At 69.5% G+C, this 56,313-nt stretch carries 53 protein-coding genes and 4 pseudogenes (1 of these 57 cut by a window edge); 17 read left to right on the top strand and 40 right to left on the bottom strand.

Annotated features, from left to right (window positions below):
- Nucleotides 1-2: 2 nt before the first annotated feature.
- The gene (locus BM362_RS05810) at nucleotides 3-578 is read left to right on the top strand and encodes a TetR/AcrR family transcriptional regulator (protein ID WP_093572388.1); all 576 of its coding nucleotides are present in this window, start codon (nucleotides 3-5) and stop codon (nucleotides 576-578) included.
- An 827-nt stretch (nucleotides 579-1,405) separates the two neighbouring features.
- Here the strand turns inward: BM362_RS05810 and BM362_RS05805 are convergent.
- Complete coding sequence (locus tag BM362_RS05805) at nucleotides 1,406-2,920, bottom strand: MFS transporter (protein WP_093572387.1); 1,515 nt, start codon at nucleotides 2,918-2,920, stop codon at nucleotides 1,406-1,408.
- An 89-nt stretch (nucleotides 2,921-3,009) separates the two neighbouring features.
- Between BM362_RS05805 and BM362_RS05800 the strand changes: the two genes are divergently transcribed.
- The gene (locus tag BM362_RS05800; protein ID WP_067577481.1) at nucleotides 3,010-3,621 is read left to right on the top strand and encodes a TetR/AcrR family transcriptional regulator; all 612 of its coding nucleotides are present in this window, start codon (nucleotides 3,010-3,012) and stop codon (nucleotides 3,619-3,621) included.
- A 34-nt stretch (nucleotides 3,622-3,655) separates the two neighbouring features.
- On the opposite strand, the gene BM362_RS05795 is transcribed toward BM362_RS05800, so the two are convergent.
- A complete protein-coding gene (locus BM362_RS05795; RefSeq protein ID WP_067577484.1) occupies nucleotides 3,656-4,081 on the bottom strand; it encodes a PPOX class F420-dependent oxidoreductase in 426 nt (141 codons plus the stop codon).
- A gap of 251 nt (nucleotides 4,082-4,332) precedes the next feature.
- Here BM362_RS05795 and BM362_RS05790 point away from each other — a divergent pair, with 251 nt between their 5' ends.
- The 4 genes from BM362_RS05790 to BM362_RS05775 all read left to right on the top strand — a co-directional run bounded on the left by BM362_RS05790 (nucleotide 4,333) and on the right by BM362_RS05775 (nucleotide 9,139).
- Entirely contained in the window at nucleotides 4,333-4,860 is a 528-nt protein-coding gene (locus BM362_RS05790; RefSeq protein WP_067577486.1) for a MarR family winged helix-turn-helix transcriptional regulator, read from the top strand.
- Nucleotides 4,857-7,475 carry an MFS transporter gene (locus BM362_RS05785; RefSeq protein ID WP_067577488.1) on the top strand — a complete coding sequence of 873 codons (2,619 nt, stop codon included), beginning with the start codon at nucleotides 4,857-4,859 and terminating at the stop codon, nucleotides 7,473-7,475. The genes BM362_RS05790 and BM362_RS05785 overlap by 4 nt, the downstream gene beginning before the upstream one ends.
- Nucleotides 7,472-8,296 (top strand): YceI family protein, encoded by an 825-nt coding sequence (locus BM362_RS05780; protein WP_067577490.1) that lies wholly within the window; start codon nucleotides 7,472-7,474, stop codon nucleotides 8,294-8,296. Before BM362_RS05785 ends, BM362_RS05780 begins: the two co-directional genes overlap by 4 nt.
- A gap of 165 nt (nucleotides 8,297-8,461) precedes the next feature.
- A complete protein-coding gene (locus BM362_RS05775) occupies nucleotides 8,462-9,139 on the top strand; it encodes a DedA family protein (protein ID WP_067577492.1) in 678 nt (225 codons plus the stop codon).
- A gap of 4 nt (nucleotides 9,140-9,143) precedes the next feature.
- Here BM362_RS05775 and BM362_RS05770 read toward each other — a convergent pair whose 3' ends face one another.
- The 8 genes from BM362_RS05770 to BM362_RS05735 form a co-directional block, all read right to left on the bottom strand.
- Complete coding sequence (locus BM362_RS05770; RefSeq protein WP_067577494.1) at nucleotides 9,144-9,554, bottom strand: VOC family protein; 411 nt, start codon at nucleotides 9,552-9,554, stop codon at nucleotides 9,144-9,146.
- 132 nt (nucleotides 9,555-9,686) lie between these two features.
- Entirely contained in the window at nucleotides 9,687-10,430 is a 744-nt protein-coding gene (locus tag BM362_RS05765) for an SDR family oxidoreductase (RefSeq protein WP_093572385.1), read from the bottom strand.
- Between the two features lie 12 nt (nucleotides 10,431-10,442).
- The gene (locus tag BM362_RS05760) at nucleotides 10,443-10,961 is read right to left on the bottom strand and encodes a hypothetical protein (RefSeq protein WP_067577497.1); all 519 of its coding nucleotides are present in this window, start codon (nucleotides 10,959-10,961) and stop codon (nucleotides 10,443-10,445) included.
- A 7-nt stretch (nucleotides 10,962-10,968) separates the two neighbouring features.
- Nucleotides 10,969-11,604, bottom strand: a complete 636-nt coding sequence (locus tag BM362_RS05755; protein WP_009084950.1) for a nucleoside/nucleotide kinase family protein — start codon at nucleotides 11,602-11,604, stop codon at nucleotides 10,969-10,971.
- Nucleotides 11,601-12,467 (bottom strand): PfkB family carbohydrate kinase, encoded by an 867-nt coding sequence (locus BM362_RS05750; RefSeq protein ID WP_093572747.1) that lies wholly within the window; start codon nucleotides 12,465-12,467, stop codon nucleotides 11,601-11,603. Before BM362_RS05750 ends, BM362_RS05755 begins: the two co-directional genes overlap by 4 nt.
- A 7-nt stretch (nucleotides 12,468-12,474) precedes the next feature.
- On the bottom strand, nucleotides 12,475-13,296 hold the full coding sequence (locus BM362_RS05745; RefSeq protein ID WP_093572383.1) for an ATP-binding cassette domain-containing protein: 822 nt from the start codon (nucleotides 13,294-13,296) through the stop codon (nucleotides 12,475-12,477).
- Complete coding sequence (locus BM362_RS05740) at nucleotides 13,293-14,282, bottom strand: ABC transporter permease (protein ID WP_067577503.1); 990 nt, start codon at nucleotides 14,280-14,282, stop codon at nucleotides 13,293-13,295. The genes BM362_RS05745 and BM362_RS05740 overlap by 4 nt, the downstream gene beginning before the upstream one ends.
- The gene (locus BM362_RS05735; RefSeq protein WP_067577505.1) at nucleotides 14,279-15,298 is read right to left on the bottom strand and encodes a substrate-binding domain-containing protein; all 1,020 of its coding nucleotides are present in this window, start codon (nucleotides 15,296-15,298) and stop codon (nucleotides 14,279-14,281) included. The genes BM362_RS05740 and BM362_RS05735 overlap by 4 nt, the downstream gene beginning before the upstream one ends.
- A gap of 131 nt (nucleotides 15,299-15,429) precedes the next feature.
- Between BM362_RS05735 and BM362_RS05730 the strand changes: the two genes are divergently transcribed.
- Together BM362_RS05730 and BM362_RS05725 are read left to right on the top strand one after the other, a co-directional pair.
- Complete coding sequence (locus BM362_RS05730; protein ID WP_093572382.1) at nucleotides 15,430-16,452, top strand: LacI family DNA-binding transcriptional regulator; 1,023 nt, start codon at nucleotides 15,430-15,432, stop codon at nucleotides 16,450-16,452.
- Nucleotides 16,453-16,586: 134 nt separating this feature from the next.
- Nucleotides 16,587-17,453 (top strand): LacI family DNA-binding transcriptional regulator, encoded by an 867-nt coding sequence (locus BM362_RS05725; protein ID WP_067577509.1) that lies wholly within the window; start codon nucleotides 16,587-16,589, stop codon nucleotides 17,451-17,453.
- 3 nt (nucleotides 17,454-17,456) lie between these two features.
- On the opposite strand, the gene BM362_RS05720 is transcribed toward BM362_RS05725, so the two are convergent.
- The 12 genes from BM362_RS05720 to BM362_RS05665 form a co-directional block, all read right to left on the bottom strand.
- Nucleotides 17,457-18,470 carry a glycoside hydrolase family 76 protein gene (locus BM362_RS05720; protein WP_425285689.1) on the bottom strand — a complete coding sequence of 338 codons (1,014 nt, stop codon included), beginning with the start codon at nucleotides 18,468-18,470 and terminating at the stop codon, nucleotides 17,457-17,459.
- Between the two features lie 844 nt (nucleotides 18,471-19,314).
- Nucleotides 19,315-19,974, bottom strand: coding sequence for a TrmH family RNA methyltransferase (locus BM362_RS05715; RefSeq protein ID WP_093572381.1), 660 nt, complete (start codon nucleotides 19,972-19,974; stop codon nucleotides 19,315-19,317).
- A 16-nt stretch (nucleotides 19,975-19,990) separates the two neighbouring features.
- Nucleotides 19,991-20,389: a DUF2784 domain-containing protein gene (locus BM362_RS05710; RefSeq protein ID WP_067577513.1), complete on the bottom strand. Its 399-nt coding sequence runs from the start codon at nucleotides 20,387-20,389 to the stop codon at nucleotides 19,991-19,993.
- 132 nt (nucleotides 20,390-20,521) lie between these two features.
- A complete protein-coding gene (locus tag BM362_RS05705) occupies nucleotides 20,522-20,929 on the bottom strand; it encodes a hypothetical protein (protein ID WP_093572380.1) in 408 nt (135 codons plus the stop codon).
- Between the two features lie 51 nt (nucleotides 20,930-20,980).
- On the bottom strand, nucleotides 20,981-21,283 hold the full coding sequence (locus tag BM362_RS05700) for a hypothetical protein (RefSeq protein ID WP_067577517.1): 303 nt from the start codon (nucleotides 21,281-21,283) through the stop codon (nucleotides 20,981-20,983).
- Nucleotides 21,280-21,642: an Asp23/Gls24 family envelope stress response protein gene (locus tag BM362_RS05695; RefSeq protein WP_067577519.1), complete on the bottom strand. Its 363-nt coding sequence runs from the start codon at nucleotides 21,640-21,642 to the stop codon at nucleotides 21,280-21,282. The genes BM362_RS05700 and BM362_RS05695 overlap by 4 nt, the downstream gene beginning before the upstream one ends.
- On the bottom strand, nucleotides 21,639-22,196 hold the full coding sequence (locus BM362_RS05690; protein ID WP_093572379.1) for a hypothetical protein: 558 nt from the start codon (nucleotides 22,194-22,196) through the stop codon (nucleotides 21,639-21,641). Before BM362_RS05690 ends, BM362_RS05695 begins: the two co-directional genes overlap by 4 nt.
- Nucleotides 22,187-22,741, bottom strand: a complete 555-nt coding sequence (locus tag BM362_RS05685) for an RNA polymerase sigma factor (protein WP_067577526.1) — start codon at nucleotides 22,739-22,741, stop codon at nucleotides 22,187-22,189. Before BM362_RS05685 ends, BM362_RS05690 begins: the two co-directional genes overlap by 10 nt.
- A 92-nt stretch (nucleotides 22,742-22,833) precedes the next feature.
- Complete coding sequence (gene pyrE / locus BM362_RS05680) at nucleotides 22,834-23,397, bottom strand: orotate phosphoribosyltransferase (protein ID WP_067577527.1); 564 nt, start codon at nucleotides 23,395-23,397, stop codon at nucleotides 22,834-22,836.
- A 40-nt stretch (nucleotides 23,398-23,437) separates the two neighbouring features.
- A complete protein-coding gene (locus BM362_RS05675) occupies nucleotides 23,438-25,861 on the bottom strand; it encodes an ABC transporter permease (RefSeq protein ID WP_342029783.1) in 2,424 nt (807 codons plus the stop codon).
- 14 nt (nucleotides 25,862-25,875) lie between these two features.
- The gene (locus tag BM362_RS05670) at nucleotides 25,876-26,622 is read right to left on the bottom strand and encodes an ABC transporter ATP-binding protein (protein ID WP_067577530.1); all 747 of its coding nucleotides are present in this window, start codon (nucleotides 26,620-26,622) and stop codon (nucleotides 25,876-25,878) included.
- A 78-nt stretch (nucleotides 26,623-26,700) separates the two neighbouring features.
- Nucleotides 26,701-27,468, bottom strand: a complete 768-nt coding sequence (locus tag BM362_RS05665; RefSeq protein ID WP_093572377.1) for an SDR family NAD(P)-dependent oxidoreductase — start codon at nucleotides 27,466-27,468, stop codon at nucleotides 26,701-26,703.
- A 61-nt stretch (nucleotides 27,469-27,529) separates the two neighbouring features.
- Here BM362_RS05665 and BM362_RS05660 point away from each other — a divergent pair, with 61 nt between their 5' ends.
- Entirely contained in the window at nucleotides 27,530-28,399 is an 870-nt protein-coding gene (locus BM362_RS05660; RefSeq protein ID WP_093572745.1) for a hypothetical protein, read from the top strand.
- Nucleotides 28,400-28,639: 240 nt separating this feature from the next.
- Nucleotides 28,640-31,834, top strand: coding sequence for an arabinosyltransferase domain-containing protein (locus tag BM362_RS05655; protein ID WP_198545196.1), 3,195 nt, complete (start codon nucleotides 28,640-28,642; stop codon nucleotides 31,832-31,834).
- Nucleotides 31,835-31,851: 17 nt separating this feature from the next.
- Here the strand turns inward: BM362_RS05655 and BM362_RS05650 are convergent, their stop codons facing one another.
- Nucleotides 31,852-33,036, bottom strand: coding sequence for a glycoside hydrolase family 88/105 protein (locus BM362_RS05650; protein WP_093572376.1), 1,185 nt, complete (start codon nucleotides 33,034-33,036; stop codon nucleotides 31,852-31,854).
- A 281-nt stretch (nucleotides 33,037-33,317) separates the two neighbouring features.
- Between BM362_RS05650 and BM362_RS05645 the strand changes: the two are divergent.
- Nucleotides 33,318-33,971 (top strand): annotated as a pseudogene (locus tag BM362_RS05645) (hypothetical protein); the annotation flags it as partial.
- A 376-nt stretch (nucleotides 33,972-34,347) separates the two neighbouring features.
- Here the strand turns inward: BM362_RS05645 and clpB are convergent.
- From clpB to BM362_RS05625, 4 genes are all read right to left on the bottom strand, one after another.
- A complete protein-coding gene (gene clpB, locus BM362_RS05640) occupies nucleotides 34,348-36,942 on the bottom strand; it encodes an ATP-dependent chaperone ClpB (RefSeq protein ID WP_067577541.1) in 2,595 nt (864 codons plus the stop codon).
- A gap of 93 nt (nucleotides 36,943-37,035) precedes the next feature.
- Nucleotides 37,036-38,223 (bottom strand): MFS transporter, encoded by a 1,188-nt coding sequence (locus BM362_RS05635; protein WP_067577542.1) that lies wholly within the window; start codon nucleotides 38,221-38,223, stop codon nucleotides 37,036-37,038.
- A gap of 139 nt (nucleotides 38,224-38,362) precedes the next feature.
- Entirely contained in the window at nucleotides 38,363-40,477 is a 2,115-nt protein-coding gene (locus BM362_RS05630; protein ID WP_067578110.1) for an MFS transporter, read from the bottom strand.
- A 38-nt stretch (nucleotides 40,478-40,515) separates the two neighbouring features.
- A complete protein-coding gene (locus BM362_RS05625; RefSeq protein WP_067577543.1) occupies nucleotides 40,516-41,001 on the bottom strand; it encodes a MarR family winged helix-turn-helix transcriptional regulator in 486 nt (161 codons plus the stop codon).
- 344 nt (nucleotides 41,002-41,345) lie between these two features.
- On the opposite strand from BM362_RS05625, the gene BM362_RS05620 reads away from it, so the two are divergent.
- The 3 genes and pseudogenes from BM362_RS05620 to BM362_RS05610 all read left to right on the top strand — a co-directional run.
- Entirely contained in the window at nucleotides 41,346-42,524 is a 1,179-nt protein-coding gene (locus BM362_RS05620) for a globin domain-containing protein (protein ID WP_198545222.1), read from the top strand.
- A gap of 4 nt (nucleotides 42,525-42,528) precedes the next feature.
- On the top strand, nucleotides 42,529-43,221 hold the full coding sequence (locus BM362_RS05615; RefSeq protein ID WP_067577544.1) for a dienelactone hydrolase family protein: 693 nt from the start codon (nucleotides 42,529-42,531) through the stop codon (nucleotides 43,219-43,221).
- Between the two features lie 242 nt (nucleotides 43,222-43,463).
- A pseudogene (locus BM362_RS05610) lies at nucleotides 43,464-43,852 on the top strand (LuxR C-terminal-related transcriptional regulator); the annotation flags it as partial.
- On the opposite strand, the gene BM362_RS05605 reads toward BM362_RS05610, so the two are convergent.
- Nucleotides 43,849-44,781 carry an SDR family oxidoreductase gene (locus tag BM362_RS05605; RefSeq protein ID WP_093572375.1) on the bottom strand — a complete coding sequence of 311 codons (933 nt, stop codon included), beginning with the start codon at nucleotides 44,779-44,781 and terminating at the stop codon, nucleotides 43,849-43,851. The pseudogene BM362_RS05610 and the gene BM362_RS05605 overlap by 4 nt on opposite strands.
- A gap of 100 nt (nucleotides 44,782-44,881) precedes the next feature.
- Here BM362_RS05605 and BM362_RS05600 point away from each other — a divergent pair, with 100 nt between their 5' ends.
- On the top strand, nucleotides 44,882-45,457 hold the full coding sequence (locus BM362_RS05600) for a TetR family transcriptional regulator (RefSeq protein ID WP_093572374.1): 576 nt from the start codon (nucleotides 44,882-44,884) through the stop codon (nucleotides 45,455-45,457).
- A gap of 433 nt (nucleotides 45,458-45,890) precedes the next feature.
- Here BM362_RS05600 and BM362_RS05595 read toward each other — a convergent pair whose 3' ends face one another.
- The 7 genes from BM362_RS05595 to BM362_RS05565 form a co-directional block, all read right to left on the bottom strand.
- Nucleotides 45,891-46,325, bottom strand: coding sequence for a heat shock protein transcriptional repressor HspR (locus BM362_RS05595; protein ID WP_067578114.1), 435 nt, complete (start codon nucleotides 46,323-46,325; stop codon nucleotides 45,891-45,893).
- A 5-nt stretch (nucleotides 46,326-46,330) separates the two neighbouring features.
- Complete coding sequence (gene dnaJ, locus BM362_RS05590; protein ID WP_093572373.1) at nucleotides 46,331-47,515, bottom strand: molecular chaperone DnaJ; 1,185 nt, start codon at nucleotides 47,513-47,515, stop codon at nucleotides 46,331-46,333.
- Between the two features lie 33 nt (nucleotides 47,516-47,548).
- Nucleotides 47,549-48,256, bottom strand: a complete 708-nt coding sequence (gene grpE, locus BM362_RS05585; RefSeq protein WP_067577552.1) for a nucleotide exchange factor GrpE — start codon at nucleotides 48,254-48,256, stop codon at nucleotides 47,549-47,551.
- Nucleotides 48,253-50,118: a molecular chaperone DnaK gene (gene dnaK, locus BM362_RS05580; protein WP_067577554.1), complete on the bottom strand. Its 1,866-nt coding sequence runs from the start codon at nucleotides 50,116-50,118 to the stop codon at nucleotides 48,253-48,255. The genes grpE and dnaK overlap by 4 nt, the downstream gene beginning before the upstream one ends.
- Nucleotides 50,119-50,305: 187 nt before the next feature.
- A complete protein-coding gene (locus BM362_RS05575) occupies nucleotides 50,306-51,712 on the bottom strand; it encodes an alpha/beta hydrolase (protein ID WP_093572372.1) in 1,407 nt (468 codons plus the stop codon).
- Nucleotides 51,709-51,927, bottom strand: coding sequence for a hypothetical protein (locus BM362_RS05570; RefSeq protein ID WP_067577558.1), 219 nt, complete (start codon nucleotides 51,925-51,927; stop codon nucleotides 51,709-51,711). The genes BM362_RS05575 and BM362_RS05570 overlap by 4 nt, the downstream gene beginning before the upstream one ends.
- Before the next feature lie 19 nt (nucleotides 51,928-51,946).
- Nucleotides 51,947-52,723, bottom strand: a complete 777-nt coding sequence (locus BM362_RS05565) for a DUF4097 family beta strand repeat-containing protein (protein WP_093572371.1) — start codon at nucleotides 52,721-52,723, stop codon at nucleotides 51,947-51,949.
- 162 nt (nucleotides 52,724-52,885) lie between these two features.
- Between BM362_RS05565 and BM362_RS05560 the strand changes: the two genes are divergently transcribed.
- Nucleotides 52,886-53,425: a YbhB/YbcL family Raf kinase inhibitor-like protein gene (locus BM362_RS05560; RefSeq protein ID WP_067577560.1), complete on the top strand. Its 540-nt coding sequence runs from the start codon at nucleotides 52,886-52,888 to the stop codon at nucleotides 53,423-53,425.
- An 8-nt stretch (nucleotides 53,426-53,433) separates the two neighbouring features.
- A complete protein-coding gene (locus tag BM362_RS05555; protein ID WP_093572370.1) occupies nucleotides 53,434-53,949 on the top strand; it encodes an NUDIX hydrolase in 516 nt (171 codons plus the stop codon).
- On the opposite strand, the gene BM362_RS48710 is transcribed toward BM362_RS05555, so the two are convergent.
- The 5 genes and pseudogenes from BM362_RS48710 to BM362_RS05535 form a co-directional block, all read right to left on the bottom strand.
- Nucleotides 53,901-54,449: an alpha/beta hydrolase gene (locus BM362_RS48710; RefSeq protein ID WP_244287049.1), complete on the bottom strand. Its 549-nt coding sequence runs from the start codon at nucleotides 54,447-54,449 to the stop codon at nucleotides 53,901-53,903. The genes BM362_RS05555 and BM362_RS48710 overlap by 49 nt on opposite strands.
- Nucleotides 54,450-54,666: 217 nt before the next feature.
- Complete coding sequence (locus BM362_RS48705; protein ID WP_244287048.1) at nucleotides 54,667-55,011, bottom strand: hypothetical protein; 345 nt, start codon at nucleotides 55,009-55,011, stop codon at nucleotides 54,667-54,669.
- Nucleotides 55,012-55,113: 102 nt separating this feature from the next.
- A pseudogene (locus tag BM362_RS05545) lies at nucleotides 55,114-55,984 on the bottom strand (ATP-binding cassette domain-containing protein).
- Nucleotides 55,985-56,015: 31 nt separating this feature from the next.
- Nucleotides 56,016-56,240, bottom strand: a pseudogene (locus BM362_RS05540) (GntR family transcriptional regulator); the annotation flags it as partial.
- A 4-nt stretch (nucleotides 56,241-56,244) separates the two neighbouring features.
- A protein-coding gene (locus tag BM362_RS05535; protein ID WP_093572369.1) for a GNAT family N-acetyltransferase crosses the window boundary here: on the bottom strand, nucleotides 56,245-56,313 show its final stretch. 360 nt of this gene lie beyond the right edge of the window; 69 of the gene's 429 nt are visible here — the last part of the coding sequence; its start codon lies off the right edge, out of view — the gene reads right to left on this strand; its stop codon occupies nucleotides 56,245-56,247.

The raw sequence follows: 56,313 nt of genomic DNA, 5'->3' as shown, positions 1-56,313 counted from the left end.
TCATGGCCCGATGGGAACCCGGAGCACGCGAACGGCTGGTCGTAGCGGCCGTCGACCTGTTCGCCGAACAGGGCTACGACGCCACGACGGTCGCGCAGATCGCTGAGCGCGCCGGCGTCACCAAGAGCACGTTCTTCCGGCACTTCCCGGACAAGCGGGAACTGCTGGTGGCCGGTCAGGAAACGCTGAGCCGACTGCTCGCGGAAGGAATCGCCGACGCTCCCGCTGACGCCAGCCCGCTGGAAGCCGTCGCCGGCGGCCTGCGCCGCGCTGCGACCGCGATGGGCCCGATGAACCGGGAACTCGCCCCTCGGCTGAAGGCTGCCGTTGCGGCCAGTACGGAACTCCAGGAGCGGGACGCGTTGAAGAGCGTCGGCCTCGCTGCCGCGATGACTGCGGCCCTGACCGCTCGGGGGCTGCCCGATGCGACTGCGGCGCTCGCTAGCGAGTTGGGGGTGCTGGCTTTCAAGCGGGGGTATTTCGAATGGTCGGAGAGCGATCGCGGGGATGCCGATCCGGCAGAGTTTCTGGTGGCAGCGCTGGAGGAGCTTCGGGCGGCGAGTGCTTCGCTGGACTGAACAGACGGGAGCCCGTCCGCTCCCGCACGCCTTGAGCTGGACGGGATTCGAGCCGGACAAGAGACCTCGACCCTCACCAGCGGGAGCTTGCACCATCAAGGAATAGCCGAACCGCCCGCGCCAGCAGCCGCTCCCGCACGCCTTGAGCTGGACGGCATCCGCCGCGCTCGCCAGTGCACCCGGAAGCGCGGACCGTCAAGCGCGGCAATCCCGCATCGCCACGGAGCCGACGAGCCAGCGGAGTTCCGGTCGCAGCACAGGGGAAGCTTCACGGGCGGACCAGACGGGAGCCGAACCAGCCCAATCCCGCCCGCCTTAGGCCGACCGCCCTCGCCAGCGAACCGGGGGCCCTGACCGACACACGCGGCAACCCCGCATCGCCGGGGAGCGGCTGCAAAGGCGACGGTGCCCCAGCGGAGTTCCGGTCGCAGCGCTGGAGGGAGCTTCGGGCGGCAAGCATTTCACGGGGCGGACCAGACGGGAGCCGAACCCAGCCCAATCCCGCCCGCCTTGGACCGACCGCCCTCGCCAGCGAACCGGGGCCCTGACCGACACACGCGGCAACCCCGCATCGCCCGAGAGCGGCCACGAAGACGACGACGAGCCAGCGGAGTATCTGGAAGAGCCCTGCGCGGCAAGCGCTTGGCTGGACTGACCAAGCGAGATCCGAGCAGTGCCAGCGAATCCACCCGCCCGCGCCTCTTCGGCCGGGCGGCACCCGCGTTGGCGGATAGCCAATCGGTCTGAAGCATTCCCTTGCCCGGCAACCGAAACTGCGCCGCCCGTCAGGCAGGTGGTTTGTGCTCACCTGCCTGACAGGGACCGAATCACGCAGACATCGCGGGCTCCTCCGGTTGGGCTTTCTTCGGGCGGTTTCGCCGACGACCCAACAGGAAGTACGCCTGCAGCGCCGTGTACACGAGGATCGCGGCACCCACCCACGCGCTCGTGTGCAGTGCCGTCACGAAGGATTCTCGGGCGGCGCTCAGCAGCTCCGCACCCTCGGCGACGGGCAGGGAGTGCGCGGTGGCCACCGCGCCGCCCAGGGTGTCGTGGGCTGCGGCGGGCGCGGTGGCTGGCAGGCCTGACTGGTAGACCGCCGTGGCGAGGCTGCCCAGCAGGGCCGTGCCGAGTGCGCCGCCCAGTTCGTAGCCCGTTTCCGAGATCGCCGACGCGGCACCGGCGCGGTTGACCGGGGCGGCGGAGATCACGAGGTCGTTCGTCAGGGTTTCCGACAGGGCCACCCCGCCGCCGACCAGGACGAACGCGACTACGACCGCGGCCAGTCCGGCGTCGGCGCCGATGGTGGTCAGGACCAGGAAGCCGGCCGCGCCGAACAGCAGGCCCAGACTGATCAGGACCGGCACCCGGACTCGGCGGGCGAGCCAGGCGGCGGCGAGGGCGCCGACGACGCCGGCGACCGTCGCGGGCAGCATCCACAGTGCCGCGACCAGCGGCTTCAGGCCGAGGACCAGCTGCAGGTACTGCGGCAGCAGAAACAGCAGCCCGACCAGCGCGAACACGCCCAGCAGGTTCGTGATCACCGACCCGGCGAACCTGCGGTTGGCGAACAACCCGAGGTCCAGCATCGGCTGGTCGAGCCGCCGCTGCCGGCGCACGAACGCCGCGCCCAGCGCGAGGCCGAGCACCATCGCGGCACCGGCCGGCCAGGTCAGCCCTTCCGTCGCGGCGACCTTCACGCCGTAGACGACCGGCAGCATCGTGCCGAGCGACAGCAGCGCCGACCACGGGTCGAAGCGGCCCGGGTTCGGATCGCGGAACTCCGGCAGCAGCAACGGGCCCGCCACGAGCAGCAGCACCATCACCGGCACGTTGATCAGGAAGACCGAACCCCACCAGAAGTGCTCAAGCAGCCAGCCGCCGACGACCGGGCCGACCGCCATCCCGCCGGAGAACGCCGCGCTCCAAATCGCGACCGCGGTGCGCCGCGTGCGGTCCTCGGTGAAGATGCTGCGGATCAGCGACAGCGTGGACGGCATCAACGTCGCGCCGCCGACGCCCAGCAGCGCCCGCGCGACGATCAGCATCAGCGGCGACGTGGCGAACGCCGCCAGCACCGAGGCCGCACCGAACGCGGCACCGCCGATGAGCAGCAGCCGCCGCCTGCCGATCCGGTCGCCCAGCGTGCCCATGAAGACCAGCAATCCGGCCAGGACGAACGAGTAGACGTCGACGATCCACAGCTGTTCCGCGCCCGTGGGCGCGAGATCCTCGCTGAGATAGGGCAGGGCGAACCCCAGGACTGTCGTGTCCACGCTGATCAACAGGACCGGCAGCACCAGAACCGCCAAAGCCCACCACTGGCCTCCGCGCCGCACCATGGCGCACTCTTCCTTCCTTGTACCGTCCAGACGGTACAGTTTCGTTCCTGAGGTAGAAGATAAACCGTCCGGACGGTACAGTCAAGGTGATGGCTAAACCTTCAGCACGTGAACGCATCCTCGGTTCGTACGAGGTCATCCTCGCCGACCGCGGCCCGGCCGAGATCACGCTCGACGCGGTCGCGGCGCACGCCGGGGTGTCCAAGGGCGGCTTGCTCTACCACTTCGGCTCGAAGGACGCGCTGCGCGACGGCCTGCTCGAACGGCTGGAGCGGCTGACCGACGATGACCTCGAACGCGCGCGGAGCGCTCCCGAGGGCGTGGTCCGGCACTACCTGCGCTCGTCGATCACCGACGTCACCCGCGACCTGGCGCTGCACCGCACGACGATGGCCGCGCTCCGCCTGGTCCTCAACGACCCGATCGCGGCGGAGGTGTCGCGGCGCTGCACCGAGCGCACCCGCGAGCTGATGCTGGAGCACGTCGAGGACCCGGTGACGGCGGAGCTGGTGATGCTGGTCGGCGAGGGTCTCTACATGCGCGCGGCACTGGGCGAAGAGGTGACCGGCAGCCTGCTGGAACAGATCGAGGAAATCGCGGACCGGATCGAGGCCGGGGCACCGGCCAAGGCGACGGTCGCGGCGGGACACCTCAGCGGCGCCCGGCTTCAGGTACGTGAGGGGAACCCGGGAGATCTCTGATTTCCCCGCACGTACCGCAAACCCAGCCGAGACCTCAGCGGGCCAGTCCGTAGACCCGCTCGATCTCCACCGTCAGCACCAGCCGCCGATCCGCCACCATCGCCGCGCGGTACTCCGCCCAGTCGGGATGCTCGCCCGACACCTTGCGATACAGCGCGATCAGCGCCTCCACCGCCTCGTCGTCCGGTGCCGAAGCGACCGGCGACAGCACCGCGCGCCCCTCTGCCACCGCGTACGACCACCCGTTCGACGACGCCACGTGGTAGCTCACCCGCGGATCCCGGCGCATGTTCTTCGTCTTCGCACGCGCGTCCGTGATCGACACCTGCAACTGGCGGGCGTCACGATCGAAGTAATGCGTCACCGTCGACAGCTGCGGACGGCCGTCCCGTTTCAGGGTTGCCAGGACCCCCTGCTTGCCCGCCGCGATGAGGTCGTAGAGCGCTGTGTCGTCAGTCATACCTCTATGCAACCCCGGCGAGAGGGATCTGTTCCCGCCCGAAACCCCTAGTGACCAGCGGCGTCCCCATATCGGGAGAAACCGGACGATACCCCTCCGGTTGAAATCTGCTTGCATGCGGCAACTAAAGTGTCTTGTGACACAACCAGGGGTCGGCCGCTTGCGAAATACGCCGTACGGGCACACTCTTGCTTAAGGCAACTAGTTGCAGTCGCCAACCAATGGTTTGCTCCACCCCAAGGAAGACCCACATGGCACCTCAGAACTCCGCCGTCAGGCCAGAGGCCGACCTCGACCTTGCCGACCAGCTCGGGCACGAGCTGGTCCGGTTCATGCGCTTGATCACCAAGGCGAAGTCCCAGGTCGCCAAACACGGGCCGGACGGGATCGAGAGGGCCGCGTACGCGATCCTCTTCTGCCTCGTCCACGAAGGCCCGCAACGCACCAGCAAGCTGGCCGAGTTCCTGCATTCCGAGATCTCCACGATCAGCAGGCAGTCCAGCTCGCTCGTGCAGCACGGACTCGTCGAACGGCAGGCCGACCCCGAGGACGGCCGCGCCTGCCTGCTCGCGCCGACCGCCGAAGGCATCCGCGTCTTCGACGAAAACCGCAAGCACCGCGCCCGGTGGCTGGCCGATGTACTCGGCGATTGGAGCCAGGAGGAGCGCGAGACGCTCAACGAGCTTCTCGCGCGGCTCAACACAGGTATCGAAAAGAACAATCCGTCGCTGTCCGACACCGCGGCGACGGCACAGGCCAAGGGGGCCTCGAACGCATGACGTCCACCGTTGAAAAACAACCTCAGCCGCAAGGGGGCGCGCCCGCTGGCCACAGCGACGGCGCCATGGGGCTGACCCACCGCCAGATCGTCACGATCATCAGCGGCCTGATGTGCGGCATGTTCCTCGCCGCGCTCGACCAGACGATCGTGGGCACCTCGATCGTCCGGATCGCCAACGACCTGCACGGCTTCGACCTGCAGGCGTGGGCGACCACGGCGTACCTGATCACCTCGACGATCGCCACGCCGATCTACGGCAAGCTCTCCGACATCTACGGCCGCAAGCCGTTCTACCTCGCCGCGATCGCGATCTTCGTCGCCGGTTCGGCGGCCGCGTCGTTCTCGACGTCGATGTACGAACTGGCCGCGTTCCGCGCGGTGCAGGGTCTCGGCGCAGGCGGTCTGATGTCGCTGGCCATGACGATCATCGGCGACGTCGTCCCGCCGCGGGAACGCCCGCGGTACCAGGGCTACTTCCTCGCCGTGTTCGGCATTTCGACCGTGCTCGGCCCGGTGCTCGGCGGCTTCTTCGCCGGCTTCGACAGCCTGGCCGGCCTGCACGGCTGGCGCTGGGTCTTCCTGATCAACGTGCCGATCGGCATCATCGCGCTGTTCGTCGTCGCGAAGGTGCTGAACGTCCCGCACAACCGTCATGACCACAAGATCGACTGGTGGGGCGCGCTCACCATGGTCATCGCCGTGGTGCCGTTCCTGATCGTCGCCGAACAGGGCCAGAAGTGGGGCTGGGGCGACCAGAAGTCGATCTGGATGTACATCATCGGCGGCGTCGGCGTCGTGCTGTTCATCGTCGTCGAAAAACTGATGAAGGACGCCGCGCTGATCCCGCTGCGGCTGTTCAAGAACTCGACCTTCACCGTGGCCATCATCGGCGGCGTGATCGTCGGTGTGGCGATGTTCGGCGCGATCACGATGATCCCGCAGTACCTGCAGGTCGTGCAGGGCTACACGCCGACCGAATCGGGTCTGCTGATGCTGCCGCTGATGGTCGGCATCATGTCCAGCTCGATCATCTCCGGCCGGATCACCTCGAAGACCGGGCGCTACAAGATCTTCCCGGTCATCGGCACGATCCTGATCGCCGCGGGCGCGTTCTTCTTCGCCATGGTCAAGTACGACACCCCGATCTGGCACCCGCTGGTGGCCGCGCTGATCATCGGCCTCGGCCTCGGCCAGTGCATGCAGACGCTGATCATCGCGGTGCAGAACGCGGGCCCGCGCAAGGACATGGGCGTGTCGACCGCGTCGGCCACGTTCTTCCGCCAGATCGGCGGTACCGCCGGTGTCGCGGTGTTCCTGACGATTCTGTTCAACGTGCTGCCGGGCAACATCAGCAAGGCGTTCGGCGGCCACATGCCTCCGGGCGCGGGCGGTCAGCTGGGCGATCTGTCGAGCAACACGAGCGTCATCCAGACGCTGCCGGAAGCGGTGCGCACGCCGATCCTGATCGGCTTCACCGAGTCCATCACCACGGTGTTCTGGGTCGCGGGCGGTGTCGCCCTGCTGGCCACGCTGGTGCTGCTGTTCATGAAGGAGATCCCGCTGGCGGGCATGAACCCGGCCGCCGCCGCGGTCGAGGGCGGCGAGGCGCTGCTGGAAGACCTGGACGAGCCGGTTCCGGCCGCGGACGACACCGCCGAGATCAAGACGGGTTCGCTGTTCGAGGAGGCCCCGAAGGAGCCGATGCTCGTCGGAGCCGGTGGCAGGCACGCCCTGACCAACGGCCACGGCGACGCGCAGGCGGTGGCGGATGCCCGGCCGATGCCGATCACCAACTCGGTGGCCGACACCGAATTCGGCACGTCCACCGGCGGCGTCCCGGTCACCGGCCACGTGCGCCGTCAGGACGGCAGCCACGTGAGCGCGGCCGCGCTGACCCTGATCGACCAGCAGGGCCGTCAGGTGGCGCGGGCGACCGGCAACGGCGACGGCAGCTACTCGATCCCGACCCAGGGTCCGGGAACGTACGTGCTGATCGTGTCCGCTCCCGGACACCAGCCGCAGGCCTCCAGCGTGGTGGTCGGCGGGCACCCGGCGAACCTGGACGTCACGCTCACCGGTTCCGGCGAGCTGACCGGGGTGGTCCGTTCGATCGGCACCGCGACCCCGCTGGCGAACGCGACGGTCACGCTGACCGACTCGCGCGGCGAGGTCAACGGCGCGTTCATCACCGCTGAGGACGGCGTCTACACCTTCAGCGGCGTCGGCGCCGGGCAGTACACGCTGGTCGCGAGCGGCCCGCACTACCGCCCGGTCGCGGTCACGCTGACGGTGCCGGACAGCGGCGTGCTGCGCCACGACGTCGAACTCGCCGGCGCGGTGCTGCTCCAGGGCGTCGCGCGTACCGAGGGCGACCGGATCGTGCCGGACGCGCGGATCACCGTGCTCGACGCGAACGGCAACGTCGCGGCGGTGGCCCGCACTGACAGCGAGGGCCGCTACGTGGTCAGCGATCTGCCGATCGGCTCCTACACGGTCGTGGCCAGCGGCTACCCGCCCGCCACCAGCCAGGTGACGCTGAACGACGGCGAAGCCCAGCACGACGTGCGGCTGAGCTACGACCAGGCGCTCGACGAGCTGGTCGATCGGTCATGAGCGGGGGCCTGCGCGCACAGCTGCGCTCGAACGGCGGATGGCCGGTCGAGAACGCGGTGCTCACGGTCACCGACTTGAACGGACGACAGGTCGCGCGGCAGGTCACGGACGCGAAGGGGGCAGTGGTCACTGACCCGCTGCCCCCGGGCGTCTACACCGCCGTGATCACCGCGCCGGGGTACACGCCGTTGGCCCGCACCGTGCAGATCGGCTCCGACGGGGCCGGGTTGCTCGGCGACATCGCGCTCGTGCCGGTCTCCGGCGCGGTCGAGCTGCCGCCGGAGGGTCCGTGGACGATCGACCCGATGCACTCGTCAGTGGTCGCCACCGCGCGGCACATGGGCATCGCGAGCATCAAGGTGCGGTTCCCGGACGTCGCCGGGCGGATCGAGGTCGCCCGGCCGATCGAGCGGTCGAGCGTGCACGCCGAGATCAAGGCGGGCAGCATCGAAAGCGGCATCAAGATGCGGGACGACCACCTGCGCTCGGCCGAATTCCTCGACGTCGACGCGTATCCGCTCATCACGTTCGAAAGCACCGGGCTTTCCCAGCTCGGCACGGACAACTGGGCGCTGCGCGGCGTGCTGACGCTGCACGGCGAACGCCGCGACGTCACGCTCGACCTGCGCTACACCGGGCACGGCCCGGACCCGTGGGGCGGCGTGCGTGCCGCGTTCCACGCCGAAACGCAATTGCACCGCAACGATTTCGCGATCAACTACAGCGCGATGGTGCGGGCGGGCGTGGCCGCGATCGGCACGACCGTCAAGGTGGAGCTGGACATCGAGGCGGTGCAGGGCGAGTCCCTGCCGCAGTTCTAGAGAAAACCGCGACCGGCCGCCCGGGAACTGTTCCGGGCGGCCGGTTCGTTGTCCTGGGCGAAAAGGGTGAACAGTCTGGTTACCCCAGTAATACCCAAAGTCACCGAATGCGGAGGATTCGATGGTTGCGTACTGCAGCCGGTCCCAGCCACGTAGGCTCTTCGCGTGAACCTCGACGCCGCCCAGCCCGCGCACGCCGCGGGGATCGGCCTGAGCTGGCTGGACACCGCCGGCCCGGTGCTCGTCTGGGTCATCGTGCTGTCGTTCGTGCTCGTCGAATGCGCGCTCATCATCGGGCTGTTCCTGCCGGGCGATTCGCTGCTGTTCGGTGCGGGCGTGGTGCTCGCGCAGCACGGCTCGGACCTCAACGCGTGGCTGCTGTCCGGAGCCGCGCTGGTCACCGCCGTGTTCGGCAACCAGATCGGTTACTACATCGGCCGCGGCGCGGGCACCACGCTGATCGCCCGGCGCGGCGGGCGGATGCTCAACCGGCACAACCTCGAACGCGCGCAAGCCTTCCTGGACCGCAAGGGATTCTTCGCGATCGTCGCGGCCAGGTGGATCCCGTGGATCCGCACGCTGGCCCCGCTCATCGCCGGTGCCGCACGGATGGATTCGCGGCGGTTCCTGCTCGCCACCACTGTCGGCGGCCTGCTGTGGGTGCCGACGCTGGTGCTGCTCGGCTACTACGGGGCGGGCCTGCTCGACGCCATCCCGTGGGTCAAGACCGCCGCGCTGTGGGCGAGCATCGCGTTCTTCGTGTTCGGCACCGCCTACGGCGTGCTGCGCTACCGCCAGGAAATGCGGCGTCCGGTCGACGAGCCCGACGACGCGCGCGCCTGAGTTTTCAGGACGGGTCGGACCAGACTTCCAGCTGGATGCCGTCCGGATCGCGGAACACGATCACCGCGGAACCTTCGAAGGTCTGCGACTGCGTCGCGGGCAGGTAGGAGACGCCGTACTCGCGCAGGCGGTCCTCCCATTCAGCGACCTCGGCGCGGGACGACACCGAGAACGCGACATGGTCCAGACCAGTGCGTCTTTCGTCGAACGCGGGCCGTTCGGTGTCTGGATGCTGGACGAGCACCACGGAGAAACCGTCTCCCGCCGAACGCAGAACTACCTTGCGCACCCCGGTTTCCGGGTCTTCGCGCCGATGGCTTTCCTCAAGGTCGAGCACCCGGACGTACCAGGGAACACTTCGGTCCACATCGGTCACGGTGAGCGCCAGATGGTGCACAGACGTGAGCTTGGGCATGACTTTCGCGGCCGTCCTTTCAACCCCTCGTGCCAGACTCGCACACCGGAACGGCCGCTACTGGCGAGTTCACCGAGTTCTGGGGTCAATCGTGATCTGCCCGTCTCCGGGCGTCTCACTGTCCGAGATGAATCAGCGGCCGCCGCCGACCTCCAGCACCGCGCCGACGGTGAAGGACGCCTCCGGGGACAGCAGCCACAGCACGGCCGCCGCGATCTCTTCCGGCTGGCCCGCGCGCCGGAGCGGGATCACGGCGCTGAACCGCTCGGGCCGGTCCGGCATCCCCGCGGCGGCGTGCAGGCCGGTCTCGACCAGACCGGGCGACACGACGTTGACCCGGATTCCCTCGTCGGCGACTTCCTGGGCGAGGCCGAAGCTGAGCGTGTTCACCGCTGCCTTGGACGCCGCGTAGTGCACCCATTCGCCCGCTGAACCGGTCCGCGACGCCGTGGACGAGATGTTCACGATCCCTCCGCCGGAACCGCCGTGCCGCGTCGACAGCCGCCGCACTGCCTCGCGGCAGCACAGGAAAACCCCGGTGACGTTGATGTCCAGCACCCGGCGCACGGTCTCGGCACTCTGCTCGTCGAGCCTGCCGGGGGTGTTGCCGGTGACGCCCGCGTTGTTCACCACGCCGACGAGCGGGCCCAGCTCGGCCGCCGCCGAAAAAAGGTCGCTGACCTGCTGCTCGTCGGACACATCGGCGCGGTGCGCAAGCGCTTGCCCACCGTGGGACCGCACCCGTTCGGCGACCTCCTCGGCCGGGGCCGGGTCGCCGGAGTAGTTCACCACCACGTCGTAACCGCGGGCCGCGGCCAGTTCGCAGATCGCCGCGCCGATGCCCCGGCTGCCGCCGGTGACGACCAAAACCCCCACGAGCACTCCTTGTCAGCCTGGCTTGAGCGGCTCGACGAACTGGGCGTCGAGCCAGCGCATCTGCGCCATCCACATCCACCACGTCGCATCGTCTGGACAGTGCTGCCCGTCGACCGCTTCGCCCCGCAGCCACGCGCCCAGCAGCGCGGTGATCGCCGTGCACACGTCGAGCAGCGCGCGTCCCCACCACCACTGGTGCATCGGAGTGTGCAGTTCGAGGACGCCGCCGTGCTCCGGCAGCACCGACAACGCCCAGTCCAGCCGGGTCCGGACCTCGCTGAGCACCTCCGGTTCGAGCTGCGGTTCGCTGGTGGTCTCCCGCATCCGCTCGACCAGCAACGCCAGCCTCGGATCCGACCCCTGACCAGCGGGTTCGGACAACCGCCGCTCGACCAGCGCGCGCAGCCCGTTCAGGTGGGTGCGCACGAGCGGGATGTACGGCGGGTACAGCACGGCGATCCGGGCGTCGCCGGCACGATCCCAGGTGACCGCGCCGGCGTAGGGATCCCTCGTCGCCGGATCGTCGAACATCACCTGCTCAGAGGGCGAAATTCGTCAGCGGCAGGTTCTCGAGCACGAGGTCGGCGCGGTCGCGGGTGTTCGCGATCAGGTCCGCATTGCGCTGGTCGGAGCCGAGCGCGCGCTGCCGGGCCTCGACCAGCGAACGGCCGTAGCGCCGGTGCCTGGACACCAGCCGCTCGATCCGCTCCGGCTCGTCCGGGGCGAGGAACCACGCCTCGGTGAGGTACTGCCGCACGCCGCTCCACGGGTCGTCCGGAAGCAGCAGGTAGTTGCCCTCGGTGATAACCAGCTGCACCTCGGGCGCGACCGGGACGGCACCGGCGATCGGCTCCTCGATCTCGCGGCGGAACTCCGGCGCGTACACCGTCTCGCGGCCTTCGGCGAGCCGGCGGATCAGGTGCACGTAGCCGGCCGCGTCGAAGGTGTCCGGCGCGCCCTTGCGATCGGTGCGGCCGAGCCGCTGCAGTTCGACCTGGGCGAGGTGGAAACCGTCCATCCCGACGACCGCGGCCCGCGAACCGAGCGCGTTGGCGATCGCCCAGGCCAGCGTGGTCTTGCCGGAGGCGGGCGCGCCGATGATGCCGAGCACGTGCCGTTCCCGCGGTTTGGCCAGCTTCTCGGCCCGCGCCAGCAGATCCTCGAACGCCGTCATCGCACTCCCTCTTCTCTGCTCTTCGCCAGTTCCCCGACCGGCCCGGTCCACGAACGCGGACCGACGTGCCGGACCCGTTCCGCGGCCACCGCGTTCGCGTATCCGATCCAGTCGGCGACCGCGCCTTCGCGCGTCGCGACCGCGTACGCGAGCGCCCCGTGCCACACGTCTCCGGCCCCCAGGGTGTCCCGCGCTTCGACGAGCGGCACGGGGACCTGCCCAGAGTCTTCCGTAGTGCTCCAGGCGACCGGCTCCGGGCCTGCCGTCGTGATCGTCACTGACACTCCGCGTTCGGCCAAACTCGGTGCGGGAGCACGGAACCGCGCTGAACAGGCTGCCACGCGGACCAGTGGCAGCAACTGGTCCAGTACCGGTTTCCAGCTGCCCGCGTCGAGAATGACCGGCACTTCGCGGGTGCGGGCTTCGTCGGCGACAGCAAGCGCCAGCTCGGGGTGGTGCCCATCGACGAGGACGGCGTCCACGCGCTCGAAAATCGGGGCGAGGTCAGGCAGTTCGACCGGCTTGCCGGCGGCGGCGTTGCGGGAGACGACGGTGCGTTCGCCGTCGCCGTCCCGCACCACGACCGCGCTGACCGGCGGTGCCTGCGTGCGTTCTGGAGCGAGATCGACCAGGTCGACGCCGCAGGCTTCGAGGTCAGCTCGGGCGAGCGCGGCCAGCGGGTGGGTGCCGAGAGCCGTCAGGAGGGTCGCTTCGGCTCCGAGCGCCGCGACGGTCACCGCGGCGTTCGTCGCCGGCCCACCGGCCGCGACATCCACCTGCAGCGACTGCACTTTTTCGCTCGGCTCCGGAAATTCCGCGACCCGCTGCACGACATCGACGGTGCACAACCCCGCCAGCAGCACTCGCACGTCAGGTCAACCCGGCGTGCGTGGTGGACGCGACCTCGACGACCTCACCGTTGTCATCGAGCTTCAACGCACCGGTGAGCAGGCCGACCACCTGGTTCATGCTGTGCGACTTCGGCGTCACCACGGCGACGCGCTTGCCGAGCCGGTGCACGTGGATGCGGTCGGCGATTTCGAAGACGTGCGGCATGTTGTGGCTGATCAGCACCACCGGCAGGCCGCGGTCGCGGATCCGGCCGATCAGTTCCAGCACCTTCGCGGATTCCGCGACGCCCAGCGCGGCTGTCGGTTCGTCCATGATCACCGCTTTGGTGCCGAACGCCGCCGCGCGCGCCACCGCGACGCCTTGCCGCTGCCCGCCGGACAGCGTTTCCACCAGCTGGGTAATGGATTTGACCTTGATGCCGAGGTCGTCCAGGATCCGCTGCGCTTCGGTGCGCATGGTCGCGGTGTCGAGCTTGCGCAGCCCGATGCCGAACGGCCCCTTGAGCCGCTTTTCCCGGCCGAGGAACATGTTCGACGCGATGTCCAGCGCCGGCGCGACCGCCAGATCCTGGTACACCGTCTCGATTCCGTAGTGCCGCGCGTCCAACGGGGACTTGAAGTGGACCGTCTTGCCGTCCACCTTGATCTCACCGGCGTCCGGCACCAGCGCGCCGGACAACGCCTTGATGAGACTGGACTTCCCTGCCCCGTTGTCGCCGACCACGGCGAGCACTTCGCCGGGGTAGAGGTCGAAATCGGCACCGTCGATGGCGGTGACCCGGCCGTAGCGCTTCACCAGGCCGCGGGCGGAAAGAGTCGGCTGCTGCTGCGTAGTAGTCATGACTGCTGCTGCCTCCGTGCGATCCGGTCCACGACCACCGCGGCGATCAGCAACGCGCCGGTCGCCAGGTCCTGGTAGTTGCCGTCGACGCCCATCTGTGTCAGCCCCGAGCGCAGCACGGCGACGACCAGCGCGCCGAACAACGTGCCCAGCACCGAACCGCGTCCGCCGAACAGGCTCGTGCCGCCCAGCACGACCGCGGTGATCGAGTCGAGGTTGCCGAGCTGGAACTGGTTCGGGTCGGCGTTCGGCGTGCGGCCGAGCGCCTGCCACGCGGCGATGCCGAAGCACAGGCCGGCGACGAGGTAGACCGAAAGCACGGTGCGGTTGACCTTGATCCCGGACAGCCGCGCGGACTCCGGCGCGTTGCCGACGGCGTAAACGTGCTTGCCCCACGCGGTTTTCGTGAGCGCGTACCAGACGGCGAGGAACATCAACAGCGCGAGCGTCATGCCGTAGGTGATCGGGATGCCGCCGAAGAGGTACCGCTTCGTGCCGAGCCAGGTGAGCAGCCCGTCCGACACCGGAACCGCCTGGCCGCCCGCGATCAGCTTCGCCACCGCGGTCAAGCCGGTGAACGTGCCGAGCGTGATGATGAAGGCGGGCAACTTGATCCGCGTCGCCAGCGTGCCGATGAACAGGCCGACGACGACGGTCAGCACGACACCGGCCAGCAGGGCGAAGAAAACGTTGGTGACCGCCGCCAGTTTCGCCATCACCAGCGTCGCCACGACCATCGACGACGCGTTGGAAAGGTCGATGCCCGCGATCAGGATGATCAGCGTCTGGCCGAGCGCGAGCGTGCCCACCACCAGCGACTGCTGGACCACCGTGGACAGATTGTCCAGGTTGAAAAAGGTGTCCGTGGCAAAGGAAAACACCAGGACCGCCACGACCAGCGCCAGCGCCGGGCCGACCGCCGGGGCGCGCAGGAAGAACTCGCCGAGCGTCTCGCGCTCGCGGTTGTTGACCGTCGCGCTCGTCATTTCCCGCCTCCCCAGCAGTTCTGCAGACCCCAGGCGGTGTCCTTGCTCGGCACACCCGGCATCGGGTGGTCGGTGATCGCGGTCGAGCCGGTGTTGACGAACCCGCTCGGCTTCTTCCCGGTCTTCGCGTACTCGACCGCCGCGAGCACGCCCTGTTCGGCCATCTTCCGCGGGAACTGCATCACGGTGACGGCGAACTGGCCGTTCTTGACGTTCTGCACGCCCTCGCAGCCGCCGTCGATCGAGCCGACGGTGAGCTGGGTGTTGAGCCCGCGCGCCTTCAGAGCCGCGTACGCGCCGCGGCCCATCGGCTCGTTCATCGTGTACACCGCGTTGAGATCGGTAGTGCGCTGCAGGAGGTTCTCCATGCCCTGCTGGGCGAGGCTCTGATCGCCGTTGGCGTTGGTGTGGCCCTTGATCTCCGGCGCGCCGTCCTTGAGCCCGATGCCCTTCAGGAAGCCGCCGTGCCGCTGGGTGTCGACCGAACTGCCCGCGGTGCCGTCGACCATCAGGAGCTTGGGGTCCGCGCCCTTCAGCGCCGCCTTGACGTAGGCGCCCTGCTGCTCGCCCGCCGCGAAGTTGTCGGTGGCGAAGGTGGCGTCGACCGCGTCCGGCGGTTCGGTAGCGGTGTCGAGGGCGATCACCAGGATGCCGGCGTCGCGGGCGTCCTTGATGGCCTTGAGCACACCGGTGGACGAACTCGGCGTGATCAGGATGGTGTTGACGCCCTGCTGCATCAGGTTCTCGATGGCGCGCACCTGGCCGTCGTTGTCGCCGTCGAACTGCCCGGCGAGCGCGCTGAAGTCCGCGCCGTTGGCCTTCGCCGCGGCGGACGCGGCATTGCGCAGTTCGACGAAGTACGGGTTGGTGTCGGTCTTCGTGACGAGGCCGACCTTGGCCTTGCCGCTGCCGCCGGTCTTGGAGCTGCCGCCCCAGTGGCGTTCGACGGTGCACCCGGCGGTGGAGACCGCGACAGCGGCCGCCAAGGCGAGTGCGGTGAGACTCCGGTGTCTCATGGAGATGCCCTCCGAATCGAGGTGCGAGCTTGCCGATGGACGGGAAGGTAGACAGACTCTGAGGCTGGCGCAAGCGTTTGCGCAAACGCTTGCCGACGTTCTTGGTTTCGCTCTCTTGGTGAAGGACAGACATGCCGCGACCCCGCTCCGCCCGCCCGACCCAGCGCGACATCGCCGAAATGGCGGGCGTGTCGATCACGACGGTCTCACACGTCGTGAACGGCACGCGGGCGGTGGCCGAGGAGACGAAAGCCGCGGTGCTGCGGGCGATCGAGACCACCGGGTACACCGGCGACGCGATCGCGCGTTCGCTGGTCACCGGGGGCACGCGCTCCATCGGGATGGCGATCTCGCTGGTCGCGAATCCGTACTTCGCGGCGCTGATGCACGCGATCGAGCGAGAGGCGTCGGCAAACGGATACACCGTGCTGCTGGCGGACACGCACGACACCGCGGGCACCGAACGGGACGTGGTGCGCGCGCTGCGGTCGCGCCGGGTCGACGGCCTGCTGATCACACCCGCGCCCGGCGACGGGTCGGTGCTCGGCGAACTGGTGTCGCTGGACGTGCCGACCGTGTTGATGGACCGGCTGACCACCCGGACCGACATCGACCAGGTCGGCGCGGAGAACATCCAGGCGACCTCGGCGCTGACCGCGCATCTGGCGTCGCTGGGCCATCGCCGGATCGGGATGATCTCCGGCGCGCCCGGGCTCACGACAAGCGACGAACGCGTCCTGGGCTACCGGCTCGGACTCGGCCGGTCGGGCTTGAGCTGGTCGCCTGACCTGGTGGCAGGTGGACAGTCCTCGCGCGACGGTGGCGGCTTGGCGTTGAGCACGCTGCTCGCGCTGCCGGACCCGCCGACCGCGCTGGTGGTGGCCAACGACAGCATGATGGTCGGCGTCCTGCACGAGGCGCGGCGACGGGGTTTGCGGATCGGCCAGGACCTGCCGGTGGTGGTGTACGACGACGTCGAATGGGCCGATCTCGTGGACCCGCCGCTGACGACCATGGCCCAGCCGATCGACGAAATCGGCCGCCGGGCGGTGCAGTTGCTGCTCGCTCGGCTGGCGGATCCCGGACGGCCCGCCGAGACTGTGCGGTTGCCGCCGACCTTGCGGCACCGGGCCTCGTGCGGGTGCGCGTCCTGACTGCCCCGCGTAACCGGGCACGCAGCCGTTCACTCACCTCAGTGATTCTCGGGACCCGATCGTCTCGGACCCTCTCTTGTGCGGCACGACAGTGGCTACTGTTGGGTAGGTACCGACGACGAGGGCCATGAGAAATGACCGTTCTGGCGCCGGAGGTCCCTCACTGGGATCTGCCGGTCACCCATCGGTTCGGGGTGGCATTGGGGAGGCACGCCAGCCCGTACCACGACCAGCTGCTGCGTGCCATCCGCGGCGCTGCCGCACGGGCGGGCTGCGACCTGCTGCTGGCCGACACCAGCGACTGCCCGCGCGAGGAAGCCGAAGTGCTGCGCGCGCTGCGGGCGGATCACGTCGATGGCGTCCTTCTGGTGCCCGCCCCTGGTGACGAGGCTGTGGTGAACGGACTCGTGCGAACCGGCGTGCCGACGGTCCTGGTCGACCGGATCGCCGGCCGCAACGACGTCGACCAGGTCGGTTCGGAAAACTTCCAGGCCATGTCCGCGCTGGTCGAGCATCTGGCCACGCGACGGCACCGGCGGATCGCGCTGATCACCGGCACTGAGGGCACCACCGTCAGCGAAGAACGCGCGCTGGGTTACCGCCTTGGCCTTGGCCGCGCCGGGCTGCGATACCACCCGGAACTGGTGGCGTCCGGCCAATCCACCGCAGGCGGCGCTGCCCGAGCTGCGGCGAAACTCCTGGACGGCTGGCCTTCGCCCACCGCTCTGGTGGTCGCCGGCGAAGCGATGCTGATCGGCGTGCAGTGGGAAGCACACCGCCGCGGCATCCGGATCGGGTCGGAACTGGCGGTCGTCGGTTACGGCGACATGGACTGGGCGCGCACGGTTTCCCCTGGCGTGACGACGATGGCGCAACCCATCTCGGAAATCGGCCGCCGGGCGGTGCAGCTGCTGCTGGCACGCTGCCGCGAGCCGGAGCGTCGGCCGGAGTCTGTTCGCCTCGCGCCGCGGTTCCTGCATCGCGCTTCGTGCGGCTGCTGAGCTTCACAGGGTTGCCGCGGCCTCCAGCAACATCCATCCTCCAATTTGGACAGACAAGTCCCGCTCGGCCTTACCGGGCGGTTTCGGTGCCGGCTTCTCCCAGTACGCACTGAACAACGGTCCGGTTTTCTCTTGTGCCGCCCCGTTCCAGCACGCTTCCGCTGAGTTTCGCACCAGCTTCTTCGCTGTTTCCGCTTCCGGCCTGGGCAGGTTCTTGGCCGCGAGCGCCAGATAGCGGGCGGCGATCGCCGAGAAGAGCCCGCCGTCGCCACCCTCCGAGCCGGGGAGGATTCCTTGTGGTGCCAGGTGCTTCTCCACGGCCTGGATGGTGCTCGCTGCCTCGTCCCAGCGGGACTGCTCCAGGCATGCCCCGAGGTAAACCCCTTGGCAGTACGAGAAAATATGCTTGACCACCTCGCCGGTGCCGGCCCGGATCCCGTCCCAGACGAGGCCGGTCTCCGGGTCGACCAAAGTGTCGGTGAGCCATCGCGTCATCGCGCCGGCGCGTTCTTGATCACCCTTCCGGGCGTGAAAGATAGCGGCCGGGCCGTTGGCGGGAGTATTCTTGAAGGAGTCGCCGCGCCGCCACCAAATTCCCCCGCCAAGGTCGTCTGTCCAGCCTTCGTGCAGCCGTGTGCCGATAACGTCGATCGGTTCGTCCACTGTGGATAGTTGGAGTTGGCGCACTCGCTGCAACGCGAGCCCCAGCCAGGCTATGTCGTCGTAGTAGTCGTTGACCCAGGAACCGAAATTGCGCCGGCGCACGGTCGCGATGAAGCGGTTGATCAGCCGTGCGCGTTCGTCGGTGGGTTGGCGAAGCTGCGCGTCAACGAGGCTGTCGAGGAGATGGGCCTGCCACCAGTAGTTCCAGTGCCAGTGCAGTCGTTGACTCACAGTGGGCGGCCACCCACTGCGGCCTAGGACGGTGCCGGGAAGGGCCCAGAGGCGGCGGAGGTGCCGGGCGCAGACCGCACGCTCGGCTGCGGCTGCACGCTCGATTGCTGCGGGGCGCTCGATTGCGGTGGGGCGCTCGGCTGCCGCAGGACGCCCGGCTACAGCGGCACGCTCGGTCGCCGCAGGACGCCCGGCCACTGTGTGGCGCTCGGCTACAGCGGCACGCTCGGTCGCCGCAGGGCGCCCGGCCGCTGTGGGGCACCCGGCCGCTGTGGGGTGCTCGGCTGCCGCGGGGCGTCCGGCTGGGTGGGTGGAGTCCTTGGCCGGGTTTGCCACGCTCTCGGCCACTGCTGAACGTTCAGCGGTGGCCGCTGCCCCCTCGCCGATGTTCGCCGCGCCCTCGGCCGGGCTCTCCGCGCCTCTGGCCGGGTTCGCGACACCCTCAGCTGGACTCTCCGCGTCTCTAGCCGGGTTCGCGACACCCTCAGCTGGACTCTCCGCGTCTCTAGCCGGGTTCGCGACACCCTCAGCCGGGCCCTCCGCGTCTCTAGCCGGGTTCGCGACACCCTCAGCCGGGCCCCCGGCCGGGCTCGTGGCACCCTCGGCCGGGCTTTCCGCACCCCCGGCCGCCGCTGGACGTTCAGCATCGTGCGCTGGCCCCTCGCCGAGGTTTGCCGCATCCTTGGCCGGGTTTGCCGCGCGATCAGCCGTCGCCGGGCGGTCAGCCGGGGTGACCGCCCGCGCCGTGGCGGGGTGGGCCGCGTCGCCGCGTGCAGCGGAATTGGCGGGCTCGGGAGAATCGGCGGTCATGGATTGATTCTGCCTGCGCTGCGGAAAACTTGCCTCTCCACGCCGCCCGCCCTGCCGGAATCGTGCGGCCAACGCTTGGGTGCTCGTGAGTGGGCTATCCCGGTTCTAACCGGCGTAGCCACTCACGAGCACCCCGGCGGTGGTGAGGCGGCGGAGGTCACCAGGCCTTGGACAGGTCTGCGTGCTGCCGGATCCACGCGTGCATCACGATGCCCGCCGCGACCCCCGCGTTGATCGACCTTGTCGTGCCGAACTGGGCGATGGACACCACTTTCGCCGAGTCGGTCTGGGCCGCTTCGGATAGGCCGGGGCCTTCCTGGCCGAACAGCAGCAGGCACTTCCGGGGCAGCTCGGCGGTTTCCACCGGCTCGGCACCGGGGGTGTTGTCCACCGCTACCACCGTCAAACCCTCCGTCGTGGCGAATTCCAGCAGGCTCGCGACGTTCTCGTGGTGGCGGAGGTGCTGGTAGCGGTCCGTCACCATGGCGCCCCGGCGGTTCCAGCGGCGGCGGCCGACGATGTGCACTTCCGCGGCGGCGAAGGCGTTCGCCGTGCGGACGACCGTGCCGATGTTGTGGTCGTGCTGGAAGTTCTCGATCGCGACGTGGAACGGGTGCCGCCGGGTGTCCGCATCGGACACGATTGCTTCGCGGCGCCAGTAGCGGTAGGCGTCGACCACGTTGCGGCGGTCGCCGTTGGTCAGGAGTTCGGGGTCGTAGCGCGGGTCGTCCGGCCAGGGGCCTGGCCATGGACCGACGCCTACCTCCTCGCGGTTCACCCACTCGGTGGGGCCCGCTTCGGGTTGTTCCGTCGTCACGAAGGACGATTCTCGCTCAGCCGAGGCTGACGCCGTGCGCCGGACTGTCGTCGTGGCGGTGGCGCCACCTCAGGTACGCGCCCAGGTACGAGATCACCAGCACCGCCAGCGCCACCACGACCACCACCGGCAGCAGCGAGCGCGGGATCACCGTGCCGTAGAGGTAATACGCGTTGAACCCGCCGGGCAGGTCGCCGAGACCCTGCTGATGCCGGAAGAAATCCTCCAGCGCGGTGAGCGGGCACGGAATCGGCGTGACATTGACCAGCACGCCCCACACCGCGAAGAAAATGTGCACGAAAATGACTTTCGGCCACCGCCACGCGAGGAACCCGCCGAAGCCGATGAAGAGCAGGGCGAGGACGTGCACCGCCACGGTGACATCGGCCAGAACGTGCGCGACCGTCGTGTCCACCTTCGCCCCCTTCCCAGTGCACCCACCAGCGACGCTACTCCGATTACCGGTCCAGGAAGCGGGAAATAGGGGGACCTGATGTGATGTTCGACCCACCGGAGCAACGAGTTCACCCGGCAGGTAACGGAGGGATCACTCCGGGTAGGAGACTGGCCGGAACACCCGCGCGAGGGGACCCGACGCGACGTAAATGACTTCGTTCCGTACCCGCGGACAGCACGCGAATCGTTGGCGAAAGCGGGCGGAAACGCGCTTGACAAACGCGGGAGAAGGAACTCGGCCCGCGCCGCCGAAGCCCGGCCAGAGGGTGACCCCGTTGAGCTTGAGGTCGTCGGGCAGCAGGGGATGGCCGTCCGGGTCCGCCGTCGCCCAGAGGACCTCGGAGTCGAGGTAAAGGGTCACCTCGAAGGCCATGTCGACGGGGTGCGCGGACTCGATCGAGAGCACGTCATCGATGGCGAGCACGACTTCGTCGCCATAGGGTTCGACGTTCCAGGTCCGGGGCTTGTCGTCCTTGTTGGTCACCTGGATCCGGATCATCGGCCCTCCCGCGGCGCGAAGCCGACGATACCGGCGAGGGAAAGGCCGCGTTCAGTCAGCGAACGCTGCCCCGTCGATGTCCGTCACTACCAAGCGGATGCGCGCGTCCGCCCACTCCGTCCCATCGAGTACCGCACGCACTCGTGCCTCGGCTGCCGAGAGCAAGGGCGGCAGCGGCAACCGCAAAGCCACCACCCGGATCTCCACCGACTCCGTGCTCAGATCCACCGATCCACCAGCGGGATCGGTCGGGAGCCAGCTGATCTCCGCGGCCACGCTCGTCGCAGGACGGAGGCCCTCGACTGCCGAGAGGGCGTCGGCGATTCTTCCGGCCAGCGAACGCGGATCGGTCACCGCCGCCCCACTTCGATGTCCAAAATGGACACTCGGACGGCGTCCACGGAGCGGCCGGTCTGCGCGAGGACTTCCCGGAACACCGCTCGCTGCACGGCGCGGCCCACGGCGGCGGCTTGGTCCGCGTCCGAGATGACCACGTCGACCTCAATGGTCAGGCGGTCCTCGTGGGCGCGGACCCGGACGCCGTCCGCGGGGGCTGGTTCCAGGCCCTTCCAGCGTTGCCGGGCGGTGCGGGTCCAGGCGGTCGCCAAGCCGAGCAGGCCGGGTTCCAGGCGCACGACTCCGGCGGTTTCGGCGGCCGCACGGGCGGCAACGCTCGCGATCACCGGGTCGGCGATCACGTATTCGGCGGTCATTCCCCGTCCTCGTACACGTCTTCCACCAGCAAATCCAGCCTGGCCAACGAAATACCCACTCGCGAGGTCGCGGCAGCGGACACCAGCTCCCGTACGCGGGCCAACGTGTCAGCACCACTGGTGTTCCCGAGCCGCGTCGCAAGGGTGAGTTCGACCTCGATCTGGGCCGCGCCGGACAAGTCGAGGCCGACCTTGCGCACCCGGACCCGGCGGGCGCGGACGTTGCCCGCGGAGTCGGCCGCGTAGCGGAGCACGACCGCGACCGCCTGCTCGCTCACTTCGACCGAACCCGGTTCACCAGCGGAAAGATCCAGCATCTGACCGCGGCGCACTTCGGCGCGGACGGCCGACATGATCCGGCCGACCAGGTCCGGCGGGGTCGGGTCGGGCTCGTCGATCAGTTCCTGCGTCGCCGAGCGCAGGGCCAGCAGGCTTTCCCGCGCGGTGCGGCAATGGACGCACTCCGCCTGGTGGTCGTCGGCCTCGTCCAGATGCTCCCAAACCGCTTCCAGTTCCCGGCCGCACGGCAATCCGTAGTCCTGGTTCACCTCCACGGCTTCATCACCTCCGCCAGCTGCGCACGGGCCCGGGCGATGCGCCCCCGGACCGCGGTGGGGTTCGCGCCGACGATCTCGCTGATCTCGTCGTACGACCGGCCGTGCACCTCACGCAACAGCCAGCACGCCCGTTGCTGCGGGGTGAGTGTCTGAAGCGCCTCGTCAAGCGCCGCGAGCTGGCCGCTGACCTGCACCGCGTGCTCCGGCTGGGTATCGCGGCGCGGCGATTCGGCCAGGTCGAGGTCGACGTCGGCCTGCGGGCGGCGCGCCCGGATCACGTTGAGGCAGCGGTTGGTCGTTCCGCGGTACAGCCAGCCGACGAACGCGTTGTCGTCGTTCAGCTGCGCCAGCTTCCGCCACGCGCCGAGGAACGCTTCCTGCACTACGTCCTCGGCGTCGCCGCGATGATGCAGCATTTTCAGGGCAAGCCGGAACATCGGGGCCTGATAACGCTGCACAAGCTGTTCGTACGCGCGTACGTCGCCGTCTCGCGCACGGCCGACGAGGGTGGCGTCGTCGAGCGGGACACTGGTCGTGGTCACGGCACCCCCTTCCGTCAGGGGGACACTGTGAGGCGGGCATTCGTCACGCACGCATTGTGAGTGACTGTGCTCACTCGCGCTCGGCCAAGCCCTCAATCGAGCCCGAGGTCGTCCTTGCTCAGCAGGTACCGGTACTCGAGCCCGGCCTTCTCGATGGCTTCCCGCGCGCCGGTGTCGCGGTCGACGACCGTCGCGACGCCGACCACGGTGGCCCCGCCTTCGCGCAGCGCCTCGACCGCGGTGAGCACGCTCCCGCCGGTGGTGGAGGTGTCCTCGACAGCCAGCACCCGCTGCCCGCGCACCTCCACGCCCTCGATCCGGCGCTGCATCCCGTGTTCCTTGATCGCCTTGCGGACGACGAACGCGTCGAGCACCACGCCCTCGGCGGCGGCGGAGTGCAGCATCGCCAGCGCCACCGGGTCCGCGCCGAGGGTGAGCCCGCCGGTCGCGACGTAGTCCCAGTCAGCGGTGAGCTGCCGCAGCAGCTTGCCGATGAGCGGGGCGGCCGCGTGCTGCAGCGTCGCCCGCCGGAGGTCGATGTAGTAGTCGGCTTCCTTGCCCGAGGCCAAGGTGACCTTGCCGTGCACGACGGCCAGTTCGCTGACCAGCCTGGCCAGTTCGAGCTTCGCAGTTTGATCCAACCCGGGGTACGCCACGGCCGAGAGTCTTACACACGGCACCGACAACTTCCGCGTGTCACTCCCCGGTCGCGACGGCCGTCACCGGACGCGTCCGCGTGGCCACCCAAGCGGGCAGGACCGCGGCGGTCAGCGCGAGCACGATCGCGGCCGCGATGATCACCAGATAGATGGACACCGGTCCCTCCGGAAGCACCCGGCCGGTCGCGACGAGACAGAACGGCACGATCGCGCCCGCCGACACCACGGTGCCCAGCAGGATGCCGATCGCGGCGATCAGACCGCCTTCACCGGCGGCCATCCGCAGCACCTGGCCGCGGGTGCAGCCGCCGAGCCGCTGCAGCCCGAACTCCCGCCGGCGTCGCGAGGTGGCCATGACCAGGGTGTTCACCACGGAGATCACCGTGTAGCCGACGATCATGCCGACCAGCAGGTAGTTCACCCACGCGCCGGTCTCGTCGTTCTTGGTGTTCGCGGCGGCCAGCGTGCTCCGGTCGCCGACGGACACCGGAAGACCCGCGGTCGCGGCGGTCAGGCTTCGCGTCAGCCGGGCCTGGTCGACGCCGGGCGCGGCGCGGACGAGCACCTGCCGGACGAGACCGGACGTGGTGTGTCCGGCGAGCAGGTCGGCGGGCAGCAGGAGCTGTTCGGCTCCGGCCCGCTGGTGCACGATCGCGACGATGCGAAGGGTCCGGTCGCTCCCGTCGCCGAGACGGAGCGTGACGGATTCGCCGACCGATCGGGACACCTCGGCGGTGTCCGGCAGCGCGATCGTGTCGCCGGTGAGGTCGGCCAGGTTGCCGCGCACGACCGTGGCGGCATTGGTCGACGCGTCGGTCAAGCCGAGCGCCGGGTAGCCCTTTTTGGTCTGGTTGCCGTCGAACGGCGCGGTGATGAACGCGCGGCTGGCGACGTACGGCGAGGCCGCCGCGACGCCGTCCGCGTTCCGGATTCGGTCGATGGTCTCCGGAGAGACCCCGGTCGGGCCCGCGACGACCGCGTCGGCACGGAGGTCTTCGGCGAAGGCCTGCGCGGAAGCGGCGGTGGTCGTGGTTTGCAGGTAGATGTTGGCGGTCGCGATGCCGACGGCGAGCATGATCGGCGTGACCGCGCCGGCCACCCGGGTGGCCGCGTTGCGCGTGTTGGTGATCGCGAGCCAGCCGGTGACGCCGCTGATCAGCCGCATCGGGCCCGGCAACAGGATCGCGGTCAGCTTCGTGACGCCCGGGCTGATCATCGCGACGCCGATCGCCCACAGCATCACCGCCGGACCCGCCGTGCTCGCCGCGATGGGTCCCGTCATCACCGCGAGCGTGACGATGCCCAGCGCGGTCCCGCCGCCGAAGCACAGCAGCGCGACGATCAGCCGCAACGGAGTCAGCCAGCCGCGCGGCACGGAGGCCTCGGCGAGCGCCTCGGTCGGCCGGATGCGGCCGACCCGGAATCCGGCCACCAGTGCGGAAATCCCGACAGCGAGCAGCGTCGCGCCGGCCGCGATGATCATCGGGATCCAGCCCTGGTGGAACTGCACGGCGGGCGAGATGAACCCGCCCGAGGTGAACTGTTCGAACAGCCATCGGCCGGACACTGGGCCCAGTGCGGCCGCGACTCCGGTCGCGAGCACGCCGATGACCAGCGCTTCGCCGAGAACCATGCGCCGCAGCTGCCGCGGTGTCGTGCCGATCGCGCGCAGCAGAGCCAATTCTCGCTGCCGCTGGCGCACCGACAGCATCAGCGTGCTGGCGATGACGAACACCGCGACCGAAATGGACAGTCCGCCCGCGACGCCGGACAGCGGGATCAGCCGACCGCCGCTCGCCTGCGCCGCTGGGAATTCGGCGAGGCCGCGCTCATCCCCAGTGAGCACGGACACCCCCGATCCGAGGTGCAACGCGGCCGGATTGTCCGTCACGACACCGAAGTAGTCGACCTTGCCGGGGTGCCCGGAAAGCTGATCGGCCACGTCGCCTGCGAAGAACACGTCAGAGCCATCAATCGTCCGAGCGACGCGGTAGCGATTGATTTTCCCTTGTACTGCAAGGTCAACCGTGGTCCCCGCCGACACGCCGCTGGCGACGGGCAGCACCACCTCGTCAGCACGCGGCGCGGGTCCGGGCAACCGAGCGGACTCCCAACCGTGCGCGACAAGAGGCTGCTTTCCCAGCGATACCGGGAAGTTCACCTCACCGACCACAGTGGACACGCCGGGCGTCGCGCGGATCGTCTCCGCCAGCGACCGGTCCAACCGGACCCGCTCCGGCAGCGCGACCGACTGGGTCTTGGGCTTCTCGGAATGCTTCCGGAGCTCGAAATCCTGTTGTCCGGCAACGACAGCCGACGCCCAGGCCAGTCGATGCGGCGGCGTGGCGGACCGGATCCCGGTCTCCATCAGGCCGGCGCAGGCGGACACGATCACCGCGCCGAGGAACGCGGCCACGAATGCGGCGATGAACCCGCCGGTGCGGAAACGCAAGGTGCGCAAGGCAAGACTGAACATCAGAAGCCGCCCACCGGCATCCGGTCGGCCCAGGTGCCAAGGTGCGTCATGCGTTCGGCGACCGCCGTCGCGGTCGGCCGGTGCAGTTCTCCGGCGACGCGGCCGTCCGCGAGGAAGACGACGCGGTCGGCGTAGGAGGCCGCGACCGGGTCGTGTGTCACCATCACGACGGTCAGTCCGCCGCGCACCGATTCCGACAGCAGGCCGAGGATTTCGCCGGCGGTACGGGTGTCGAGCGCGCCGGTCGGTTCGTCGGCGAACAGCACCGCCGGGCGGCTGACCAGCGCGCGAGCGATGGCCACCCGCTGCTGCTGGCCACCGGACAGCTGACCCGGCAGATGCTTGCGCCGGTCGCCCAGCCCGACGTGCCCGAGCATCTCGGCGACGCGGCGGCGGTCCGGACGACGGCCGGCCAGCCGCAGCGGCAGCACGACGTTCTGCTCGACGGTCAGCGCGGGCAGCAGGTTGAACGCCTGGAAGACGAACCCGATCTTGTCCCGGCGCAGCTTCGTCAGCTGCGTTTCGGAGAGCTTGCCCAGTTCCTGGCCGTCGAGCAGCACCGAACCGCTCGTCGGCCGGTCGAGCCCGGCCGCGCAGTGCAGGAACGTGCTTTTGCCCGAGCCCGACGGGCCCATCACCGCGGTGAACCCGCCGCGCGGGAAGGACAGGCTCACCCCGTCCAGTGCCGTAACCCGGCCGTATTCCTTGCGGACGGATTCGAGCCGCACCGCTTCCCCAGTCGCCATGGGGAAAACGCTATGGCCTGCCGGGGGAAAACACCCTGGGGCGCACACGCCGGGACGGGGTAGGGCTCTCCCTACCTCTCAGGTCCGGCGGCGGTTGCCGAACCCGCCGGCGAGCTTGCGCAGCACCGGGCGCGGCAGCAGTCCGCCGATCCCGACCAGGGCTTTGTACTGCAGGCTCGGCACCGAGATCACCTTGCCGCGACGCAGGTCCGCGAGGGCTTCGTCGACGACCTGCGCCACGTCGAGCCAGAACGCCTTCGGTCCCTCCCGCCGCAGCCCGGCACGCTCGTGAAACTCGGTGTGGGTGAAGCCGGGGCACAGCGCCATCATCCGCACGCCCTCCGGCAGCGACATCGCGATGCCCTCGGTGAACGACGTGACCCAGTTCTTGCTGGCGGTATAGGTCGAGCCGCGGCCGGAAAAGAAGCCGGCGACGCTGCTGACATTGATGACGGCGCCGCGGCCGCGGTCGACCATGCCGGGCAGCGCCGCTCGGGTCAGCTGCAGCACGGCGGTCACGTTCACGTCGAGCTGGCGTCGCAGGTCCTCGGCCGGGATCTCCCAGAACTCGCCGCTCAGCCCGAAGCCGGCGTTGTTGACCAGCAGGTCGACCGGCCGGGTTTCGAGCAGCTCAGCGACCCGGCTGCGACCATCCACTTCGGACAGATCGGCGGACAGCACGGTCACCTCGACGCCGTGCTCCGCGCGCAGTTGCTCAGCCAGCGCGGTCAGCCGCTCTTCGTTCCTGGCGACGAGGACGAGTGCGTGCTTGTCGGCGGCGAGCCGGCGCGCGAATTCCGCACCGATGCCCGCGGTGGCTCCCGTGATCATGGCAGTGGTGGTCATGTGGGTGAAGCTACCCGTTTTTCAGCTGCGTTTGCGCTGGTGGCGCAGTATGGTCCGGCACATGGGCAAGCACACCAAGCGGACGCCCGGATATTTGCCCCGGATGGCCGCCGGTGCGGCACCCCTCGCTCTGTTGCTCGTCGGCCCGGCTGCGGCGCTGGCGGACACCCCGAGCAGGGAAGTGCCGCTCGACCTGCACCAGCACGGTTCCTCCTCCGACCTCCAGTTCACCCGCGACGAGGCGATCGCGACGCACGACCTGCCCGCGTCCGCCGCGTCGAACCTGCACCAGGCGCTCGCTCCGGACGCCGCGGGCCAGTCCCAGACCCACGACCTGCGTCTCGGCGAGCCAGGCCGGGTGCTCACCGGCAACGACCTCGGCGTGCACCACACACAGCCGTTCGACGGTGCGCACGTGGCCGGTCTGGACCAGTCGATGCGGCACGGCGTCCGGCTGCCCGGTGGCACCGAAGCGCTCTCCAGCAGCAAGACGAGCGCCGAGTCCGGTCTGGCCGGCCGGTTCTCCGGCGAGCTGATGAGCGGCACCCGTGTCGAACGCACCTCCGCCGACGCCGTCGACCTCGGCCGGGCGGGCTCGGTGGTCGCGAACTCCGACGAAAGCGTGCTCGGCCAGTTCACCGGCAACCTCGACGTGACGCGGCTGGAGTCCACCGAGCGGCACAGCGTGTCCGGCGACCTCGGCCCGGTGCACACGCTGGCCGCGACGAGCCAGTCGACCGCCGAGCGCACGGAGCGGTTCCACGGCGAACTGTCGGCCGCGGACATCGCCGCGGCGCGGACGAGCACCGCTGCTACCGTCGGTATTCCGGTTACCCGGAGCCAGCACGTGGGCGCCGAGGTGCTGGGCAATCCGGTCATCGACAACGGATGGACAGTTTCCGGGCCGCCGTTCACTTTCTCGCCCGGCTGAGTTCATCGACGTGCCGGGTCCGCTTTCGGCAACCGAGTCCGGACCGTTTCCGGATCGTGAAACGGCCCTCGACCCGAGCCGTCGTGAGCTGCGGGGCGTCACCCGTTCGCCGTAAACAAGGCCGCGTTTTCTTTACCCACCGTGGCTATGCGACGAGGTAATCCAGGCTCGACCAGGTGGGGCCGTCCCCTGGAGAGTCCCCAGCGGGAGGCCCGCGTCCGCTTGGATAGCCTGCTGGGCGTGGTCGACCTCGAATCCGTTGCCGCCGAATCGGCGTCTCCGACAGCTACCGGCAAGAGCAAAGCCGGGCGTCGGGCCCGGTTGCTCGCCGCGGTTTTCGGAATCGCCGGCGCGATCCTCGCGATCGCGGTCCCGCTCCTGCCCGTCACGCTCGAGCAAACCACCCTCGACTGGCCGACCGCCCAGGGCGGCACCCGGGCGGTGTCCGCCCCGCTGACCGCGCAGGCGCCGATTTCGCTCGACGCGAAGGTCCCGTGCGCGACCGCGCGGGCGCTCGACGCGCGCACCGACGGCAACGCCGTGCTGTTCAGCACCAACCCGCCGAACTCCAGCATCGGCACCGTCACCGGGATGGCCTTGCAGGTCGGCGACGGCCAGCTCACGCTCTCCTCACAGGGCCAGCAGCTCGGCGCGGCCCCGCTCGGCGACGGCGACTGCACGATCACGGTGCATTCCGACCCGAAGCACACGACCGCGTCCGTCGGCGGCACCCACCTGGCGGACGTCAGCGACGACCGCCGGCCGCAGCTCACCGGGTTCTTCTCCGACCTCACGAACCAGGACGACACGCACGGCCTCTCGGTCTCCGCGCAGGTCGACAACCGCTGGGCCAGCACCGCGACCGGCATCAAGCTGGCCGCCATCGTGCTGTCGGTGCTCTGCTTCATCGGCGCGGTGCTCGCGCTGTACCGCCTCGACCGGCTCTCCGGCCGACGCGCGCCCCGGCTGGCCGCGCGCGGCTGGTGGAAGCTGAAATTCCTCGACATAGCCGTCCTCGGCACGCTCGGCGTCTGGTGGCTGATCGGCGCGATGACCGCCGACGACGGCTACTTCACGACCATGGCGCGCGTCCGCGGCGACGCCGGGTACATCGGCGAGTACTACCGGTGGTTCGCCGCACCGGACGCGCCGATGGCGTGGTTCGTCGACATCTACGCGGCCATGACCAAGATCAGTTCGCTGACGCCGTGGATGCGGCTGCCGTCGCTGTTGATGGGCGTCGCCTGCTGGATGCTGATCAGCCGAGGCGTGCTGCCCCGGCTCGGCAGGCAGGTACGGATCAGCAGCGCGGCAGGCTGGGCGGCGGGCGCGGTCTTCCTCGCGTTCTGGCTGCCCTACGACAACGGCCTGCGCCCGGAAAACCTGGTCGCGCTGCTGTCGCTGATCACGATCTGCGCGGTCGAACGCGCGGTGGCGACCCGGCGGCTCGGCCCGGCGGCGGTCGGGCTGACCGTCGCGGCGCTGTGCGTCTCGGTCAACCCGCACGGGCTGATGGCCGTGCTGCCGTTCGTGGTCGGACTGAAGCCGCTGGCGAAGATCGTGCTCCGGCACGCCCGCCAGTTCGGCTGGGTACCGGTGCTCGCGCCGGTCGCCGCCGCCGGACTGGTGATTCTCGCGCTCATCTTCTGCGACCAGACGCTGAGCGGCGCGCTCGAATCGGTGCGGCTGCGGTCCTCGCTCGGCCCGACCGGGGCCTGGTACAACGAGCTGGACCGGTACACGATGCTGTTCAGCAACGGCCCGGACGGGTCGATGACGCGCCGGTTCCCGGTGCTGTTGATCTTCCTCTGCCTGGCGACCTGCGCGGTCGTGCTGCTGCGGCGCGGGAACATCCGCGGCGCCGCGCTCGGCCCGAGCCGCAGGCTGCTCGGCATCAGCGCACTGTCCTTTGTGGTCCTCGCGCTCGCCCCGACCAAGCACTCACACCACTTCGGCATGCTGGTCGCGGTCGGCGGCCCGCTCGCCGCGCTCACCGCGTTGTCGACGAGTACGACGGTGCTGCTGTCGCGCCGCAACCGCGCGGCGTTCTTCGCCGGGCTGATGGTGATCGTCGCGCTGGCGTCGACCGGGCCGAACGCCTGGTGGTACGTCTCGGCGTGGGGCGTGCCGTGGTTCGACCTTCCGCCGCAGGTGTTCGGCATCAAGCTGAGCACGATGGCGCTCGTGGCGGCCGCGGTCGCGCTGGCGATCGCGGCGATCGAGCACATGAAGCACAACGAGCACGAACCGTTCGTGCCGCCCGCGCCGGTGCCGCGGTCCGACCTGGAAAACCGCGGCCGGGCACTGCGGCTCGGGCTCGCGCCGCTGTCGACGGTGTGCGCGATTCTCGTGCTGTTCGAGATCGGCAGCATCGCCAAGGGCATCCAGAAGCGCTGGGACACCTACAACATGGGTGCCGACAACATCCGCCAGCTGGCCGGGAAGAGCTGCGGGCTGTCCGACTACATCAAGGTCGAGCGCGATCCGAAGGCCGGGCTTCTCGAAGCCGCGCCGCAGCAGCCGCAGAACGCCGCGCCCGGCTGGCAGGTGCCCGCAGGCGCCGACCGCGGGACCACGCCGCAAGACTGGCTGGCCAGCACCCAGAAGGGCTTCGTCACCAACGGCGGGCTGCCGACTGACGACAAGTGGAAGCCGCCGCACGACTTCGGCAAGGACGGCGCGCCGATCTGGGGCAGCTACCACGAGTCCGGCGACGGCGCGGGCGACCTGCGCACCCAGTGGTACTCGATCCCGGAGCGAGCACGCGACGGCTCGGTGCCGATCGTGGTCGCGCTCGCGGGCAAGACCGAAGACCCGAACGGACTGACCGCCGAATTCGGCAAGAACACCCCCGCCGGGTTCGAGGTGCTCAGCCGCGAGAAGCTCGACGCGAAGAAAAAGGACACCAACTGGCGGGACGCGCGGGTCAGCGTGCCCGATGGCGCAGACCAGGTGCGGATCGTGGCGAAGGGCCGCGGGCTCGGCAGCGAGGGCTGGGTCGCCTTCAGCGCGCCGCGGGCGCCGAAGATCGCGAAGATGACCGAAGTGGTCGGGCAGGACCCGGTGTTCCTGGAGTGGGCCGCCGCCGCGCAGCACCCGTGCCTGCGCCCGTCCTCGATCCACAACGGGATCGCCGAGGTGCCGAAGTACCGGATCAGCGCGGGCGACGACCTGCGCACGGTCGGCCGGTACTGGTCCTCGCCGGCAGGCGGCGGGCCGTTCGTGTGGATGAACGCGAGCACCCAGATGGAGGCGTTGCCGACGTACCTGGAAGGCGACGTCGATCGGGACTGGGGGACGTTGTACGAGGTGACGCCCGACGTCTCGAACGCGCTTCCGGCTTCGGCGGCGCTGCATCAGCAGCCGGTGACGCACTCCGGTCTGTGGTCGCCGGGTCCCTTGGCCAAGCCCGCCAACCCGACCGGCGAGACGTAAGTCCGTGAGAAGAACCCTCACGGCCCTAGAACCGGTGCCCGCGCACCAGGCGACAAGCAGCGATATCGGGTGAACTGCTCGTTCATGATCAAGAACGCGCCGAGCCCGTGGAAGTCATTCGTCAGCCGCTTCCGTGCGAAGTAGAACTTCAGGTCCCCGACGTTCGTCCCTTCGCAGATATCGGCGAGATTCGTCAGCCCGTCCGGCCCGATCGACACCTTCCGCAGCACCCCGGCATATCCGCGCTGCGCGACCGAGGCATAAGAAGCAGGCAGATACCCGCGCTCGATCCCCCGGGAGACGGTGAACGCGTACATCGAGGACGCGGACGTCTCCAGCCAGTTCCCGTCGTCCCCGCCGTGGTCGACGACCTGGTACCACCGGCCGGTCCGCGGATCCTGGAACCGGCGGTATCCCTCGGCGAGGAACTGGACGATCCCGACCAGTTCCGGCCGGCGCGGATGGCCGGTGGGCAGCACCTCGAGGATGTCGATCGCCGCCATCCCGAACCAGCCGATGGCGCGGGCCCAGTGGAAGCCGGAGTGCTTGCCGGGGCCGGTCGCCCACGGCTGGGTGCCGCTTTCGTCGTAGGCGTGGTAGATCAGGCCCTTCGCGGGTTCCTTGAGGTGTCCGAAGTAGACAGAAAGGTTCTTGGCGGATTCCTCGTAGCAGTACGTCGGGTCGTGGAAAACCTTGCCGTACAACGCGAGGAACGGCTGCGCCATGTACACCCCGTCGCCCCACAGCTGGTGCTGACGGCTGAGCGCGTGCCACATCCCGCCGTCGCTCGTGCGCGGGTAGGTATCGAAGCGTTTGCGCAGCTGATCGGCGGCCTTGCGGTACTTGGCGTTGCCGGTTTCGTTGTACAGCAACGGAAGCATCTGGCAGGCGCGCATCGAGTCGAGGCTGCTGAAGCTGTTGGAAATACCGTCGTCGGTGATGAACCGGTCGTACCAGGCCACGAGGTAGTCGAGGTACTTGCGCTCCTTGGTCCGCCGGTAGCAGAGGTACTGGCCGTAGAAGTAGAGGCCGAGCGGATAGCTCCAGCCGCCGATGGACGCCGGGGTGTAGCGCTTCATGGTGGAGTCGATGACGGCGCGGGACCAGTCGCGCGTCTCCGCTGCCGCCGCGGCCCCGGGCAGCGCGAGCGAGCCGAGCGCCGCCGCGGTCCCGGTCAGTACCGATCTTCTCGAAAGGGACATGCGGGGGTCCTTCCTGCTGTCGGCGGCGGCGGGAAAGGCTGTCGAACGACCTCTACCCGGTGCCGGAGCGGTCCGGCAAGCTTCCTGTCCGGGTTGTCCGGCGCGATCGCTGGATAGGCGCAGCGAGCCGTCCGGTCAGCGGGAACCCGTCCGCAATGAACACCCGAGCCGGGCGATTAGCCGATTTGTCGACGCGACCTGGACGGTTCCGGCCAAACGGGGCGCGCCGACACGGTGCGGCCGTCCCGGTAGGAGGGCTCGGCAGCGATACCCTGACCGGCGTGGGTATCTCGGCGTGGATCTGGTTCGTCATCGCCGCCGTCGCGCTGGTGGCGGGGCTCGGCCTGCTCTTCGCGGACCGGGCCAGGGAAGGCTCGCGCAACCGTGAGCGGCAGCGCTGGGCCCAGTTGCGCGGCTGGCAGTTCGTGGAGGAGGACGAACGGCTGCCCCGGCAGTGGTCGGGAGGCGCGATCGGCTACTTCGGCGCCGACGCGGCGGTGAACGTCGTCGCGGGCTCCACCTTCACCTCCGACGGCCGCCGTCCGGTGTTCATCTTCGACATCGAATCCCAGGGCCAGGTGCCCGCGGTGGTCGTGGCCGTGCGCTGCAACAAGACGCACCGGGTGCCGGTCGAGATGTGGCTGTCGAGCGTGCCGTTCCAGCGCGAGAACATGCCGGAGATGCTCGGCCCGATCGGCCAGCGCTACGCCTTCGCGGACGATTCCGAGGGGGCGCGCCAGGTCATCACCCAGGACCTGGTCGACGCGGCTGACCAGCTGGGCGGCGACGTCGGCGTGGCGTGGCTGGAGAACGAGTGGGTGCTGGCGAGCGTCGTGCCGGGTGCCGGGCCGTCGCGGCTTGAGCGCTTGCTGCGCGATCTGGGCGAGATCGCCGACATCGTGGACCCGTTCGACGAGGACTACGACTCGAACCGCACGTGGACGCCTTCCGCGGGTACCCCCGCCGCGCCTGCCCCGGCGAGCGCTCCCTCGCCCGCGGACACCCAGGCGACGCGACCGGTCGACACCCGGTCGGTCGAGACGACGGCACCCTCTCCGGCGGACACCCGGATGACCGAGCGGCAGCCGTCTCCGCCCGCGCCGCGGACTCCGCCGCCGGGCGGTGGGGCGACTCCGGTTCCCCCGGCGCGTCCGGCGGAACCGGATCGTGGGGAAGACTCCTGATCGCTTGCGACGGGAAACCGCCCGGCCGCGCTACTGCGGCCGGGCGGTTTCCCGTTCTGGGGGCCGGACTCGGCCCGCGGCGAGCCTCCCCGCGGCAACTCCGCGAAGAGGCCCGCACTCACCGCACTCAGACCCGCGACACCTTCAACGTGTCACCGGTCTCCAGCTCCGGCAGATCCACCCGCACGGTGTCCCCGTCCCGGACCTCGCCGGACAGCAGCTGCTTGGCCAGCTGGTCCCCGATCGCCGACTGCACCAGCCGGCGCAGCGGGCGGGCACCGTAGATCGGGTCGAAGCCGTTCAGCGCCAGCCATTCCCGGGCACCGTCGGTCACCTCCAGGTGCAGGCGGCGCTGGGCGAGCCGCTTGGCCAGCCGGGCGACCTGGATGTCCACAATGGACGTCAGCTGCTCGGTGCCGAGCGCGTGGAACACCACGATGTCGTCCAGCCGGTTCAGGAACTCCGGTTTGAACTGCCGTTGCACGACCTCCATCACCGCGTCGCGGCGCTGGCGTTCGTCCAGCGACGGGTCGGCGATGGCCTGCGAGCCGAGGTTCGAGGTCAGGATCAGGATGGTGTTGCGGAAGTCCACCGTCCGGCCCTGGCCGTCGGTCAGCCTGCCGTCGTCGAGGACCTGGAGGAGCACGTCGAACACGTCCGGGTGCGCCTTTTCGACCTCGTCCAGCAGCACCACCGTGTAAGGGCGGCGCCGGACGGCTTCGGTCAGCTGGCCGCCCTGGTCGTAGCCGACGTAACCCGGGGGCGCACCCACGAGCCTGGCCACCGAGTGCTTCTCGGAGTACTCGCTCATGTCGATGCGCTGCATCGCGCGCTCGTCGTCGAACAGGAACTCCGCCAGCGCCTTCGCCAGCTCGGTCTTGCCGACGCCGGTCGGACCGAGGAACAGGAACGAACCGGTCGGCCGGTCCGGGTCGGCGACTCCGGCCCGCGCCCGCCGCACGGCGTCCGCGACGACCTGGACCGCCTGGTCCTGGCCGATGACGCGGCGGTTCAGCTCCTCCTCCATCCGGAGCAGCTTGCCCGTCTCGCCTTCCAGCAGTCGCCCGGCGGGGATGCCGGTCCACGCGCTGACCACGTCGGCGACGTCGTCCGCGCCCACCTCTTCCTTCAGCATGACGTTCTGCTTGCTGGCCTCGTTCGCGGCCATCGCGGCCTCGAACTCCTTCTCCAGCACCGGAATCCGGCCGTACCGCAGCTCGGCGGCCTTGCCGAGGTCGCCGTCGCGTTCGGCGCGTTCCGATTCGCCGCGCAGTTGCTCCAGTTGCTCCTTCAGTTCACGGACGGTCTCGATCGAGCCCTTCTCGTTCTGCCACCGAGCGGTCAGCGCGGTGAGTTCCTCGCGCTTCTCGGCCAATTCGGCACGCAGCGCGGTCAGCCGTTCGAGAGAGGCGGCGTCGTCCTCTTTGGACAGTGCCATCTCCTCGATCTCCATGCGCCGCACGGCCCGTTCGACCTCGTCGATCTCCACCGGACGCGAGTCGATCTCCATGCGGATCTTCGACGCGGCCTCGTCGACCAGGTCGATCGCCTTGTCCGGCAGGAACCGCGCGGTGATGTAGCGGTCCGACAGCGTCGCGGCGGCGACCAGCGCGGCGTCGGTGATCCGGACCCCGTGGTGCACCTCGTAACGCTCCTTCAGCCCGCGCAGGATCGCGATGGTGTCCTCCGGCGACGGCTCGCCGACCAGCACCTGCTGGAAACGGCGCTCCAGCGCCGGGTCCTTCTCGATGTGCTGGCGGTACTCGTCGAGCGTGGTCGCGCCGACCATCCGCAGCTCGCCGCGAGCGAGCATCGGCTTGATCATGTTGCCCGCGTCCATCGCGCCCTCGCCGGTCGCCCCCGCGCCGACGATGGTGTGCAGCTCGTCGATAAAGGTGATGACCTCGCCCGCGGAGTCGGTGATCTCCTTCAGGACTGCCTTCAACCGCTCCTCGAACTCGCCGCGGAACTTGGCTCCGGCCACCATCGACCCGAGGTCGAGTGCGACCACTCGCTTGCCGCGCAGCGATTCCGGCACGTCGCCCGCGACAATCCGCTGGGCGAGGCCCTCGACGATCGCCGTCTTGCCGACGCCCGGTTCGCCGATCAGCACCGGGTTGTTCTTGGTACGCCGGGAAAGCACCTGCACGACACGGCGGATCTCGGTGTCGCGGCCGATGACCGGGTCGAGTTCACCGGAACGGGCCCGCTCGGTCAGATCGACGCCGTACTTCTCCAGCGCCTTGAACGTGCTTTCGGGATCCGCGCTGGTGATCCGGGCCGACCCGCGCACCTTCGCGAACGCCTCGCGCAGCGCGTCCGGCGTGGCACCGTGCCGCTTGAGCAGGTCCGCGACCTGGGCTCCTTCGGTGGCGAGGCCGACGAGCAGGTGCTCGGTCGACACGTACTCGTCGCCGAGTTCGGTGGCGAGCTTCTGCGCCTGCGTGAGCGACTTGACCGCGGGCGCGTCGAACTGCGGCGTCGACACGGTCGCGCCGGTCGCCGACGGCAGCCCGTTGATGATCGGCTCAAGCTCCTTGTGCACTGTTTCCGGGTCCGCCCCGACCGCGGTCAGCAGCGGTGCGGTGGTCCCGTCACCCTGCGCCAGCAGGGCACCCAGCAAATGGGCGGCCGACACGTGCGGGTTGCCGGCCACGGTGGCCGCCTGCGCCGCGGACGAGATCGCCTGCTGGGTCTTCGTGGTCGGGTTGAAAGCGTCCATCCCTCACCTCATGCGTTCGTGGAAATACCTGGTGACAGGCCCGACCAAGGCCCGTCGACAGGTATAACGTCAGCAAAGTTGAGTCTGTTCCGCTCAACTCTGAATTGGTGCCACCGCGGCCGCGGGCAGCCTTGGTCCCAGCCTGCCGAGCCCGAGCGCGGCGAGGCAAGCACAACCCCCGACCAGAACCCAGGGTAACCACGCCGCCACGGAAAACAACGACACGATCGCTGGAGCGAGCACCTGAGCCACAGTGAACGCGTATTGGAACGCGGCGAGGTAACGGCCCTTCGCTTCGGGTGGCGCGGCGGCCTCGGCGAGCGCACCGGACCGCGGACCGAACACCAGGTCACCGGCGGCGAACACGAGCGTGGCCGCCAGCAGGTACGGCACCTGCCAGCTTCGCGGAACCAGCAGCACGCCCACGCTCGTCAGGCACCACGCGGCGAACAGCGCGGATCCGGCCCGCATCGCGCCGATCCGGCTGAGGCCCCGGGTGAGCCGCAGCGCGACGGTGCCGCCGACGCTGGTCAGCACGGTCAGCAGGAACAGGATCGCGCCGGGCAGCCAGGTCGGCGCGTGCAGCCGGTCGAGCACGAACACCGGGGTGCCGATGAGGAAGAAGTCGAGCGACAGCCCGAACAGGCCGCTCAGCAGGATCAACGTCAGATACGGGCGGTTGCGCAACACTCCGCTTCGCACGCGCGCCGCGGGCGCGAACCGGCGGCCGGGAGGGATGAACACCGCGACGAGGCCCGCCGCCGCGAGGAAAGTCAGCACATCCACGATGAGCGCGACGCTGTAGCCGCTGTCGCCGAACCAGGTGAGCAGTGCCGACGACATCAGCCCACCGAGTCCGAATCCGCCCGCGCGCACCATGCCGACTTCGGCGAACGGCCGATCCTTCGGCACGTCTCCGGCGACTTCGGCGATCAGCGCGAACAGGCAGCTGTAGAACAGTTGTTGCCCGGCACCGAGAAGGATGGCGGCCACCACTACGCCGCCGACGTCGTGCGCGAACAAATACGCGCTGATTCCGGCAGCCTGCAACAGTTGCGCGGCAAGAACTCCGGCTCTCGGCCCGGCGCGATCCACCAGCCGCCCGGCGAGCGGCGGCATGAGAAGCCCCGCCGTGGTGCCCACGGTGACTGCCGTGCCCGCTTCGACGAGCGGGATTCCGATCACCCGCGTCACGTAAAGGAGTGCGAGCGGAAGGAAAAGTCCGGAACCGAAGTTGTCGATTCCCATCGCCAGCAACATCGCGACCCTGCTTCGCGTCACGTATTCGACGCTACCTCCGGGGGAGGGGGACGAGGCAGGGCCGGGAGGGCGCATCGCTTGGCGGCAAATGCCACTCCCAGTAGAAAGCTCGTGAGTGTCTATCACGGTCAGAACCGCGACAAACACTCACGAGCCACCCTTAGTCGACGCTGAGTATCCCTTGGTGCCTAACGAACTCTCGTTCCACAGCCGCACTCAACTCAACATCGTGCTGCGCCGCCGCACCATCGCCGACCGTCATCGGCTCGGCGTGCGGCGTATACCCGTAGGCCGACACAGTGAGCGTGTACGCGCCCGGTTCGATTCCCGTGAAGCGGTACGCGCCGTCGCCGCCCGCGATGTGCGTTGCGGTGACAATGCCCAGGCGGTCCGTAAGCGTCAGCACCGCGCCTGCGACAGCGGCGTGCCGACCAGCCACGCGTACGCGACCCGAGATGGCACCCTGGCTGTCCAACAGCAAGTCGTGCCAACGCGCGTTGCCGTTAAGCCGCACGGTCGACACCGCGGGCCGCGTCGAACCAGCTGTCGCGAGAAGGACGTGCTCGCCCACGGTGTCGGCCGACAACTCGTACGCGCCCGTACGCCCCGTACGCCCCACGTCGACCTGACGCCCGGTCATGTCGGTGAGCGTGAGCACGACACCGGACACCGGACGACCGTCCGCATCGAGAACGCGGCCGCGCAGCACGGAGGTCATCTCGACCGGAGCTTCGACCACCGAGACGGCCTCGACCGAAACACCAGCCGGTGCGGGCGCGTCCGCGTCGAGCGTCCGGCGCAGCGGCACCTCCTTGATGAACAGCACCGCGAGGAAGGTGACCACGGCGATGCAGCCCGCGACAAAGAACACCGTGCCGGTCGCGTCGCCGAAGGCCCCGCGCACCACCGGCTGCAACGCCGGCGGGAGCGACGAGATAGCGAACGTGCCGCCACCGCCGGAGACTGCGCCGCCCGAGTGAATACCCATCTGCGACAGGGAGTTCGCGATGTTCGTGGCCACCCGGGCCGACAGCACCGCGCCGAGCGCGGACACGCCCGCCGCGCCGCCGAGCGACCGGAAGAAGGTGACGACCGAGGACGACGAGCCGATGTCCTTCATCGCGACCGTGTTTTGGACTACCAAAACCAGGTTCTGCATCAGGAAGCCCAGCCCGAGGCCGACCAGCGCGAGGTAACCGCCCATCAGCGTCAGGTTCGTCGCGTGGTCCACCGTCGAGAGCAGGAACAGCCCAGCCAGCAGCGAGATCCCGCCCGCGACCATGAACGGCTTGGTGCGCCCGGTGCGGGAAATGACCTGCCCCGCGCCGGTGGAGGCGACGGCCAGCCCCAGCACCATCGGCAGCGTCATCAGACCGGCGTGCGTCGGCGAGAAACCGCGCGCGATTTGGTAGTACTGCCCGAGGAACACCGAACCGCCGAACATCGCGGTGCCGACCGCCAGCGAGGCGAGCACCGACAGCGTGAAGGTGCGGTTACGGAAGAGCCGCAGCGGAACCACCGGCTCCGCGACCCGGGATTCGACGAGAACCGCCAGCGCCAGCGCGACAATCGCACCGCCGACGTACGCGGCGCTCGACCACGAAACCCAGCCGAAGCTGCCGCCCGCCAGCGAGACCCAGATCAGCAGCAGCGCGACGCCGCCGACCAGCAGGGTCGCGCCCAGCCAGTCGATCCGCACCTTGCGCTTGAGCACCGGCAGCTTCAGCGTCCGGCCCAGCACGACGAACGCGATGACGGCCAGCGGCACGCACACCCAGAAACACCAGCGCCAGCCCAGCGGCGAGTCCACGATCAGCCCGCCGATCAACGGACCGGAAACGGTCGCGACGGCGAACACCGCGCCGGTGTAACCGGTGTAGCGGCCCCGGTCGCGCGGCGCGATCATCGCCGCGATGACGACCTGGATCAGCGCCTGCAGCCCGCCGAGCCCGATGCCCTGCAGTGCGCGGTAGGCGATGAGTTCGGGCATCGACTGCGCGATCCCGCCCAGTGCCGAACCGACGGTGAAAACGACGATCGCGATTTGGTACAGCAGTTTCTTGCTGAACAAGTCGGAGAGTTTGCCCCAGATCGGGGTGGTCGCGGTCGACGTCAACAGCGTCGCGGTGACGACCCAGGTGTACTCGCTCTGCGAACCGTGCAGGTCGGCGAGGATCGTCGGCAGCGCGTTGGACACGATGGTCGACGACAGCAACGCCACGAGCAGGGCCAGCAAAAGGCCGGTGAAGGCCTTGAGGATTTCCCGGTGCGTCATCGGCTGCCCGGATGCGGTGGTTTCCACTATTCGCTACTTCACTTTCCCGCGGGGGAGGCGCCGGCGCAGTACCCGGACGGGCCGAGTGTCGCGCGCAGACCTTCGTTCAATTCGGCGAGCTGCGACGTGAGGCCGGCGATCCGGTCCTCGTCCCAGCCGCCCAGTGCCGTCTCGAAGAACTCGAGGTACTGCTTGCGCCAGAGTTCGAGCCGGGCGAGACCGGCCTCGGACACGCTGATCAGCGACGCGCGGCCGTCCTCGGGGGCGGGGCGGCGCTCGATCAGCCCGGCGGCTTGCAACTGGGCGACCTGCCTGCTGATCACCGACAGGTCGACGAGCCTGCGCTTGGCGACCTCGGACGGGCGCGCCTCGCCGTGCTTGGCGAGGTCGGACAGCAGCATCGCCGAGGCCGGGTGCAGCCCTGGCTCGTTCTGCCACGCCTGCATGATCCACAGGTGCTGGAGCTGGGCGGACGCCTTCAGCTCCCGCAGCAGTTCGAGCCGCACGTCGTCAGCTGGGCTCATCGTTCCTCCCGGGCCGGTGCCCACTTGCTTGTACTCTACAAGTTTAGCCACCGAAGGTTGCGTAGGACAACTATCTAATCGGTGAGCTGCCCCACGTCCTGACTGGCCGGTAACCCGACCGGAGCAACGATGCGGGCATTCCGCCCCAGTGCGGCTACTCTGCGGACCAGACGCCCCGCGATGCCGACGCGGCGAGCACGTCGTGGACAACGAGGAGCAGGAGTGGCGAATTCCCCCGCGCGAGGGCGCGAGCCGAATCCGACAACCTCGGCCGCCCTGCTCTCGTGACCTTTCCCTCCCAACCCCCCGGCCTCCGGTCCCGACCTATGAACGACGACAGCCCGATGACAGCCGATTCGATCAGCCCGCTCCCGCGGACCTCAGCCGCGCCCCGGCAGGCGCCCGCCGCCGTGGTCGCGATGGTGCAGCTCATCCGCGACACCTGGGCCAAATCGGAGCCGTACGCCCCGGAGATCTCGCAGTTCTTCTACGGGATGCTGTTCACCCTCGCGCCTGCCACGCGCGATTTCTTCCCGATCAACATGGAAGTGCAGGGCGGGCGCATCATCCGCGCGCTGGCCCGCGTCGTGCAGATGGTGGACCGGCCGGACGACCTGCTGCCGTTCCTGCGCCAGCTCGGCCGCGACCACCGCAAGTTCGGGGTGGCCCCCAAGCATTACGAGGCTGTCGGCACCGCGCTGCTGGCCGCGCTGAAAAACCACCTCGGGCCGGAGTGGACGCCCGAGGTCGAGCGCGCGTGGGCGGAGGCGTTCACCATCGTCGCGCGCGCGATGCAGGAGGCCGCGGCGGCGGACGAGAACCCGGCGTCGTGGTCGGCCACCGTGGTCGAGCACCGGCGGCTCACCTGGGATCTCGCACTGGTGCGGGTGATCCCGGACCAGCCGGTGCCGTATTCGCCCGGCCAGTACATGAGCGTCGAGGTTCCGCAGCGGCCGCGGTTGTGGCGGTATCTGTCGCCGGCGAACGCGCCGCGCGAGGACGGCGGCATCGAATTCCACGTGCGCGCGGTCGACGGCGGCTGGGTGTCCCGGGCGATCGTGAGCCACACGCAGGCGGGCGACGTCTGGCGGCTCGGCCCGCCGCTGGGCCGGATGACCGTCAACCGCGAACAGTCGCGCGGCGTGCTGATGGTCGCGGGCGGCACCGGGGTCGCGCCGCTGCGGGCGATCCTCGACCACCTCGCGCTGTGGGGCGAGAACCCGAAGACCCGGCTGTTCTACGGCGGTCCGACCCGCGAGGACCTCTACGACCTGGAAGAACTGCGCGCGCTCGCCGCGACCAACCCGTGGCTCACCATCACCCCGGTCGTCGAACGGGGCGATCATCTGCCCGGGTGCGAACACGGCACGCTCGCCGAGGCGGTCACGCGGTACGGCGCGTGGCCGAACCACGACATCCTGGTGTCCGGGTCGCCCGCGATGATCCGCGCGACGGTGTCGCGGATGCTCGTCGCGGGCAGCGCGCTGGACCAGATCCAATACGACCCGTTCACCGCGGACTGAGCCGATGGACATCCGGATTCCGGTGGCGGACGGGGAAATCGACGGTTATCTGGCGGTGCCCTCCGGCGACGGCCCGTTCCCGGCGGTGGTGCTGATCCACGACGTGTTCGGGGTGAACCAGGACGCGCGCGAGATCACTGACCGGTACGCCGCCGCGGGTTATCTCGCGCTGAGCCCCGATCTGTACTCGCGCGGCGGCATGATCCGGTGCGTGAAGCGGACGTTCCAGGATCTGTTCGCGCGACAGGGCCGGGCGTTCGCGGACATCGAAGCGGCGCGGGCGCTCGTCGCCGGACGGGACGACGCGACCGGCAAGGCCGGCGTCGTCGGATTCTGCATCGGCGGCGGGTTCGCGCTGGTGGCCGCCTCGCGGGCCTTCGACGCCGCCGCCCCGTACTACGGGCAACTGCCGAAGGATCTGTCCGCTTTGGACGGTGCCTGCCCGATCGTCGGCAGCTTCGGCGGCAAGGACGTCTCCCTGCGCGGTGCCGCGGCCAAGCTCGAAGCCGCGCTCACCGAACGCGGAATCCCGCACGACGTCAAGGAATACCCGGCCGCCGGGCACGGCTTCGCGAACCACTACCGGCCCGCACCGCTGGCCGCGCTCGCCCGGATTACCGGGATGGGCTATCACGAGCCGTCGGATTCCGACGCTTGGCGACGCGTGATGGCGTTCTTCGAGGAACACCTGAAGTAGTCAACCCAGCGTGCTCAAGTAACCGAGCGCGCCGACCGCCACCGCGCCGAGGCAGGCGAGACCGAAGGCGCGTCGTTCCGGACGCTCGGTTTGTTTCAGAAGGCCAACCGGCAGGAACGCTAGGCAAACCCGGCCGCGGCGACGATCGACCACAGCGTCGTTCCATTGAGGACACCGAGCGGCATGAGGGTCGCTGCGGCGCGCACCCGGCCGAGCACTCCGGCGCGATAGGCAGCGGCCAGCCGAACATGGACGGCATCGAAGCGACCCGGCTGATCGGCGAGCGCACCCGGACGTGCGGGTGCTGGCGCTGACCATGTTCGACCTGGACGAGCACGCCTTCGCCGCACTGCGCGCCGGGGCGACCGGCTTCCTGCTCAAGGACACCCGCCCGGCCTTTGCGCGGCGGTGCGCGTGGCGGCCGCCACCGCGCGCGGACATCGCTGCTCTGGCCCCGCTAGAACGCGAGATGCTCACGCTCGTCGCCGGTGGACTGTCCAATGTGGAGATAACTGAGCGGGCGACGGTGAAGACTTACGTCGGACGGCTGCTGGCGAAACTCGACGCCCGGGACCGCGCGCAACCGGTGATCGTCGCATACGAAGCCGGTTTGGTGCGGTCCCGGAACTAGCGCCACACCGCCTCGGCGCGGCCGCTGGCCTCCGGGGCGAAGTAGTCGCCGGTCTCCAGGTCTTCCAGCAGCGTCGCGTGGTTCGGCGTCCAACCCAGCAGTTCTTGGGTGTGCGCGCTGGAGGCAGGCACGTCGAGGGAGAAAAACCTTGCCAGGAAAGGATTACCGAGGTGTTCGGCGGCTTCTTCGAGAGTCAAGGACGTCGTGGGGATGTCCAGCAACTGCGCGATCTTCTCCGCGACGGTCTTGATCTCGACGGTTTCCCCGACGCCGTGCAGCATGCCCCCCGCAGGCGCCTTTTCCAGCGCCAGCCGGAAAAGTACTGCCGCGTCATTGCGATGGACAGCTGGCCACCGGTTCGTACCGTCGCCGATATACGCCGAGACACCTGCCCGGCGCGCGCCCGCGATGAGCGCTGGAATGAAGCCATGGTCGCGTGGTCCGTGCACAGTCGGTGCCAGCCGCACGACGCTGGCGCGGACACCACGGTCGGCGAATCCGAGACAGGCCTGCTCGCCGGGGATGCGGAAGCAGGCGACCGAACCGGGATCCGCCGGGTCAAGTTCGGTGCTGACCTGGTCGGCCTTCAGCACCAGCGTGCCCGACGTGCTGACGAACGGTTTCCCGGTGCCGACCACGGCCTGGCCCAGCGCGTCGATCGCCTCACAGTCGCGGCGGACGAGGTCGTCGGGATCGGCGTAGCTGCCGCCTTGGGCCATGTGCAGCACGCCGTCGGCGGCTTCGGCACCGCGGCGCAGGCTGTCGAGGTCGTCGAGCGAACCCCGGTGCGGTGTCGCGCCGAGCGATTCCAGCCGCGCGGCGGAGGCGTCCGAGCGAGCCAAACCGGTGACCGTGTGCCCGGCCCGGATCAGTTCGGCGACGACGGCGGGCCCGGTCTGGCCAGAGCCGCCAGTGACGAAGACATGCATGAAAGACTCCTTAGCGTCAGTCACTGACTCTACGCGTAGCGACAGTGACTGACACAATGTGGTGTCAGTCACTGTCGCACAAGCCGGGTAGGCTCAGGAGGTGCCACGGAGCGGAGCAGAAGCGCGCAGCCGCCTCAAACAGGCGGCGCTGGAGCTGTACCGGGAAAACGGGTTCGACAAAACGACCACCGCGGAGATCGCGGCCCGGGCAGGCGTCACCGAGCGCACGTTCTTCCGGCACTTCCCGGACAAACGCGAGGTGCTCTTCGACGGCGAAGCCGACCTGCGCGAGGACCTCACCCAGTCGGTCGCCGAAGCCCCGGACGGCCTTGCGCCGCTGGAAATCCTGCTGCGCGCGTTCAAGAAGGCCGGGCGGATCATGGAACGCAACCTCCCGTTCGCCGAACCCCGGCGCGATCTGATCGCGGCGACGCCGACACTGCGCGAACGCAATCTGGCCAAGGCGGCGACCCTCGCTGAAGCGCTCGCGGAAGCGTTGCGGCAGCGGGGAGTCGAGGACCGGCTGGCGCGGTTGGCGGCGCATGCCGGATGGGCGACGTTCCATCACTCCACGCAGGCGTGGATCAGCGACCCGACGCGGAATCTTGACGACTACCTGGCCGAGGCGTTCGCCGATCTGCGGGAACTGGGGGCGGAAGTCCAGGCAGGACAGTGAGGGGCCTCTTGCGGCCGCGGGGAGGGTTGTGAGTGTTTATCCCGGTTCTAAGCGGCATAAACACTTACGAGACTCACGCCCCGAGACACCGGCTGCGGGGGGCTGGGGTGGGGGGGCGCTGTGGGGAGGCGGGGTCCGGGCCGGGCAGGCAGGGCCGGGCGGGCAGGCTGGGCCACGCAGAGCAGCCTGGGCCAGGCCACGCAGGGCAGGGCAGGGCGGGCCATGCAGGCAGGGCCGCAGGACAGGACAGGACAGGGCAGGGCCGGGCAGGCTGGGCCAGGCCACGGAGGGCAGGGCGGGCCTTGCAGTCAGGGCCGGGCAGGCAGGCAGGCAGGGCAGGCAGGGCAGCGAAAAGCCCCTCCAGTGGCAGGAGGGGCCGGGTTCTTGTGAGTGGCGATCGCGGTTCTCACCGTGATCGCCACTCACGACAGGTTCAGCGGCGCTTGGGCTTCCAGACCACCAGCGAGGTGGTCTGCCGCAGCGGCACCAGGTCCTTGCGGTAGGACGCGTGCACCGCGGCGGCGGCCTGTTCGGCGGCCGCGTACGCGGCGGCGAGTTCTTCGGTCAGCTCGTGCACCCGGGACCGCAGCGCGTCGACCTGGTTCTCCAGTTCGATGATGCGCTTGATGCCGGACAGGTTGACCCCGTCCTCCTGCGAGAGGCGCTGGACCTCGCGCAGCAGGGCGATGTCGCGCAGCGAGTAGCGCCGTCCGCCGCCGGCGGTGCGGCCCGGCGAGACCAGGCCGTGCCGGTCGTAGGAGCGCAGCGTCTGCGCGTGCAGCCCGGAAAGCTGGGCCGCCACCGAAATCACGAACACCGGGGTGTCCTCGTCCGCGCCGTGCGGGAGTCCCGGATTACCGCCGAACATCACCCTCACCTGCCTTCGAGCAACTCGGTGAGCTCAGGCCGCGGGTCGTGGCCCTTCATCGCCTCGGCGTAGGCCTCAAGTGCCGACCGCGCCTTGTCGTCGAGCTTCGCCGGGACCGCCGCCTCCAGGGTGACCAGCAGGTCGCCTTGCGCGCCGTCCCGCTTCTGAATGCCCTTTCCGCGCACTCGCAACACTCGTCCGCTCGCGGTACCCGCGGGCACCTTGAGCGACACCTTGCCTTCGAGCGTCGGCACCGTGACTGTGGTGCCCAGCGCGAGTTCGGTGAAGTCCACCGGCACGGTGAGCGTGAGGTTGAGGTCCTTGCGCCCGAACAGCTTGTGCGGGGCCACGTGCACGCGCACGTACAGGTCGCCCGCCTGCGCGCCGCCCCGGCCGGGTTCGCCCTGGCCGGCCAGCCGGATCCGCTGGTCGTCCTTCACGCCCGGCGGGATGCGCACGGTGAGCGTGCGGGTGCGGGTGCTGACGCCCTCGCCGCCGCATTCCGGGCACGGGTCGTCGATGATCTTGCCCCGGCCGCGGCAGTCCTGGCACGGCTCGGAGAACGCGAACGCGCCCTGGCTCCGGCTGACCAGCCCGGACCCGCTGCAGGTCGGGCAGATCCGCGGCGAGGTGCCCGGCTTCGCGCCGTTGCCGCCGCAGGTGGAGCAGGTGGCCGGGCTCGACAGCCGCAACGGCAGCGTCGCGCCCTTGACCGATTCGAGGAAGTCGATGCGCACGTCGGTCTCGACGTCCGCGCCGCGCTGCGGCCGGTTCGCCGTGGCACCGGCGGCACCGCCCCGGCCGCGGCCGAAAATGCCGCCGAGGATGTCGCCGAGGCCGCCGAATCCGCCCTGCTGGCCCTGCGCGCCCGCCTGGTTGAACAGGTCGCTCATGTCGAACCCGCCGGCGCCGCCGCCACCGGGGAAGCCGCCGAATCCGCCCGCGCCGCCGGAGCCGAAGAGCGTGCGCGCCTCGTCATACTCCTTGCGCTTGGCCGGATCGGACAGCACGCCGTATGCCTCGGACACGGCCTTGAACTTGTTCTCGGCCGCGGTGTTGCCCGCGTTGGCGTCCGGGTGGTTTTCCTTGGCCAGCTTGCGGTAGGCCTTCTTGATCTCGTCCGCGGTCGCGTCGGAGGAGACACCCAGCTCTTTGTAGAAGTCCTTGCCGATCCACTCCCGAGCACTCATCGGGTGTCTCCTCCTTTCGCTGCAAACCGATTGTTACTGCTGGCCGGGCTCATCAACCGAACCGTCGAGCGGCAGTTCGCCGCCGACCGGCGGATCGACCGGCTGCTCCGCCGGAGCGTCGCCGGGCTCGTGGTCGGTCACGCCGACCAGAGCCGCGCGCAGCACCCGCTCGCCGAAGCGGTAGCCGCGACGCATCACCAGGGTGACCGTCGGACCCTTCACGTCCGGGGACGTGTTGTGCTGCACGGCCTCGTGGATGCTCGGGTCGAACTCTTCGCCCTCGGCGCCGAACGCTTCCAGACCGGAGCGCTCCAGGCTGGAGACCAGCTTGTCGGCCACCGCCTTGAACGCGCCGGTGAGATCGCCGTGCTGCTCCGCGCGCTGGAGGTCGTCCAGCAGCGGCAGCAGATCGCCGACCACGGACGCCTTCGCGCCCTGCACCACAGCCTCGCGGTCGCGGTCGACCCGCTTGCGGTAGTTCGCGTACTCCGCCTGCAACCGCTGCAGGTCGGCAGTGCGCTCGGACAGTTGCTTCTCGATATCCGAGGCAGCCGGAACGGCTTCGTCCACGGAATCACCCAGCGAGGGGCCCGCGTGCTGCACGGGCTCCGCACCGGCCGGAGTTTCCTCCGCGGCGGGCGGGTGGACCTCGCCGGTCTGCGGATCCACCCGTCGCCGATCCCGCACGACTACCGGTTCCTCGGGGCCAGAACCCTCGGTCTCGGAGTGGCGGGGGGTCACTTCTTCTCGTCCTCTTCCACGATCTCGGCGTCGACCACGTCGTCCGCCTTCGACTTCGGAGCGTCGCCCGCGGCACCGGCCGCGCCCTCAGCACCCGGAGCGCCTTCGGCACCGGCCGCGCCCGCGTTCGCGTACAGCGCGCTGCCCATCTCCTGCGAAGCGGTGTTCAGCTTCTCGATGGACTCGCGGATCTTGGCCGAGTCGGTGCCCTTGAGCGCCTCGTTCGCCTCGTCGATCGCGGTCTTCACCTTGCCCTTGAGGTCCTCGGGCAGCTTGTCCTCGTTGTCCTTGACGAACTTCTCGGTCTGGTAGACCAGCGTCTCCGCCTGGTTGCGGGTCTCCGCTTCCTCGCGGCGCTTCTTGTCTTCCTCGGCGTGCGCCTCGGCGTCCTTGACCATGCGGTCGATGTCGTCCTTCGGCAGCGCGGAGCCGCCGGTGATCGTCATCGACTGCTCCTTGTTCGTGCCGAGGTCCTTCGCGGTCACGTGCACGATGCCGTTGGCGTCGATGTCGAAGGTGACCTCGATCTGCGGCACGCCGCGCGGGGCAGGCGGGAGACCGGTCAGCTCGAACATGCCGAGCTTCTTGTTCGCCGCGGCGATTTCGCGCTCGCCCTGGAACACCTGGATCTGCACCGAGGGCTGGTTGTCGTCCGCCGTCGAGAAGATCTCGGACCGCTTGGTCGGGATCGTGGTGTTGCGCTCGATCAGCTTGGTGAAGACGCCGCCCTTGGTCTCGATGCCCAGCGACAGCGGGGTCACGTCGAGCAGCAGGACGTCCTTGACCTCGCCCTTGAGCACGCCGGCCTGCAGCGCGGCGCCCACGGCGACGACCTCGTCCGGGTTCACGCCCTTGTTCGGCTCGCGGCCGCCGGTCAGCTCCTTGACCAGCTCGGACACCGCGGGCATCCGGGTGGAACCGCCGACGAGGACCACGTGGTCGATGTCGCCGACCGCGATGCCCGCGTCCCGGATGACGTTGTTGAACGGCTGGCGGGTGCGCTCCAGCAGATCCGAGGTGATCTTCTGGAACTCGGCGCGCGACAGCGTCTCGTCGAGGAACAGCGGGTTCTTGTCCGCGTCCACGGTGATGTAGGGCAGGTTGATGCTGGCGGAGTTGGAGCTGGACAGCTCGATCTTCGCCTTCTCGGCCGCCTCGCGGATGCGCTGCAGCGCCATCTTGTCCTTGGTCAGGTCAATGCCGTTGGTGGCCTTGAACTTGTCGACCAGCCAGGTGACGATGCGCTCGTCCCAGTCGTCGCCGCCGAGGTGGTTGTCACCGGAGGTGGCGCGCACCTCCACGACGCCCTCGCCGATCTCCAGCAGGGACACGTCGAACGTGCCGCCGCCGAGGTCGAAGACCAGGATGGTCTGTTCCTTCTCGCCCTTGTCCAGGCCGTAGGCCAGCGCGGCCGCGGTCGGCTCGTTCACGATCCGGAGCACGTTCAGGCCCGCGATCTGGCCTGCTTCCTTGGTGGCCTGCCGCTGCGCGTCCTCGAAGTAGGCCGGGACGGTGATCACCGCGTCGGTGATCTCCTCGCCCAGGTACGCCTCCGCGTCGCGCTTGAGCTTCATCAGCACTCGCGCGCTGATCTCCTGCGGCGTGTAGGCCTTGCCGTCGATCTCGGTCTTCCAGTCGGTGCCGATGTGCCGCTTCACGGACCGGATGGTGCGGTCGACGTTCGTGACGGCCTGGTTCTTCGCCGGCTGGCCGGTGAGCACTTCGCCGTTCTTGGCGAAGGCGACGATGGACGGGGTGGTACGGGAGCCTTCCGAGTTGGCGATGACCGTCGGCTCGCCGCCCTCAAGGACGGCGACGACCGAGTTGGTCGTGCCGAGGTCGATGCCGACCGCTCGCGCCATGGTGCTTCCTCTCGTGTTCTGGACTGGGTTGCTGCTATGTTCGTGACCTGCGGTTTCGAGGCACTCTTGAGTACCTTCTTAGCAGGTTCGGCAAGTCTCGCGCACGGCCTGGTCCACCAGACTTGAGCCGACCGCACTCAACCTTGCTATCAGGATAACGGCGGACCCCCCGGTCTTGTTCCCGGGTTCACCCGCAGAATTCGCCCCGCGGTGGTGTGACGCCACTCACCAGGTACCTGACCTCGGCGCGCCGCACGCATTCGGAGTTGAGCAGTCCGGTGTGGCCGTCGGACAGATACGTGAGCAGCGCCGATCCGTCGATGCTCGCGGCCAGTCCGTGTGCCCACGGCAACGGCGTCGCCGGGTCGTGCGCGCCGCCCACGACGAGGATCGGCGGCGCTCCGTGCACCGGATGCGGCTGCGGCGGGTTCAGCGCGGGCAGCGGCCAGCCGGTGCAGCCCGCGCCGAGATCCCAGTACTCGCTGTAGCGCCAGCTGTGCGGGGCGACCGCGCGGATCACCCGTGCGGTCGCGCGCAGGTCCGCCAGTCCGGCGAACGGCGACGGAAAGTCCTGGCAGCCGATCGAGCGATACGCGCCGTAGGTGTCGCTCGCGAACGACGTGTGCTGGGCAAGCGCGCTCGCGTCCGGGTCCGCCAGTGCGCGGCTCAGCTCCGGCCACTCGGCGGGGAGATAGAGGTAGCCGTACGCGCCGGAGGCCAGCTCCTCGCCGGTGGCCTTGCGGCCCAACACTTTCGCGTAAGCGCCGTGGGTGACGAGGTCGTCGTAGCGGGCGAGCGCGTTCTTGCCGTGCAGTGCGCAATCGCTCGAACGGTCGCACCACGCGGCGAACCGCAGCAAGGCGTCCTCGGTGGCAGCGGCTTCCTCGACCATCGCCTGGCGCGTCGGACGGGCATGGTCGACCGCGCCGTCGAGCACCATCGTGCGTACCCGGTCCGGATGCTTCGACGCGTAGACCGCGCCCAGTTCAGTGCCGTACGAGACGCCGAGCCAGGAGATCTTCCGCTCGCCGAGCGCGCCGCGGATCGCGTCGACGTCCTCGGCGGCGCTTTGGGTGTCGACGTGCCCGAGCATCGGGCCGGTCTTGGCGAGACAGTCTTCGCCTGCCGCGCGGTTGTGCGCGACGAAGGCGTCGTACTGCTGCCTCGTGGCCGGGAAGAGACCGATCTTCGGGTCGTACAGCTTCGCCTGGTCACAGCTGATCTTCGGAGCGCTGAACCACACCCCCCGCGGGTCGAAGCCGATGATGTCGAAGCGGTCCCGCAACGGTTTCCGCGCCGAGCCGATGACCTTGGTGTCGAGCCCGCCGAAGCGCACGAAGCCGACTCCGGACCCGCCCGGACCGCCCGGATTGACCAGCAGCGAACCGATCCGGTGCGGCCGGTCGGCCGCGGGCAGCCGAGTGAGCGGGATGTGCGCCGTACCGGTTTCCGGGTGGGCACGGTCGATCGGCACCTCGATCTGGCCGCACTGTGCGGCCGGTTCCTGCTCCGTCCCGCACGGTGTCCAGGTCAACGCCGGGGTCGGTGCGCTGACCAGCGGAAGCAGGGTCAGCACGGCAGCGGCCAGGTTCATGCCCGGCGCACCCGCGCCGTCCGGTCGTCGGCCGCGGTGCGGAGCACGACCGTCTCCGCGTTCCGGACGACCCCTTGCCGCACCGGGATTTCCACCACCGCGACCGGCGTCGTGGCCTGCGGTTCAGGCGAGTGGCCGACCGCCGCGGTGATCGCGAACGCCCCCACCGCGCCCGCCAGCACCGCGGCCAGCAGCCGCGTTTCGAGTTTGCGCATGATGTGTCTGTTCTCCCCTTCAGACGGCCTTGACGGTGACGCTGCCGCTGTCGGTGTTCAACTCGAGCGTCTTCGCGTCCGGACCGGAGTTCTGCGGAATGTCGATGCTGCGGTGGCCGCTCTCGCTGTTGCCGGTGACCTGGTAGGACCCGTTGCGCGGCACGGACACCTCGACGCGGCCGGAGTCGGCCTGCGCCTTGACATTGTTGGGCTGGGTCAGCGTGAGCTCGATCCGCCCGCTGCCCGCGGACACGTCGACCGGCCCGCGCAGGCCGTCGCCCTCGATCCGGCCGGACTGGCTGTGCACCTGCACCTCGCCGACGTCGTGCAGTTCCGTCGAGCCGCTGTCCAGCTGGAGCTTCACCAGTCCCGGAACGTCCTGCATCCGCGCCTGCCCCGAATCCGCGGTGACGTCGACGCTGCCGACACCCGCGAAGTCCAGCGTGCCGGAGTCGGAGCTGCCCGTGACCGGAATCCCCGGCGGGACGATCAGCTCCAGGTCGGTGGTGCAGTTGCGGCCGCAGTCGACAATGACGAGCTGGTCGCCCTCGACGCGGTAGGCGTCGCCGGGCTCGCCGCTGAAGTGGTAGCGAAGGGTCTGATGCACGCGAGCCGCGCCGGGAGCCGTGCGGATGCGCACGTCACCGGAGCCGTTCTCCAGCTTCACCCCGCGGATCTCCTGCGGCAGCGTCGCGTCCCGCGAAACCGTGGAACCGAACCCCCACCCGCCGAATCCGATCGCCACCCCAACGCCGATCACCGCGATGCCGGCCAGTGCCAGAAGCGGGCGTGCCATGTCAGTTCCCCTCAGTACCACTCTCGGCTGTCTGGAGAGACGTTAGAAGGTGCGGACCCCCGGGGACATCCGGTAAACCCCCCGAAACATCCCTGAGGCGGCGAGGCGAGGCCCAGGGTCCTAACCTGGCGGCCGGAGAGCCCCGTTGATCAGGAGGAACCCATGCCCCAGCCGCCCAATCCGTACGACTACCTGCCGTCGGTTCCCTCGTTCACGCTGCGCAGCACGGACATCGCCGACGGCGAGACCCTGGCCCAGCCGCACCTGTCGGGCATCTTCGGCGCCGGCGGCGAGGACCGCTCGCCGCAGTTGGCGTGGGAAGGCTTCCCGGAGGACACCCGCAGCTTCGCGGTGACCGTGTACGACCCGGACGCCCCGACTGCCAGCGGTTTCTGGCACTGGGCGGTGTTCAACATCCCGGCTTCGGTGTCTTCGCTGCCGTCGGGCGTGGGGGACTCCGCGGGGTCGGGGCTGCCCTCTTCGGCGGTCACGCTCAAGGGTGACGGCGGGGTGAAGCAGTACCTGGGGGCCGCGCCGCCTCCCGGGCACGGGCCGCACCGGTACTTCTTCGTGGTGCACGCGCTGGATGTGGAGACGTTGGAGGTTCCGGAGGACGCTACGCCGGCGTTCCTGGGATTCAACATGTTCGGCCACACGCTCGGCCGGGCGACGCTGGTACCGGTTTACGAGAACAAGGGCTGAGGGTTCCGATGGGGGAGAGCGAGATCGCGGTTGCGGAGGGGGTTGTCCTTCCGCAACCGCGTCCCGACGTGGTGGGCGGGGTTGTCCTCAACGCCGAGGGACGCGCGTTCGTGCAGCTCCGCGGCCCGGACCGGCGATTGTTCCCGAACACCTGGGACATCGTGAGCGGGCACGTCGAGGACGGGGAGACGCCGGTCGAGGCGCTGGCCCGGGAGGTCGCCGAGGAAACCGGCTGGCGGCTGCGCCGGATCGTGCGGAACCTCGGCAGCTACCACTGGCAGGACAACGACGGCGTCGACCAGGTCAGCGCCTACTTCCTGATCGAAGTGGAGGGCGACCTGTCCCGCCCGGCGCTGGAATGGGACAAGCATCCGCGCTACGCCTGGGCCGGCGCCGAGGACCTGGACATGGTGCTGGAGAACTGCGCGCCGGACGACACCGTGGTCCGCGACGTCGTCGCCCGGGCGCTGCCGGTTCACTGGCAGGAAGGCGGTTCCACCGAGCAGAACAACACCTCCGGATAACGCGGCGAAGGCCGGTCGAGCACCGGATGCGGCCGGTGCCGGAGGTGCTGGTCGAAGAACGCCCGGACGTACGCGCGGGTGATGGCCACCGTGCGCGTGCCCGGCTGCTCCGCGCCGAAGTCGAGGCCGAGCTGGTCGCCGAGCAGGACGAGGTCGGTGAACGACTGGTGGACCACGCCGGTCACCAGCGGCCAGCGTTTCCACCCGCTCAGGTGCTTCCAGCCGTTCTCCCAGCTGATCGTCTCGGGACGGCCGCTGCCCGGGGTGTAGGTCGCCGTTTTGCCGAGGAACAGGAAGGGCCGGGACAGCGCCCTGCCGTCCGGGATCGGGTCCTCCGACGTTCCGTCGATGTCGATTCCGGCACGGATGCGCGGGTCCGCCAGCATCGCCGGGATGGCGCTCGCGCCGCCGATCGAATGTCCGGCCATCGCGATCCGGGGAGGGTCGATCAGCCCGGCACCGCACCATTTCGGTTCCGGACCGGTCAAGTGGTTCAGCACGAACGAAACGTCCGCGGGCCCGGCCGCGCACCACTTTCCGCCAGAACTCCGGGCTCCGGGGATAAGTGCGGGCCACGCAGGCGGTGACGCGACCGTCCGGAAAGGACTGTCCGACGTTCTCGTAGGTGTGGTCGACCGCGTAGCCATGGGCTGGCCAGCTCCTCCGCGAGGGCGGTCAGGGTGCCGCGCTGTTTGGTGAATCCCGACGAGAGCACGATCAGCGGCAGACTCCCGCGTTCGTCCGGGTACGGCTCAGGATGTCCGGCGGCAAGGTGGTGATCCCGCCGTCTTCGAGCAGGAGCCGGGACTCGTCGGGAGTGAGGTACCCGGCGGGCCTGCCGGTCGCCGTTTTCGCCGGATGCCACAGGGAAACCATCAGTTCCCGCGCGTTCACCCCGGTCGCCCACGGGTCGGGCCGGGAGGTGTCCTCCAGGTACAGCGAGGTGGTGCCGACCGGTCGAGGCGGGCAGTGCCGCCGGCGCGGGGTCCGCGGGCAGCGCGTACAGCACGACGACCCCGCCGTAATACAGCAGATCTTCGCTCGGGGCGAGCGGTCCGTCACCGGGCTTCGGCCGTCCGACGAGCACCAGGATCGCCGCGAGGACGCCGAGCAGCCCGTACAACGCGAGCGCTTGAAGCCGGAACTGCTGCCAGGCCAGCCAGATCATCGAAGCAACTCCAGGACCGGACGACGGGCGGCACCGCTCAGGTAAGCGAGCACGAGGTCTTCCAATCCGAGTTCGCTGACCGTCCACTGTGGATCGAGGATCGGTTCCTCGGTGCGGACGAGCACGGTGGACTGGCGGCCGGTATGGCTCTCGGAGACGACGTAGTGCGCCGCGAGCAGCGTGGCCACGTCGCGCCGCGGACCGGTCAGCCTGCGGTGCGTCGCCAGGATCTCCTCGACCTCGCCGTCGAGCCGGGCCTCGCCGCCGACGAGCACGACCAGGTGATCGCACACCCGTTCCAGGTCGGCGACCAGATGCGAGGACAGGACGACGCTGACGCCGTCCTCGGCGACGATCTCCATCAGGCCGGCGAGGAAATCGCGCCGGGCGAGCGGATCGAGCGCGGCCACGGGTTCGTCCAGCACCAGCAGCTGCGGACGTTTCGCGCTGGCGAGAGTGAGCGCGAGCTGGGCCCGCTGTCCGCCGGAAAGCTTTCCCGCACGCCGTCTCGGGTCCAGCCCCCAGCGCTCGATCCGGGCGTGGGCCAGCGCGTCGTCCCATCGCGGATTGAGCCGGGCCCCGAGCCGCAGGTGCTCCCCGACGCTCAACCCGGGATAAACCGGCGTGTCCTGCGCGAGGAAAGCGACCTTCGCCAGCTGCCCGGCACCCCGCCGCACACCTCAAGGGAGCCGATGGTCGGCGTCAGCAGCCCGGCCGCGAGATTCAGCAGCGCCGACTTCCCGGCACCGTTCGGGCCGACCAGCCCGACGACCCGGCCGGCCGGGGGGGGCTCAGCGTGCACCGCGACAACGCCCAGTTCCGGCCGTAACGTTTGCCCAGCGCGGTCGCCCCCAGTACCGCGGTCATGCCGTTTCGCCCCTGGCGGTGACGTGGAGCCGTCGAGGCCGGACAGCCGGGTTTTGGCCAGCCACTTCTGCAAGTCCCGGCGCAGCGCGGCGACGACAGCGGGCGGCGGCCCGGCGAGTGTTGCCGTCACGAACGTGCCGACGCCGGGACGGGCCGCGACGAGTCCGTCGTGCTCCAGCTCCCGGTACGCCTTCAGCACCGTGTTCGGGTTGATGACCAGCTGCGCCACGACGTCCTTGACCTTCGGCAGCTGGTCGCGGCTACCCGTGGACCGCCTCGCGTTCCAGATACCGCCCCTCGGCGTGCTCGGCGAACCCGAACTTCCGGTA

The organism is Amycolatopsis rubida (assembly GCF_900115345.1).
Lineage (GTDB): Bacteria > Actinomycetota > Actinomycetes > Mycobacteriales > Pseudonocardiaceae > Amycolatopsis > Amycolatopsis rubida.
The sequence above is the reverse complement of the archived record's forward strand: the minus strand, read 5'-3'. Positions and strand labels throughout refer to the sequence as shown.

Bases quoted from the DNA above. Each gene is read 5' to 3' on its own strand.
- BM362_RS05810 (WP_093572388.1), top strand. From the start codon at position 3: ATGGCCCGATGGGAACCCGGAGCACGCGAACGGCTGGTCGTAGCGGCC.
- BM362_RS05805 (WP_093572387.1), bottom strand. From the start codon at position 2,920: ATGGTGCGGCGCGGAGGCCAGTGGTGGGCTTTGGCGGTTCTGGTGCTG.
- BM362_RS05800 (WP_067577481.1), top strand. From the start codon at position 3,010: ATGGCTAAACCTTCAGCACGTGAACGCATCCTCGGTTCGTACGAGGTC.
- BM362_RS05795 (WP_067577484.1), bottom strand. From the start codon at position 4,081: ATGACTGACGACACAGCGCTCTACGACCTCATCGCGGCGGGCAAGCAG.
- BM362_RS05790 (WP_067577486.1), top strand. From the start codon at position 4,333: ATGGCACCTCAGAACTCCGCCGTCAGGCCAGAGGCCGACCTCGACCTT.
- BM362_RS05785 (WP_067577488.1), top strand. From the start codon at position 4,857: ATGACGTCCACCGTTGAAAAACAACCTCAGCCGCAAGGGGGCGCGCCC.
- BM362_RS05780 (WP_067577490.1), top strand. From the start codon at position 7,472: ATGAGCGGGGGCCTGCGCGCACAGCTGCGCTCGAACGGCGGATGGCCG.
- BM362_RS05770 (WP_067577494.1), bottom strand. From the start codon at position 9,554: ATGCCCAAGCTCACGTCTGTGCACCATCTGGCGCTCACCGTGACCGAT.
- BM362_RS05760 (WP_067577497.1), bottom strand. From the start codon at position 10,961: ATGTTCGACGATCCGGCGACGAGGGATCCCTACGCCGGCGCGGTCACC.
- BM362_RS05755 (WP_009084950.1), bottom strand. From the start codon at position 11,604: ATGACGGCGTTCGAGGATCTGCTGGCGCGGGCCGAGAAGCTGGCCAAA.
- BM362_RS05745 (WP_093572383.1), bottom strand. From the start codon at position 13,296: ATGACTACTACGCAGCAGCAGCCGACTCTTTCCGCCCGCGGCCTGGTG.
- BM362_RS05740 (WP_067577503.1), bottom strand. From the start codon at position 14,282: ATGACGAGCGCGACGGTCAACAACCGCGAGCGCGAGACGCTCGGCGAG.
- BM362_RS05735 (WP_067577505.1), bottom strand. From the start codon at position 15,298: ATGAGACACCGGAGTCTCACCGCACTCGCCTTGGCGGCCGCTGTCGCG.
- BM362_RS05730 (WP_093572382.1), top strand. From the start codon at position 15,430: ATGCCGCGACCCCGCTCCGCCCGCCCGACCCAGCGCGACATCGCCGAA.
- BM362_RS05725 (WP_067577509.1), top strand. From the start codon at position 16,587: ATGACCGTTCTGGCGCCGGAGGTCCCTCACTGGGATCTGCCGGTCACC.
- BM362_RS05705 (WP_093572380.1), bottom strand. From the start codon at position 20,929: ATGATCCGGATCCAGGTGACCAACAAGGACGACAAGCCCCGGACCTGG.
- BM362_RS05695 (WP_067577519.1), bottom strand. From the start codon at position 21,642: ATGACCGCCGAATACGTGATCGCCGACCCGGTGATCGCGAGCGTTGCC.
- BM362_RS05670 (WP_067577530.1), bottom strand. From the start codon at position 26,622: ATGGCGACTGGGGAAGCGGTGCGGCTCGAATCCGTCCGCAAGGAATAC.
- BM362_RS05665 (WP_093572377.1), bottom strand. From the start codon at position 27,468: ATGACCACCACTGCCATGATCACGGGAGCCACCGCGGGCATCGGTGCG.
- BM362_RS05660 (WP_093572745.1), top strand. From the start codon at position 27,530: ATGGGCAAGCACACCAAGCGGACGCCCGGATATTTGCCCCGGATGGCC.
- BM362_RS05650 (WP_093572376.1), bottom strand. From the start codon at position 33,036: ATGTCCCTTTCGAGAAGATCGGTACTGACCGGGACCGCGGCGGCGCTC.
- clpB (WP_067577541.1), bottom strand. From the start codon at position 36,942: ATGGACGCTTTCAACCCGACCACGAAGACCCAGCAGGCGATCTCGTCC.
- BM362_RS05630 (WP_067578110.1), bottom strand. From the start codon at position 40,477: ATGACGCACCGGGAAATCCTCAAGGCCTTCACCGGCCTTTTGCTGGCC.
- BM362_RS05625 (WP_067577543.1), bottom strand. From the start codon at position 41,001: ATGAGCCCAGCTGACGACGTGCGGCTCGAACTGCTGCGGGAGCTGAAG.
- BM362_RS05620 (WP_198545222.1), top strand. From the start codon at position 41,346: ATGACAGCCGATTCGATCAGCCCGCTCCCGCGGACCTCAGCCGCGCCC.
- BM362_RS05615 (WP_067577544.1), top strand. From the start codon at position 42,529: ATGGACATCCGGATTCCGGTGGCGGACGGGGAAATCGACGGTTATCTG.
- BM362_RS05605 (WP_093572375.1), bottom strand. From the start codon at position 44,781: ATGCATGTCTTCGTCACTGGCGGCTCTGGCCAGACCGGGCCCGCCGTC.
- BM362_RS05595 (WP_067578114.1), bottom strand. From the start codon at position 46,325: ATGTTCGGCGGTAATCCGGGACTCCCGCACGGCGCGGACGAGGACACC.
- dnaJ (WP_093572373.1), bottom strand. From the start codon at position 47,515: ATGAGTGCTCGGGAGTGGATCGGCAAGGACTTCTACAAAGAGCTGGGT.
- dnaK (WP_067577554.1), bottom strand. From the start codon at position 50,118: ATGGCGCGAGCGGTCGGCATCGACCTCGGCACGACCAACTCGGTCGTC.
- BM362_RS05575 (WP_093572372.1), bottom strand. From the start codon at position 51,712: ATGAACCTGGCCGCTGCCGTGCTGACCCTGCTTCCGCTGGTCAGCGCA.
- BM362_RS05570 (WP_067577558.1), bottom strand. From the start codon at position 51,927: ATGCGCAAACTCGAAACGCGGCTGCTGGCCGCGGTGCTGGCGGGCGCG.
- BM362_RS05565 (WP_093572371.1), bottom strand. From the start codon at position 52,723: ATGGCACGCCCGCTTCTGGCACTGGCCGGCATCGCGGTGATCGGCGTT.
- BM362_RS05560 (WP_067577560.1), top strand. From the start codon at position 52,886: ATGCCCCAGCCGCCCAATCCGTACGACTACCTGCCGTCGGTTCCCTCG.
- BM362_RS05555 (WP_093572370.1), top strand. From the start codon at position 53,434: ATGGGGGAGAGCGAGATCGCGGTTGCGGAGGGGGTTGTCCTTCCGCAA.